Source organism: Nonomuraea corallina (assembly GCF_027620315.1).
Taxonomy (GTDB): domain Bacteria; phylum Actinomycetota; class Actinomycetes; order Streptosporangiales; family Streptosporangiaceae; genus Nonomuraea; species Nonomuraea corallina.
In genome coordinates, this window is the sequence record NZ_JAPNNL010000010.1 from 1 (window position 1) to 53504 (window position 53504).

At 70.9% G+C, this 53504-nt stretch carries 62 protein-coding genes and 2 pseudogenes (1 of these 64 running past the window's edge); 39 read left to right on the forward strand and 25 right to left on the reverse strand.

Annotated elements, in window-relative coordinates; genetic code table 11:
* From OUY22_RS04295 to OUY22_RS04310, 4 genes and pseudogenes are all read left to right on the forward strand, one after another.
* Nucleotides 1-497 (forward strand): annotated as a pseudogene (locus tag OUY22_RS04295) (acetyl-CoA C-acyltransferase); the annotation flags it as partial.
* Nucleotides 498-1172 (forward strand): energy-coupling factor ABC transporter ATP-binding protein, encoded by a 675-nt coding sequence (locus OUY22_RS04300; protein WP_270153405.1) that lies wholly within the window; start codon nucleotides 498-500, stop codon nucleotides 1170-1172.
* Complete coding sequence (locus tag OUY22_RS04305; RefSeq protein WP_270153407.1) at nucleotides 1169-1774, forward strand: energy-coupling factor transporter transmembrane component T family protein; 606 nt, start codon at nucleotides 1169-1171, stop codon at nucleotides 1772-1774. Before OUY22_RS04300 ends, OUY22_RS04305 begins: the two co-directional genes overlap by 4 nt.
* Before the next feature lie 28 nt (nucleotides 1775-1802).
* Nucleotides 1803-2321: a P-loop NTPase family protein gene (locus tag OUY22_RS04310; RefSeq protein ID WP_270153408.1), complete on the forward strand. Its 519-nt coding sequence runs from the start codon at nucleotides 1803-1805 to the stop codon at nucleotides 2319-2321.
* Here OUY22_RS04310 and OUY22_RS04315 read toward each other — a convergent pair whose 3' ends face one another.
* Together OUY22_RS04315 and rplK are read right to left on the reverse strand one after the other, a co-directional pair.
* Nucleotides 2322-3266 (reverse strand): DNA polymerase domain-containing protein, encoded by a 945-nt coding sequence (locus OUY22_RS04315; protein ID WP_270153409.1) that lies wholly within the window; start codon nucleotides 3264-3266, stop codon nucleotides 2322-2324.
* Between the two features lie 57 nt (nucleotides 3267-3323).
* A complete protein-coding gene (gene rplK, locus OUY22_RS04320) occupies nucleotides 3324-3749 on the reverse strand; it encodes a 50S ribosomal protein L11 (RefSeq protein WP_270153410.1) in 426 nt (141 codons plus the stop codon).
* Between the two features lie 38 nt (nucleotides 3750-3787).
* Between rplK and OUY22_RS04325 the strand changes: the two genes are divergently transcribed.
* Nucleotides 3788-4702 carry a MerR family transcriptional regulator gene (locus tag OUY22_RS04325; RefSeq protein ID WP_270153411.1) on the forward strand — a complete coding sequence of 305 codons (915 nt, stop codon included), beginning with the start codon at nucleotides 3788-3790 and terminating at the stop codon, nucleotides 4700-4702.
* Nucleotides 4699-5292, forward strand: a complete 594-nt coding sequence (locus tag OUY22_RS04330; RefSeq protein ID WP_270153412.1) for a DUF305 domain-containing protein — start codon at nucleotides 4699-4701, stop codon at nucleotides 5290-5292. The genes OUY22_RS04325 and OUY22_RS04330 overlap by 4 nt, the downstream gene beginning before the upstream one ends.
* A 55-nt stretch (nucleotides 5293-5347) precedes the next feature.
* Here OUY22_RS04330 and OUY22_RS04335 read toward each other — a convergent pair whose 3' ends face one another.
* Both OUY22_RS04335 and OUY22_RS04340 read right to left on the reverse strand, forming a co-directional pair.
* Nucleotides 5348-7474, reverse strand: a complete 2127-nt coding sequence (locus OUY22_RS04335; RefSeq protein ID WP_270153413.1) for a carbon starvation CstA family protein — start codon at nucleotides 7472-7474, stop codon at nucleotides 5348-5350.
* Between the two features lie 9 nt (nucleotides 7475-7483).
* Nucleotides 7484-7810, reverse strand: coding sequence for a hypothetical protein (locus OUY22_RS04340; RefSeq protein WP_270153414.1), 327 nt, complete (start codon nucleotides 7808-7810; stop codon nucleotides 7484-7486).
* Nucleotides 7811-7961: 151 nt separating this feature from the next.
* Between OUY22_RS04340 and OUY22_RS04345 the strand changes: the two genes are divergently transcribed.
* The 3 genes from OUY22_RS04345 (at nucleotide 7962) to OUY22_RS04355 (ending at nucleotide 9272) form a co-directional block, all read left to right on the forward strand.
* Nucleotides 7962-8243: a mycothiol transferase gene (locus OUY22_RS04345; protein WP_270153415.1), complete on the forward strand. Its 282-nt coding sequence runs from the start codon at nucleotides 7962-7964 to the stop codon at nucleotides 8241-8243.
* Between the two features lie 105 nt (nucleotides 8244-8348).
* Nucleotides 8349-9086, forward strand: coding sequence for an RpnC/YadD family protein (locus OUY22_RS04350; RefSeq protein ID WP_270153417.1), 738 nt, complete (start codon nucleotides 8349-8351; stop codon nucleotides 9084-9086).
* A 33-nt stretch (nucleotides 9087-9119) separates the two neighbouring features.
* Nucleotides 9120-9272: a hypothetical protein gene (locus OUY22_RS04355; RefSeq protein WP_270153418.1), complete on the forward strand. Its 153-nt coding sequence runs from the start codon at nucleotides 9120-9122 to the stop codon at nucleotides 9270-9272.
* 185 nt (nucleotides 9273-9457) lie between these two features.
* Here OUY22_RS04355 and OUY22_RS04360 read toward each other — a convergent pair whose 3' ends face one another.
* The 5 genes from OUY22_RS04360 to OUY22_RS04380 form a co-directional block, all read right to left on the reverse strand.
* Entirely contained in the window at nucleotides 9458-10222 is a 765-nt protein-coding gene (locus OUY22_RS04360) for an alpha/beta fold hydrolase (protein WP_270153419.1), read from the reverse strand.
* 75 nt (nucleotides 10223-10297) lie between these two features.
* Nucleotides 10298-11305 (reverse strand): sigma-70 family RNA polymerase sigma factor, encoded by a 1008-nt coding sequence (locus OUY22_RS04365; protein WP_270153496.1) that lies wholly within the window; start codon nucleotides 11303-11305, stop codon nucleotides 10298-10300.
* Nucleotides 11306-11378: 73 nt separating this feature from the next.
* Nucleotides 11379-12806, reverse strand: coding sequence for an aldehyde dehydrogenase (locus tag OUY22_RS04370; protein WP_270153420.1), 1428 nt, complete (start codon nucleotides 12804-12806; stop codon nucleotides 11379-11381).
* Entirely contained in the window at nucleotides 12803-13000 is a 198-nt protein-coding gene (locus OUY22_RS04375; protein ID WP_270153421.1) for a 2-hydroxymuconate tautomerase, read from the reverse strand. Before OUY22_RS04375 ends, OUY22_RS04370 begins: the two co-directional genes overlap by 4 nt.
* A 179-nt stretch (nucleotides 13001-13179) precedes the next feature.
* A complete protein-coding gene (locus tag OUY22_RS04380; protein WP_270153422.1) occupies nucleotides 13180-13353 on the reverse strand; it encodes a hypothetical protein in 174 nt (57 codons plus the stop codon).
* A 70-nt stretch (nucleotides 13354-13423) separates the two neighbouring features.
* On the opposite strand from OUY22_RS04380, the gene OUY22_RS04385 reads away from it, so the two are divergent.
* Complete coding sequence (locus OUY22_RS04385; RefSeq protein ID WP_270153423.1) at nucleotides 13424-14281, forward strand: amidohydrolase family protein; 858 nt, start codon at nucleotides 13424-13426, stop codon at nucleotides 14279-14281.
* Between the two features lies 1 nt (nucleotide 14282).
* Here OUY22_RS04385 and OUY22_RS04390 read toward each other — a convergent pair whose 3' ends face one another.
* Nucleotides 14283-15059 (reverse strand): CPBP family intramembrane glutamic endopeptidase, encoded by a 777-nt coding sequence (locus OUY22_RS04390; protein ID WP_270153425.1) that lies wholly within the window; start codon nucleotides 15057-15059, stop codon nucleotides 14283-14285.
* 123 nt (nucleotides 15060-15182) lie between these two features.
* Between OUY22_RS04390 and OUY22_RS04395 the strand changes: the two genes are divergently transcribed.
* The 3 genes from OUY22_RS04395 (at nucleotide 15183) to OUY22_RS04405 (ending at nucleotide 18072) form a co-directional block, all read left to right on the forward strand.
* Nucleotides 15183-16268: a sensor histidine kinase gene (locus OUY22_RS04395; protein ID WP_270153427.1), complete on the forward strand. Its 1086-nt coding sequence runs from the start codon at nucleotides 15183-15185 to the stop codon at nucleotides 16266-16268.
* Nucleotides 16265-16900 carry a response regulator gene (locus tag OUY22_RS04400; RefSeq protein ID WP_270153429.1) on the forward strand — a complete coding sequence of 212 codons (636 nt, stop codon included), beginning with the start codon at nucleotides 16265-16267 and terminating at the stop codon, nucleotides 16898-16900. The genes OUY22_RS04395 and OUY22_RS04400 overlap by 4 nt, the downstream gene beginning before the upstream one ends.
* Before the next feature lie 146 nt (nucleotides 16901-17046).
* Nucleotides 17047-18072: a 1-aminocyclopropane-1-carboxylate deaminase gene (locus OUY22_RS04405; RefSeq protein ID WP_270153430.1), complete on the forward strand. Its 1026-nt coding sequence runs from the start codon at nucleotides 17047-17049 to the stop codon at nucleotides 18070-18072.
* Here OUY22_RS04405 and OUY22_RS04410 read toward each other — a convergent pair.
* Together OUY22_RS04410 and OUY22_RS04415 are read right to left on the reverse strand one after the other, a co-directional pair.
* On the reverse strand, nucleotides 18051-18596 hold the full coding sequence (locus tag OUY22_RS04410) for a dihydrofolate reductase family protein (protein ID WP_270153431.1): 546 nt from the start codon (nucleotides 18594-18596) through the stop codon (nucleotides 18051-18053). The genes OUY22_RS04405 and OUY22_RS04410 overlap by 22 nt on opposite strands.
* Before the next feature lie 72 nt (nucleotides 18597-18668).
* Nucleotides 18669-19373, reverse strand: a complete 705-nt coding sequence (locus tag OUY22_RS04415) for a helix-turn-helix transcriptional regulator (RefSeq protein ID WP_270153432.1) — start codon at nucleotides 19371-19373, stop codon at nucleotides 18669-18671.
* Nucleotides 19374-19587: 214 nt separating this feature from the next.
* Between OUY22_RS04415 and OUY22_RS04420 the strand changes: the two genes are divergently transcribed.
* The 6 genes from OUY22_RS04420 (at nucleotide 19588) to OUY22_RS04445 (ending at nucleotide 25235) form a co-directional block, all read left to right on the forward strand.
* Nucleotides 19588-20091 (forward strand): flavin reductase family protein, encoded by a 504-nt coding sequence (locus OUY22_RS04420; RefSeq protein WP_270153433.1) that lies wholly within the window; start codon nucleotides 19588-19590, stop codon nucleotides 20089-20091.
* A gap of 197 nt (nucleotides 20092-20288) precedes the next feature.
* Nucleotides 20289-21824 carry an ABC transporter substrate-binding protein gene (locus OUY22_RS04425; protein ID WP_270153434.1) on the forward strand — a complete coding sequence of 512 codons (1536 nt, stop codon included), beginning with the start codon at nucleotides 20289-20291 and terminating at the stop codon, nucleotides 21822-21824.
* A gap of 17 nt (nucleotides 21825-21841) precedes the next feature.
* Nucleotides 21842-22774, forward strand: coding sequence for an ABC transporter permease (locus OUY22_RS04430; RefSeq protein WP_270153435.1), 933 nt, complete (start codon nucleotides 21842-21844; stop codon nucleotides 22772-22774).
* Nucleotides 22771-23598, forward strand: coding sequence for an ABC transporter permease (locus OUY22_RS04435; protein ID WP_270153436.1), 828 nt, complete (start codon nucleotides 22771-22773; stop codon nucleotides 23596-23598). Before OUY22_RS04430 ends, OUY22_RS04435 begins: the two co-directional genes overlap by 4 nt.
* Nucleotides 23591-24505 carry an ABC transporter ATP-binding protein gene (locus tag OUY22_RS04440; RefSeq protein ID WP_270153437.1) on the forward strand — a complete coding sequence of 305 codons (915 nt, stop codon included), beginning with the start codon at nucleotides 23591-23593 and terminating at the stop codon, nucleotides 24503-24505. Before OUY22_RS04435 ends, OUY22_RS04440 begins: the two co-directional genes overlap by 8 nt.
* Entirely contained in the window at nucleotides 24498-25235 is a 738-nt protein-coding gene (locus tag OUY22_RS04445) for an ATP-binding cassette domain-containing protein (RefSeq protein ID WP_270153438.1), read from the forward strand. Before OUY22_RS04440 ends, OUY22_RS04445 begins: the two co-directional genes overlap by 8 nt.
* Nucleotides 25236-25299: 64 nt before the next feature.
* Here OUY22_RS04445 and OUY22_RS04450 read toward each other — a convergent pair whose 3' ends face one another.
* On the reverse strand, nucleotides 25300-26601 hold the full coding sequence (locus tag OUY22_RS04450) for an LLM class flavin-dependent oxidoreductase (protein ID WP_270153439.1): 1302 nt from the start codon (nucleotides 26599-26601) through the stop codon (nucleotides 25300-25302).
* Nucleotides 26602-26831: 230 nt separating this feature from the next.
* Here OUY22_RS04450 and OUY22_RS04455 point away from each other — a divergent pair, with 230 nt between their 5' ends.
* Nucleotides 26832-27650 (forward strand): oxidoreductase, encoded by an 819-nt coding sequence (locus OUY22_RS04455; RefSeq protein WP_270153440.1) that lies wholly within the window; start codon nucleotides 26832-26834, stop codon nucleotides 27648-27650.
* Nucleotides 27651-27740: 90 nt separating this feature from the next.
* Here the strand turns inward: OUY22_RS04455 and OUY22_RS04460 are convergent, their stop codons facing one another.
* Together OUY22_RS04460 and OUY22_RS04465 are read right to left on the reverse strand one after the other, a co-directional pair.
* Nucleotides 27741-28583, reverse strand: a complete 843-nt coding sequence (locus tag OUY22_RS04460; RefSeq protein ID WP_270153441.1) for an alpha/beta fold hydrolase — start codon at nucleotides 28581-28583, stop codon at nucleotides 27741-27743.
* Nucleotides 28584-28655: 72 nt separating this feature from the next.
* Nucleotides 28656-29297, reverse strand: coding sequence for a TetR/AcrR family transcriptional regulator (locus OUY22_RS04465; RefSeq protein ID WP_270153442.1), 642 nt, complete (start codon nucleotides 29295-29297; stop codon nucleotides 28656-28658).
* Between the two features lie 515 nt (nucleotides 29298-29812).
* On the opposite strand from OUY22_RS04465, the gene OUY22_RS04470 reads away from it, so the two are divergent.
* Nucleotides 29813-30937, forward strand: a complete 1125-nt coding sequence (locus tag OUY22_RS04470; RefSeq protein ID WP_270153443.1) for an alpha/beta hydrolase — start codon at nucleotides 29813-29815, stop codon at nucleotides 30935-30937.
* Between the two features lie 75 nt (nucleotides 30938-31012).
* Here the strand turns inward: OUY22_RS04470 and OUY22_RS04475 are convergent, their stop codons facing one another.
* Complete coding sequence (locus OUY22_RS04475; RefSeq protein ID WP_270153444.1) at nucleotides 31013-32659, reverse strand: long-chain fatty acid--CoA ligase; 1647 nt, start codon at nucleotides 32657-32659, stop codon at nucleotides 31013-31015.
* Entirely contained in the window at nucleotides 32656-33417 is a 762-nt protein-coding gene (locus OUY22_RS04480; protein ID WP_270153445.1) for a class II aldolase/adducin family protein, read from the reverse strand. Before OUY22_RS04480 ends, OUY22_RS04475 begins: the two co-directional genes overlap by 4 nt.
* A gap of 448 nt (nucleotides 33418-33865) precedes the next feature.
* Between OUY22_RS04480 and OUY22_RS04485 the strand changes: the two genes are divergently transcribed.
* From OUY22_RS04485 to OUY22_RS04500, 4 genes are read left to right on the forward strand one after another with little or no spacing between them, the layout of a single operon-like run.
* A complete protein-coding gene (locus OUY22_RS04485) occupies nucleotides 33866-34897 on the forward strand; it encodes an ABC transporter substrate-binding protein (protein WP_270153446.1) in 1032 nt (343 codons plus the stop codon).
* On the forward strand, nucleotides 34894-35694 hold the full coding sequence (locus tag OUY22_RS04490) for an ABC transporter ATP-binding protein (protein ID WP_270153447.1): 801 nt from the start codon (nucleotides 34894-34896) through the stop codon (nucleotides 35692-35694). The genes OUY22_RS04485 and OUY22_RS04490 overlap by 4 nt, the downstream gene beginning before the upstream one ends.
* Nucleotides 35691-36485, forward strand: coding sequence for an ABC transporter permease (locus tag OUY22_RS04495; protein ID WP_270153448.1), 795 nt, complete (start codon nucleotides 35691-35693; stop codon nucleotides 36483-36485). Before OUY22_RS04490 ends, OUY22_RS04495 begins: the two co-directional genes overlap by 4 nt.
* Complete coding sequence (locus OUY22_RS04500) at nucleotides 36482-37273, forward strand: ABC transporter permease (protein WP_270153449.1); 792 nt, start codon at nucleotides 36482-36484, stop codon at nucleotides 37271-37273. The genes OUY22_RS04495 and OUY22_RS04500 overlap by 4 nt, the downstream gene beginning before the upstream one ends.
* Here the strand turns inward: OUY22_RS04500 and OUY22_RS04505 are convergent.
* The 3 genes from OUY22_RS04505 to OUY22_RS04515 form a co-directional block, all read right to left on the reverse strand.
* Nucleotides 37270-37956: a TetR/AcrR family transcriptional regulator gene (locus OUY22_RS04505; RefSeq protein ID WP_270153450.1), complete on the reverse strand. Its 687-nt coding sequence runs from the start codon at nucleotides 37954-37956 to the stop codon at nucleotides 37270-37272. The two genes, OUY22_RS04500 and OUY22_RS04505, sit on opposite strands and share 4 nt — an antisense overlap.
* Before the next feature lie 124 nt (nucleotides 37957-38080).
* A complete protein-coding gene (locus tag OUY22_RS04510) occupies nucleotides 38081-38821 on the reverse strand; it encodes an SDR family NAD(P)-dependent oxidoreductase (protein ID WP_270153451.1) in 741 nt (246 codons plus the stop codon).
* Between the two features lie 244 nt (nucleotides 38822-39065).
* Entirely contained in the window at nucleotides 39066-39851 is a 786-nt protein-coding gene (locus OUY22_RS04515; RefSeq protein WP_270153452.1) for an IclR family transcriptional regulator, read from the reverse strand.
* A 402-nt stretch (nucleotides 39852-40253) separates the two neighbouring features.
* On the opposite strand from OUY22_RS04515, the gene OUY22_RS04520 reads away from it, so the two are divergent.
* From OUY22_RS04520 to OUY22_RS04575, 12 genes are all read left to right on the forward strand, one after another.
* Nucleotides 40254-41660, forward strand: a complete 1407-nt coding sequence (locus OUY22_RS04520; protein WP_270153453.1) for a Rieske 2Fe-2S domain-containing protein — start codon at nucleotides 40254-40256, stop codon at nucleotides 41658-41660.
* Nucleotides 41657-42247: a 3-phenylpropionate/cinnamic acid dioxygenase subunit beta gene (locus tag OUY22_RS04525; RefSeq protein WP_270153454.1), complete on the forward strand. Its 591-nt coding sequence runs from the start codon at nucleotides 41657-41659 to the stop codon at nucleotides 42245-42247. The genes OUY22_RS04520 and OUY22_RS04525 overlap by 4 nt, the downstream gene beginning before the upstream one ends.
* Entirely contained in the window at nucleotides 42244-42549 is a 306-nt protein-coding gene (locus OUY22_RS04530) for a hypothetical protein (RefSeq protein ID WP_270153455.1), read from the forward strand. Before OUY22_RS04525 ends, OUY22_RS04530 begins: the two co-directional genes overlap by 4 nt.
* A gap of 88 nt (nucleotides 42550-42637) precedes the next feature.
* A complete protein-coding gene (hcaB, locus tag OUY22_RS04535) occupies nucleotides 42638-43420 on the forward strand; it encodes a 3-(cis-5,6-dihydroxycyclohexa-1,3-dien-1-yl)propanoate dehydrogenase (RefSeq protein ID WP_270153456.1) in 783 nt (260 codons plus the stop codon).
* Nucleotides 43421-43452: 32 nt separating this feature from the next.
* A complete protein-coding gene (locus tag OUY22_RS04540) occupies nucleotides 43453-43650 on the forward strand; it encodes a ferredoxin (protein WP_270153457.1) in 198 nt (65 codons plus the stop codon).
* Nucleotides 43647-44867, forward strand: coding sequence for an NAD(P)/FAD-dependent oxidoreductase (locus tag OUY22_RS04545; protein ID WP_270153458.1), 1221 nt, complete (start codon nucleotides 43647-43649; stop codon nucleotides 44865-44867). Before OUY22_RS04540 ends, OUY22_RS04545 begins: the two co-directional genes overlap by 4 nt.
* A 118-nt stretch (nucleotides 44868-44985) precedes the next feature.
* The gene (locus OUY22_RS04550; RefSeq protein ID WP_270153459.1) at nucleotides 44986-45456 is read left to right on the forward strand and encodes a hemerythrin domain-containing protein; all 471 of its coding nucleotides are present in this window, start codon (nucleotides 44986-44988) and stop codon (nucleotides 45454-45456) included.
* Nucleotides 45457-45618: 162 nt separating this feature from the next.
* Nucleotides 45619-45792, forward strand: a complete 174-nt coding sequence (locus tag OUY22_RS04555) for a hypothetical protein (RefSeq protein WP_270153460.1) — start codon at nucleotides 45619-45621, stop codon at nucleotides 45790-45792.
* 299 nt (nucleotides 45793-46091) lie between these two features.
* Nucleotides 46092-46439 carry a GRAM domain-containing protein gene (locus OUY22_RS04560; RefSeq protein ID WP_270153461.1) on the forward strand — a complete coding sequence of 116 codons (348 nt, stop codon included), beginning with the start codon at nucleotides 46092-46094 and terminating at the stop codon, nucleotides 46437-46439.
* A 216-nt stretch (nucleotides 46440-46655) separates the two neighbouring features.
* On the forward strand, nucleotides 46656-47168 hold the full coding sequence (locus OUY22_RS04565) for a DUF6461 domain-containing protein (protein WP_270153462.1): 513 nt from the start codon (nucleotides 46656-46658) through the stop codon (nucleotides 47166-47168).
* Between the two features lie 350 nt (nucleotides 47169-47518).
* Nucleotides 47519-48133 (forward strand): TIGR03086 family metal-binding protein, encoded by a 615-nt coding sequence (locus tag OUY22_RS04570; protein WP_270153463.1) that lies wholly within the window; start codon nucleotides 47519-47521, stop codon nucleotides 48131-48133.
* A 191-nt stretch (nucleotides 48134-48324) separates the two neighbouring features.
* A complete protein-coding gene (locus OUY22_RS04575; protein ID WP_270153464.1) occupies nucleotides 48325-48477 on the forward strand; it encodes a hypothetical protein in 153 nt (50 codons plus the stop codon).
* A gap of 137 nt (nucleotides 48478-48614) precedes the next feature.
* Here OUY22_RS04575 and OUY22_RS04580 read toward each other — a convergent pair whose 3' ends face one another.
* The 5 genes and pseudogenes from OUY22_RS04580 to OUY22_RS04600 form a co-directional block, all read right to left on the reverse strand.
* Complete coding sequence (locus tag OUY22_RS04580) at nucleotides 48615-48944, reverse strand: helix-turn-helix domain-containing protein (RefSeq protein WP_270153465.1); 330 nt, start codon at nucleotides 48942-48944, stop codon at nucleotides 48615-48617.
* A pseudogene (locus OUY22_RS04585) lies at nucleotides 48941-49185 on the reverse strand (type II toxin-antitoxin system RelE/ParE family toxin); the annotation flags it as partial. The pseudogene OUY22_RS04585 and the gene OUY22_RS04580, both read right to left, overlap by 4 nt.
* 92 nt (nucleotides 49186-49277) lie before the next feature.
* Nucleotides 49278-50069, reverse strand: coding sequence for an SDR family NAD(P)-dependent oxidoreductase (locus tag OUY22_RS04590; RefSeq protein ID WP_270153466.1), 792 nt, complete (start codon nucleotides 50067-50069; stop codon nucleotides 49278-49280).
* Nucleotides 50070-50137: 68 nt separating this feature from the next.
* On the reverse strand, nucleotides 50138-50890 hold the full coding sequence (locus tag OUY22_RS04595) for an SDR family oxidoreductase (protein WP_270153467.1): 753 nt from the start codon (nucleotides 50888-50890) through the stop codon (nucleotides 50138-50140).
* A 126-nt stretch (nucleotides 50891-51016) separates the two neighbouring features.
* Nucleotides 51017-52051: a sigma-70 family RNA polymerase sigma factor gene (locus tag OUY22_RS04600; protein ID WP_270153468.1), complete on the reverse strand. Its 1035-nt coding sequence runs from the start codon at nucleotides 52049-52051 to the stop codon at nucleotides 51017-51019.
* Between the two features lie 195 nt (nucleotides 52052-52246).
* On the opposite strand from OUY22_RS04600, the gene OUY22_RS04605 reads away from it, so the two are divergent.
* Nucleotides 52247-52621 (forward strand): STAS domain-containing protein, encoded by a 375-nt coding sequence (locus tag OUY22_RS04605; RefSeq protein ID WP_270153469.1) that lies wholly within the window; start codon nucleotides 52247-52249, stop codon nucleotides 52619-52621.
* 806 nt (nucleotides 52622-53427) lie between these two features.
* Nucleotides 53428-53504 carry the 5' portion of an HIT family protein gene (locus OUY22_RS36855; RefSeq protein ID WP_408638110.1) on the forward strand. 364 nt of this gene lie beyond the right edge of the window, so the window shows 77 of its 441 coding nt (coding positions 1-77); the start codon lies at nucleotides 53428-53430; its stop codon lies off the right edge, out of view.

The window sequence follows — 53504 nt, forward strand, 5'->3', positions numbered from 1 at the left end:
CCGCGTTCGTGCCCGGCGGCGCGGTGACCGCCGGCAACTGCTCGCCCAACAGCGACGGCGCCGCCGCGGTCGCCGTGGTGCCGGAGCGGCTGCGGGACGGCAGACCGGGGCTGCGGCTGGTGACCGGGGCGGTGGTGGGGTGCGACCCGGCGCTGCCCGGGTGGGGTCCGGTGCCCGCGGTGCGCCGGCTGCTCGCCCGTACCGGCGTGGAGCTGGAGCGGGTGGCGGCGGTGGAGATCGTGGAGGCGTTCGCCGCGCAGACGCTGGCCGTCACCGACGCGCTGGGGCTCGACCCGCTGGGCGCGGACGCCGCGCGGGTGTGCGCGGACGGCGGGGCGATCGCGCTCGGGCACCCGTGGGGGGCGAGCGGCGCCGTCGTGGTGACGCGGCTGTTCACCCGGCTGGTGCGGGGCGGGGCGCCGGCGGGGACGCTCGGGCTGGCGACGGCGGCGGTCGGCGGCGGGCTCGGCGTCGCCGCCCTGTTCGAGGTGGTGTGAGTGATCGAGCTCGCTGACGTGCACGTCAGGCTCGGGGAACGCGAGGTGCTGCGGGGCGTGACCGCCACGCTGACCGAGCGGCGGATCGGCGTCATCGGGGCCAACGGGTCCGGCAAGAGCACGCTCGCCCGGCTGTTCAACGGGCTGGCGCTGCCCACGTCGGGGGCCGTGACCGTGCTCGGCCACGACACCCGGCGGCACGCGGCCAGGATCCGGCGGCGGGTGGGGTTCCTGTTCACCGACCCCGACGCGCAGATCGTGATGCCGACCGTGGCCGAGGACGTGGCGTTCTCCCTGCGCCGCCACAAGCTCCCGGCCGAGGAGGTGCGGGCCAGGGTCGCGGCCGTGCTGGAACGGCACGGGCTGGCCGGGCACGCCGACCATCCGGCGCACCAGCTGTCGGGCGGCCAGAAGCAGCTCCTGGCGCTCTGCTCGGTGCTGGTGCTGGAGCCCGAGATCCTGATCATGGACGAGCCGACGACGCTGCTCGACCTGCGCCACTCCCGGCTGGTGGCCGAGCACCTGCGCGCGCTGCCCCAGCAGGTGGTGGTCGTCACCCACGACCTGCCGCTGCTCGCGGACTTCGACCGGGTGCTGGTGCTGGACGAGGGCCGGGTCGTGGCGGACGCGCCGCCGGACGAGGCGATCGGCCACTACCGCGGGCTGATGGCGTGAACGGTCTCACCGGCGCGTACGTGCCGGGCGACTCGGTCCTGCACCGGCTGCCTGCCGGGGCCAAGCTGGTGGCCCTGGCCGTGTCGTGCTCCGCGCTGCTCCTGCTGCCGTGGCTGTGGGCGATGGCGGTCGCGGCCGCCGTGGTCGCGTCGCTGTACGCGGTCGCGCGGGTGGGCGCGGCGGCGGCGTGGGCGCAGGTCAGGCCGGTCCGTTGGTTCGCGGCGGCGCTGTTCGTCATCCAGTTCGTCATCGCCGGTCCGCAGGCCGCGGTCCTCGTCTCGTCCAGGATCGTGCTGGCGGTCGCGCTGGCCGGGCTGGTCACGCTGACGACCAGGACCTCGGCCATGATGGCCGTGCTGGAGCGGGCCATGGCTCCCGGCCGCCGGGTGGGACTGGACCCGTTCCGGATGTCGCTGCTGCTCTCGCTCACCATCCGCAGCGTCCCGGTCATCACCCTGCTGGCCACCCGCGTGCGGGAGGCACAGCGGGCCAGGGGCGTCGAGTGGAGCGTGCGCGCGTTCGCGGTGCCGCTGGTGGTGGGGGCGCTCCGGCACGCCGACGCCCTGGGCGAGGCGCTCAGCGCCCGGGGTCTGGACGACTGACGCCCCTCCCGCCGTGTACCTTCGTCCGGTGCGCCGTATCTCTGTCGTGGGCAACTCCGGGTCGGGCAAGTCCACGATCGCCGCGGAACTGGCCCGGCGGCTGGGGGTGCCGTGGCTGGAGCTCGACTCGATCTACCACATGCCGGGCTGGACCCCGCGTCCGGTGGAGGAGTTCCGGGCCGAGGTCGACGCGTTCACCTCCGGGGACGGCTGGGTGGTCGACGGCAACTACTCGGCGGTGCGCGACCTCGTCTGGGCCAGGAGCGACACCGTGGTCTGGGTCGACCCGCCCAAGGCCACGGTGATGCGCCGGCTCTCCCTCCGGACGCTGTGCCGCATGGCGACCGGGGCCGAGCTGTGGAACGGCAACCGGGAGCGGTTCGGGTCCCTGTTCACGAAGGACGAGTCGATCCTGCGGTGGGCCTGGGACAATCACCGCAAGTATCGCGACCGCTACGCGAAGGCCGCCGTCGATCCGGCCTACGCGCACCTGCGGTTCGTCCGGGTGACGTCGCGCGACGACCTGGCCCGGGTCCTGGACGGCTGATCAGTCGCCGCGCCGGGCGCGGGCCCGGCGCTTGCCTTCGTGCATGGCCTGGACGCGGGCGACCGGGATGGTGTGGCCCTCCTCGACCAGGTCGGCGGGCAGCGACCGCGGCGGAGGCAGGCAGGCGGCCCACGGGTCGCCGTCGCCCAGCAGCCCCGGGGCGGTCCTGATGGTGAAGTCGCGCGGCGTCACCCGATCCAGCTCGTCCCAGGAGACCGGGAACGAGACCGGCGCGCCCGGCCGGATCCGCGGGCTGTAGGCGGACACCACGGTCGCCCCGCCGGCCCTGGTCGAGTCCAGGAACACCTTGCCCTGGCGGTCCTCCTTGATGAACGCGGTGGTGGCCAGGGCGGGGTCGAGCCGCTCGGCCCGCGCCGCGATGGCGCGGGTGGCCGCGGCCAGGTCGTCCAGGCCCGGCCCGGCCGCCACCGGCACGAACACGTGGACGCCCTTGGCCCCGGAGGTCTTGACCGCCCCGGCCAGCCCGGCCTGGCCGAGCGCCTCCCTGATCAGCCCGGCGGCCCGGACCACCAGGGAGAAGTCACCGCCCTCCGGCGGGTCGAGGTCGAGCACCAGGTGCGTGAAGTGGTCGCCGACGAGCAGGGCCGGATGGTATTCGACCGCCCGCTGGTTGGCGAACCACAGGAGCGTGCGCCGGTCGTCGCAGAGCGCGTAGGTCACCTGGCGGTGCGACGCCTCCGCCCAGATGGTCACCGTGCGGATCCACGAGGGGGCGTACTTCGGGAGGTTCTTCTGCATGAACGGAGGCTGGCCCGGCCGCACCCGCATGACCGACAGCGCCCGCCCGCGCAGCGCCGGGAGGATGCGCTCGCGCACCGCGTCGAGGTAGTCGACCAGGTCGCGCTTGGTGGCGTCGGCCCCGTCGAACAGCGGCTGATCGAGGTTGGTCAGCGCCACCCCGTCGCGCGTCTCATCGCTGGTCACCTCGCCCACGATAACCGGCGGCACGGACAGAATCGGGCCGCCGGCCGACCGCCCTGATCAGTCCTTGATCCGCAGTCCCATGGACCTGGCCGTACCTGCCACGATCTTGACCGCCTGGTCCAGGTCGTCGGTGTTGAGGTCGGGCAGCTTGGCCTCGGCCACCTGCGGGAGCTGGGCCGTGGTGACGACGCCGCCGCTGTGGTGGCCGGGCCGGGGGCTGCCGCCGCTCAGCCCGGTCACCTGACGGATGAGCGAGGCCGTGGTGGGCTGCTTGACCGTGATGTCGAAGGCCCGGTCCTCGTAGACCGTGACCACGGCGGGCACCACGTGGCCGCGCCTGCCGGAGGTCAGCTCGTTGTACTGCTTGCAGAACTGCATGAGGTTGATGCCGAGCGGCCCGAGGTCCTTGCCGACGGTCGCCGGGCCGGCCTCGCCCGCGTTGAGGTGCATGGTGACGACCCTGGTCACCTTCTTCTTCGCCATGCGGGCTAAGCTAAAGTCTCCTGTAACTGGAGACTCAAATGAATTATTCGATCGGCAAGCTGGCCGAGCTGACCGGCCTGACCGTCAAGACGATCCGGTTCTACTCCGACGAGGGCGTGCTGCCCGCCCCCGACCGCACCCCGGCGGGCTACCGCCGCTACACCGACGAGCACCGCGTCCACCTGGAGCTGATCCGCACCCTGCGGGAGATGGGCGTCGACCTGGCCACGATCCGCTCGCTGGACAGGCGCGGGCTCAAGGACGTGCTCGCCCTCCATCTGCGGGCGGTGGAGACCCAGCTCACCGCGCTGCAGCGGACCCGCGCCGTGCTGCGCGCCACGCTCGCCAAGGACGACCCGGGCGACGACGACCTGCGCCGGCTGCACACGCTGGGCCGGCTGGGCGCGAGCGAGATGGGCATGCTGCTGGACACGTTCATCGACGACGTGAGCGGCGCCCCGGCCCAGCGCGAGTGGCTGCTCGGCATGCGCGCGTGCATGGCCCCCGAGCTGCCCGAGGACCCCACGGCCGCCCAGCTCGACGCGTGGCTGGAGCTGCTGGACCTGCTGTCCGACGACGGCTTCCGGCGCAACCTGCGGGAGGCATCGGCGGACTTCTGGGCCCGACCGTACGCCCAGGAGACCTGGGAGCGGCAGAACGCCGCCCTGGCGCAGGAGGCGCTGCGCGCGGTGGAGGCGGGGACGCCGCCCGGCGCGCCCGAGGCGGTCCCGCCGCTCGAACGCGTCCTCGTCCTCATGGGCGGCGACCGCGACGCGATCCTGCGCGCCTTCGACGAGCACGATCCGCGCGGCGCCCGCTACTGGGAGCTGGTGGCGATCGTCCGAGGGCTGGAGCCGGGGCCGTCGCCGATGGCCGTCGCGTACGACTGGATCCACCGCGCGCTGCGCGCGCACCCTGAACTTTCCCCAAAGGCGGCGCGTACCTCTGGATGATCGAGCTTCACCGAGGGGAGATGGTGCGGGTGCGGACCCGCCTGCTGATCGCCGCCCTGGCTCTGTGCGTGCCCGCGTCGGCCGCGTGCGCGCCCGCCACCGGGGAGCCCGTGCCCGCCGCCGCGGCGCGGGACGCCGCGTACGGGGAGGCCGACATCCGGTTCGCCCAGGAGATGATCCCGCACCACCGGCAGACCATCCGGCTCGCCGAGCTGGCCGAGGGCAGGGCGCACAACCTGTACGTGCAGGAGCTCGGCAGGAAGCTGATCCCCGTCGAACAGGCCGACATCGACACGCTGGCGACCTGGCTGCGCGGATGGAGGCGGCAGGTGCCGCCCGACGACGCGAAGGCGGCCCATGCCATGCCCGGCATGGTGTCCGCCGAGCAGCTCGGCGTGCTGGAAGGGCTGTCGGGCGCGGCGTTCGACGAGTCGTGGCTGCCGGTGCTGTCCAGGCACCTGGCCTCCGGCGTCGAGATGGCCGAGACGGTGCTCGCGCGGGGCAGCCACCGGCCGACCCTGCGGCTGGCCAAGGAGATGATCGTCAACCAGCGGGCCACCATCGCGGAGATAGCCGAGCTGCTTGCCTGACCGGACCGGCAGGGCGGGCGGTCACCGGGTAGGACGCCCGCCCTGCCCGACCCGATCAGTCCGCCTTCGCCGGGCCGCCCGCCCCCGCCATCAGCTCGCGCTCCTCGCGCGTCGCGATGAGCCCGGACGGCGCCACGATCTTCGACTCCTCGTACGGGGCCTCCGTGTCGGGCAGCGGTTCGGTGGACCGGACGGCCCTGATCCAGACCCGGATCGCGTCCACGAGAATGACGATGACGAGGATCGCGAAGAACGCGGCCAGGACGCCGTTGACGGTCGAGTTGAAGGCGATCCGCTCCATGTCGCCGATCGACTTGGCCGGGGCCAGCACCTGCCCCTGGTCCAGAGCGGCCTGGTAGCGGTCACGCTGGGCGAAGAACCCGAGGCCCGGGTCGGGCGAGAACACCTTCTGGTAGCTCGCCGTCAGCGTGACCGCGACGTCCCACGCCAGCGGGACGCCGGTCACCCAGGCCCATTTCAGCCGCCCGCTCTTGATCAGCAACGTGGTGGCGACGGTGAGCGCCACCGCCGCGAGCAACTGGTTGGCGATGCCGAACAGCGGGAAGAGCTGGTTGATCCCGCCCAGCGGGTCGTTGACGCCCTGGTAGAGGAAGTAGCCCCAGGCCGCCACCACGATGGCGCTGGTCGCCACCAGCCCCGGCCACCAACTGACCCTGCTGACCGGCTTCCACAGGTTGCCCAGCGTGTCCTGCAGCATGAACCGGCCCACGCGGGTGCCGGCGTCGACCGTGGTGAGGATGAACAGCGCCTCGAACATGATCGCGAAGTGGTACCAGAAGGCCCTGAGCGCGTCCCCGCCGAGGAACCCGGAGAAGATCTCCGAGATGCCCACGGCCAGCGTGGGCGCCCCGCCGGTACGGGCGACCAGGGTCGACTCCTGCACCGCCGCCGCCGCGGCCTGCAACTCCTGGGGCGTGATGACGAAGCCCAGGTTGGTGACCGCCTCGGACGCCGTTTGGAGCGTGGGGCCGAGCAACCCCGCGGGCGAGTTCATGGCGAAGTAGAGTCCGGGGCTCAGGATGGACGCCGCGGTGATGGCCATGACCGCCACGAACGACTCCATCAGCATGGAGCCGTAACCGATCATCCGTACCTGCGACTCCTTCTGGATCAGCTTCGGGGTCGTGCCGGAGGAGATCAGCGCGTGGAACCCGGACAGCGCGCCGCAGGCGATGATGATGAACACGAACGGGAACAGCGACCCGGCGAAGACCGGCCCCTTGCCGTTGAACGCGAACTCGGTGAACGCGGTGTTCTGCATCGCCGGCATGGTGACGAGGATGCCGATGGCCATCAGCACGATCGTGCCGATCTTCATGAAGGTCGACAAATAGTCGCGCGGCGCGAGCAGCATCCACACCGGCAGCACCGCCGCGACGAACCCGTACGCGATCAGCCACAGCGACAGCGCCGACGGGCTCAGCGTGAAGAACCCGGCCCAGCTCGAGTCCTGCACCCAGCCGCCGGCCACGATGGCCAGCAGCAGCAGCGCGACGCCGACGACCGTGACCTCCACGACCTTCCCCGGCCGCAGCACCCGCAGGTAGAAGCCCATGAACAGGGCGATCGGGATCGTCATCGCGATCGAGAACACACCCCAAGGCGACTGCGCCAGGGCGTTCACCACGACCAGGGCCAGCACCGCCAACAGAATGATCATGATGGCGAAGACCGCGACCAGCGCCGCCGCCCCGCCCACCGGGCCGATCTCGTCACGCGCCATCTGGCCGAGGCTGCGCCCGTTGCGCCGCATGGAGAAGAACAGGATCACCATGTCCTGCACCGCGCCCGCGAAGATCACACCGGCGACGATCCAGATCGTGCCCGGCAGGTAGCCCATCTGAGCCGCCAGCACCGGCCCGACCAGCGGCCCGGCGCCGGCGATGGCGGCGAAATGGTGACCGAACAGGATCCGCCGGTCCGTGGGCTGGAAGTCGATGCCGTTGTCGAGCCGCTCGGCGGGCGTCGCCCGCCGGTCGTCGGCACGCAGCACCTTGCGCTGGATGAACCGGGCGTAGAAGCGGTACGCGATGGCGTACGAGCCGAGGGCCGCGGCCAGCAGCCAGACCGCGTTGACGTTCTCACCTCTGGACAGGGCGAGCACCGCCCACCCGGCGGCGCCCACGAGGGCCACCGCCGTCCAGATAATGATGGAGCGCACCTTCACCAATTACCTCCCATATATGGGACGGCCCAGGCAGCAGCGGAGTCCGGCGTCCGGTGGCAGATCGGAGGTGAAGCGCCGCCAGCGCCAGAGCGGGCGGCAGTCGATCGTCACGGGCAGCTCGACCAGATGCACCCAGGCGGAGGGGTGGGCGTACACCAGATCGGTCCCGAGCCTGCGCGCCCTGCGAGGCAACCGGGACCGCCGCAGCGGCCTGACCGAGAACTCCCCCGCGTCCGCACAGCAGAGGCCCGTGACGTGCCAGTCGAAGAAGATCACTTCGTCGTCGCGGAGGAACGCCTGTGCGGCGGTCGTGAGCGTGATGCGAGACATCTGGGGCTCCTGAAATGATTGGTGCTCAGGAAGCTAACGACGGCTTTACCCGGGTTGTCGATAACCGAAACACCCACCTGACCGGGGTAATCGCACCGAAACCGAGCCGTTAGAAACCCCGGCTGTCGGCGCCGTCTCGTACGGTGAGCCGGTGACCGAGAAGGAGATCCTGCGCGGGTGCCTCCAAGAGGTGCGCGACGCGATGCTGTTCAAGCTCAACGGGCTGAGCGACGCCGACGTGCGGATGCCCATGGTGCCGTCGGGGACCAACCTGCTCGGCCTGGTCAAACACCTGGCCGGGCTGGAGTACGGCTATCTGGGCGACACCTTCGGCCGGCCCGCGCCGGAGCGGATGTCCTGGATCCCCTCACCGGACGACCCCTACTGGCGCGACTACGCCGCCCGCATCCGCCGGGCCGCCACCGCGACCTGACCCGAGGACCGCTTCGCCGGCGCCCGCCACTCCGCTCATCCGCGTGGAGGACAGCACGTTAACACCCGGCCCTCCAGCGACTTCGAAGCCGACCTGGTCCTGGTCATGGGGCCGCCGCAGGAGCCGGCGCACGGGATCATCGTGGAGATCCAGCGCGACCGGTCCAAGAAGCCCCGCCAGCTCACCCGCTACGCCGCCGCGCTGTGGCTGTTGCTCAGATGCGACGTCACCGTCCTGGTGATCTGCCCTGAACGCAAGGACGTCGACCACTACGCCCGGCCGATCGACTCCGGCCTGACCGGCTATCGCCTGCAGGCGCGAGTAGTGGGCCCGGACGAGATCCCGGCCATCACCGATCCCCACCAAGCCGCGGCCCAGCCCGGGTTGTCGGCCATGGCCGTCATGGTCCACGGCCGTGATCGCAAGGTCGTCGAAGCCTTCGCCATGGCGATGGTCGAACTGCGCGACGAACACGCTCCGAAGTACTATGAATACGCTTACAGCATGGCCGCGCCCGAAATCCGGCGTCTCATGGAGGAAATCATGACGTCCACCGCCTGGCCCGTCTACAGCCCCTTCGCACGCGAGCACTACGGCCGAGGCCTCGAAGAGGGCCAGACTCTGGGAAAGGCAGAGGGCAAGGCGGAAGGCAAAGCAGAAGGCAGGGCGGAAGGCAAGGCGGAAGAGGCTGCCCGGCTGGTGCTGCTCGTGCTGGAGACTCGGGGGATGGAGATTCCCGACGAGGCCCGGGCCCGCGTCGCCGCCTGCACCGACCTGCGGCAGTTGGAAACATGGGCCACCCGCGCGGTCACCGCCGGGACCCTCGACGACCTGTTCGCCTGACCGCAGGCCTGCCTGCCGTCGGGGCTCTCCACGGTGGCGGCCCGCCGGCCGGAGTCGTACCGCCACCGCCACCCGCGGGTGCGCACCAGCAGCTCGCCGAGGTACGCGCCCGCGCCCGTGATCACGCTGTGGGTGACGTCGGCGGGCGACCGGTCGGCGGCGAAGGCGGCGATGGCGGCGCAGTAGTGGTCGAGCGCGTGGACGCACGCCGGATCCCAGTCGAAGGCGTACCCGTCCTCGCGGGTGTGGGCGACGAAGATCTCCGCGAGCTCGCGCATCGTCCGTGCCGTCTCCGCGTCGTCCGGCGGCGGTTCTTGATCATTCCTCTTGATCACGCCCGAAGGCTGTCACACCCGTACGACATTTCACCGTCATCCACCGGCAGCCCGGCGCACAGGCATCCAGGTGGGCTGGGGACCGGTGGTCAGGAAGTCCTCCACCAGCCTCGCGCAGTGCGCCGGCTGCTCGTGCAGCAGGACGTGGGAGGCGCCGGGGACGACGGCGAGATAGCCGTCGGGCAGGCTCCGGTACAGCTCCAGGGTGTGCTCCAGCGTGATGATGTCGTCGTCGGCGGCCATGACCAGCGCCGGGCAGGTCACAGCGCGGAGTTCGTCCGGCTTCAGCCCGCGTTCCTCCTCCACCGCCCGCGCGATCTTGGCCACCACGACCGGGAGGTGGTCGGCGCCGTCGGGCGACACCTCGGCGTACCTCTCCACCAGGGGCGGCGGCAGCGGCCCTTCGGCGGAGGGCCGCACGATCATGCCGGCCATGTCGAAGGCCCCGCTGATCAGGACCAGCCGTTCGACCAGGTCGGGGCGGTGCACGGCGACCCACAGCGCCACCGTCGCCCCGGCGCTGTAGCCGACCAGCCGCACCGGCCCCCCGACGACCTGGTCCAGGAACGCGATCGTGTCCCGCGCCATCACCTCGGCCGTGATCGGCCCCGGCACGTCGGCCGTGTGACCGTGACCGCGCCGTTCGGGCAGCAGCACCCGGAACCGGCCGGCCAGGCCGCCGAGGTTCCCGTCGAAGTCCCTGCTGTCGGAGAAGCCGCCGTGCAGCAGCACCACCGGCTCCCCTTCGCCGCGCTCGTCGTACCACATGCGCACGCCGTTGACCTCCGCGTAGTCGGCCATGATGCCGTCCCTTCGTCTTCTGTCCCGGTGACCGTCACCGGGGTACACAGGTCATACGAAGCGGCGGCCCGGAACTCATCGCACCCGGGCCGGGGACTCCAGCACGCCGGGCAGGCCGAACAGCGGGAACAGCCGGTCGGCGTCGAGGTGGTTCGTCACCTCCGCGATCAGCCCGCCCGACAGGGTGAGCACCACGAGCGCGAACGGCGCCTGCCTGCCGTCCGGTCCCGGTCGGTACTGGGCGAACGCGGGCGAGCCGTTGGCCGCGCACGGCACCAGGCGCGCGCCCGCGCAGGGGCGCCCGGCGGAGAGCAGCGCCCGGCGGATCTCCGCCCGCCCGCGCAGCCACCACGGGAACGGCGGCATCGACATGACGGCGTCCTCGTGCAGCAGGGCCATCATGGCCTCGACGTCGTACCGCTCGAAGGCGTCGCAGTAGCGGGCGAGGAGGAGCCGCTGCGCCTCGTCCATCGGCTGGTAGGGGTCCTCCGCGCTCAAGGAGGCGGCCTTCAGCTTCGTCCGGGCTCGTTGCAGCGCGCTGGTGACGGACGCGACGGAGACGTCGAGCAGCCGGGCGACCTCGTCCGCCGGGCAGCACAGCACGTCGCGCAGGATCAGCACCGCCCGCTGGCGGGGCGGCAGATGCTGCAGCGCGGCGATGAACGCCAGCCGGATCGTGTCGCGCTGCGCGGCCAGGTCCGCCGGATCGCCGCCGGCGGGCAGCACGCGGCCGTCGGGGACGGGGCGGACGAAGGCGTCGGGCGGGAGCGGCGGGCCCAGGTCGGGACCGGCCTGGGCGGACGGCCCGAGGTCGATCGCGCGGGCCCGGCGCCGCGCGCCCCGCAGCAGGTCGAGGCAGACGTTGGTGGCGATGGCGTAGAGCCACGACCGCATCGGCGCCCGGTCCTCGTCGAACCGGTCGAGACTCCGCCAGGCGCGCACCAGGGTCTCCTGCACAGCGTCCTCCGCCTCGAAGGGCGAGCCGAGCATCCGGTAGCAGTAGCCGGTCAGGGCGACCCGATGCCGCTCCAGCGGGTCCGATCCGTCCGTCTCAGGCATGCCCGCCCTTTCCTCGCGTGGCAGGGAAGCCCGCGCCGAGCGGGCACGCAGGCGAGGCTAGCGCCGCCCTCCGACAGCTTCCGCGGTGCGCCGAGGGTCAGGTCCCGGAGATCTGCATGACCACCGCCTTCGGCTCGGTGAAGAACTCGCGGCTGAAGTCGCCTCCTTCGCGGCCGATGCCCGAGTCGCCGACGCCGCCGAACGGGGCGCGCAGGTCCCTGACGAAGAAGCAGTTGAGCCAGACCGTGCCCGCGCGCAGCGCCGCGGCGACGCGGTGGGCGCGGTTGACGTTCTCGGTGAACAGCATGGCGTTGAGCCCGTACCGGGTCGCGTTGGCCGCGGCGACGGCCTCGGCCTCGGTGTCGAAGGGCTGGACCACGACGACCGGGCCGAAGATCTCCTCGCGCCAGTGGCGGGCGGACGGGTCCACGTCCGCGAGCACGGTCGGCCGGATCGACCAGCCGTCGCCGAGCCCGCCGGTCAGCATGGTGCCGGGCGCGTCCTCGACGTAGGAGCGGACCTTGGCGTAGTGGGTCTCGCTGGCCAGCGGGCCCAGCTCGGTGGCCGAGTCCTTGGGGTCGCCGGTGCGCAGCGACTCGGCCTTCTTGACGAACCGGTCCAGGAACTCGCCGTAGACGGCCCGCTCGACGTAGAGCCTGCTGCCGGCCAGGCAGACCTGCCCGGCGTTGCGGAAGATGGCCTCGGCGGACCAGTGGACGGCGTTGTCCAGGTCGGCGTCGGCGAACACCAGGTTGGCGCCCTTGCCGCCGAGCTCCAGGCTGACGGGCGTGAGGTTGGCGGCGGCGGCGCGGGTGATGGCGCGGCCGGTCGCCGACTCTCCGGTGAACGTGACGCGGTCCACCCGCGGGTCCTCGGTGAGCGCCTGGCCCGCGGAGTCGGGGCCGTAGCCGTGTACGACGTTGAGCACGCCCGGCGGCAGCCCGGCTTCGAGTGCGAGCCTGGCCAGGAGGGTGGCGGAGACGGGGGTGTCCTCGGCGGGCTTGAGCACCACCGTGTTGCCCCAGGCCAGCGCGGGGGCGATCTTCCAGGACTCCAGCATGAGCGGGAAGTTCCACGGCGCGATGGCGGCGGCGACGCCTGCGGGCTCGTAGCGGGTGTAGGCGTGGTGGCCGGAGTCCATCGGCAGCGCCTGTCCGGTCGACAGGCGGGCGTGGTCGGCGAAGAAGCGCAGGTTGGCGGCGGCGCGCAGCACGTCGTTGCCGCTCTGGGTGACGGGTTTGCCCATGTCGCGGGTGTCGGCCAGGCCCAGCTCGGCGCGGTGCTCCTCGACCAGGTCGGCGAGCCGGTGCAGGATCCGGCCGCGCTCGGCGAAGCCCATGCGCGGCCACGGGCCCTCGTCGAACGCCCGCCGCGCCGCCGTCACCGCCCGCGCGGCGTCCTCGGCCCCGCCGAGCGCGACCTCGGCCCACGGCTCCCGCGTCCACGGGTCCACGCTGGGCATGCGCCGCCCGTCGAGCGACCCGGTCTCCTCGCCGTCGATGACGTGCCCGTAGAAGTCGCTCATGAGCGCGGTCCCCTCTCCTCGATGGTGACGTCCCCGGCGGCCCAGTGGGTCGGCGGGATCTCCCGTACGATCACACGGACGCTCTCCTTGGGCGAGCCGACGGAGGCGACGACGGCCTCGGTGACGTTGGAGATGAGCGCGCGGATGGTCTCGGCCGGGCGGCCCTGGACGAGGGTGACTTCGACGAGAGGCATGGACACCACCTGGTGAGGATGCGGCGAGTGGCCGGGCCGGCTCGCCCACGTTGAGCGGCCGATCGGCCCGGTGGAGGACGGTGAGGAGGTCGAGCCGGCCGACCGTCAGCCCGCGGGGTCCTGAAACCGGCTGCTCGGCCCTCTGGTCATGCGAGAACGTCGGTATTCGTGGGGATTGATTATAGATCACCCCTCGGTCCCGCCGCCGTCAGCGGAAGGGGCAGGACGTGCAGCACCGGGGCCAGGTGGAGCAGGGTGCCCAGCGTGCCGGCGACCACGAGGAGCCGCCCGCCGTCGCGCACCGACGCCCTGCGCACGGCCGCCTCACGCCGTGACGGTCCGGTCGCGATCACGCCGCCCGTGATCGGGTACGCAGTAAGGTGAACAGCCCGCGCGACCGTCACCCCCCGCCCCGGAGCCGTCATGAACGTCGCCGATCTCGTCGCGATCGACGTCCACACCCACGCCGAGGTCTCAAAAGACGGGCACGAGTCACTCAGCCCCGAGCTGCTGCGTGCCTCCGCCGCGTACTTCAAGGACCACCCCCGGCCCACCATCCCCGAGATGGCCGCCTACTACCGCGAACGCCGGATGGCCGCGGTCGTGTTCACCGTCGACGCCGAACACGCCACCGGACACCCGCCCATCCCGAACGAGGAGGTCGCCGAGAGCTGCGCCGAGCACCCCGACGTGCTCATCCCGTTCGCCGGCGTCGACCCGTGGCGGGGGCGCGCCGGCGCCCGGCAGGCCCGCCGGCTCGTCGAGGAGTACGGGGTGCGCGGCTTCAAGTTCCACCCGAGCATCCAGGGCATCGCGCCCAACGACCCGATCGCCTATCCCCTGTACGAGGTCATCGAGGAGCTGGGCGTCCCGGCGCTGTTCCACACCGGCCAGACCGGCATCGGCGCCGGCCTTCCCGGAGGCGGCGGCATCCGCCTGAAGTACTCCGACCCGATGCTGGTCGACGACGTGGCCGTGGACTTCCCCGAACTGCGGATCATCCTGGCGCACCCGTCGTTCCCCTGGCAGGACGAGGCGCTCGCGGTCGCCACCCACAAGCCGTACGTCCACATCGACCTGTCGGGGTGGTCGCCGAAGTACTTCCCTCCCCAGTTGGTCCGGTACGCCAACACGCTGCTGAAGGACAAGGTGCTCTTCGGCTCCGACTACCCGGTCATCACCCCGGACCGCTGGCTGGCCGACTTCGACAAGCTCGACATCAAGCCGGAGGTCCGTCCCCGCATCCTCAAGGAGAACGCCGCCCGCCTCCTCGGCCTCTGATTCAGGCGGTCACCCGGTCACCCGTCCGGGCCCTTGAGGACAGCAGCCCCCGGCCCCTGAGCAGCACGAGTCCCGCCAGCGTGAGCATGACCGTCTGCAGCACCAGCATCACCCCGAACTCCTCAGGCCGCAGGGGCAGCGCCCGCATGCCCAGGTGGACGCCGAGGTGCGCGCCGACCGCCATCCACAGCCCGCCGCTCCACACCCGCGCCGCCGTGCACGCGAAGCCCAGCGACACCGCCATGACCACGTAGAGCAGCCGTTCGGCGAGGCTGTCGGCGGCGCTCTGGGAGACGATGTGCAGGACGCCGAACCCGGCCGACAGGACGATCAGCAGCGCCCGGGGCGACAGCCGGTCCGACAGCGTGTCGTAGAGGTGGCCGCGCCAGAGCAGCTCCTCAGGGAAGGCCTGGCCGAGCAGGACCACGAGGGCGGCCAACGGCAGCTGGGCGTAGATCGCGGGGTCGACCGGGATCAACGCGGACGCGCCCAGCGCGAGGGAGAGCCCGTTGGCGGCCAGCACGGGCACCGCGCCCGCGAGCACGCCGAGCAGGAGGTGCGAGGGGTTGCGCCAGCCCAGCGCCCGCCACGGCCGCCGGTCGAGGAAGCGGCGGACGAGGTAGACCAGCAGCAGTCCGACGAGCGTGACGCCGAGCGCGCCGAACAACGGTCGCAGCGGGTTCGCGCGGTCCAGGAGCAGCAGCGCGGGTATGGCTCCGACGAACGCCTGAACGAGCATGACGACCATGGCGAGCAGCACGGACCAATGAGTCTTCATCCGGTGAGGCTACGAACGCGCGGGCGGGCGCCGCATCGAGCCGGAGATAGAGATCGCCATGACGAAAGTCATGGTGACTCCCGTGGGATCACAAGCGCCCCCGCAGGATCGTACATTCGATCCATGGCGTGGTTGCGCGACCCCGATCGCCCGGTTCTCCTCAGCGTGGTGTTCTGGGTGGTGCTCGCCTTCACCGTCGCGATCAACCTGGCGATGGTCAGCAGCGTGCTCGACCGGGTCCTGTTCTTCGCCACCGTGGCGCTGCTCGGCGGGCTGTGGCTGGTAATGCCGTGGCGGCCGGGCCGGGGCCGGCGGCTGGTGGCCCCCGCCTTCCTGCTGGGGACGCTCACGCTCGGGCTCACGGGAGCGGTCGGCACGCACGCGCCCCTGCTGCTCATCGGCGTGGCCAACCTCGCCTTCGTGTACGGGATGCGGGTCGCCACCGCCATCCTCGTCTCGTTCGGTCTGATCATGTTCGCCGTGGGGCCGATCTTCTACGGCGCCACGCTCGTCCGGGCGCTCACCGAGCTGGCGCTGATCGCCGTGCTGGCCACCTTCTCGATGGGCATGGCGTCGGCCGTGGTGCGGGCCCGGCAGCTCGCCGACCGGGTGCGCGAGCTGACCGTCGCCGAGGAGCGGGCCAGGATGGCGGCGGAGATGCACGACTCGGTCGGCCATCACCTGACCGTGATCAAGGTGGGGCTGGAGAACGCCGAGCGCTTCCGCCACCGCCGTCCCGAAGCCGCCTGGGAAGAGGTGCGCCAGGCCAAGGAGCTCACGGTCGCGGCGCTGGCCGACGCCAGGCGGTGGGTGCGGGCGCTGCGCCCGCTCCCGCTCAACGGCCATCTGGGCAGCGACGCGCTGCGCCTGCTGGCCGCCTCCTTCGCCGGCACCGGCGTCTCGGTCTCGTTCGAGGTGGCGGGCGCCGAACGGGCGCTGGAGCCCGACGCCGAGCTGGTGCTCTACCGGGTGCTGCAGGAAGGGCTCACCAACGCCCTCCGGCACGCCGAGGCCGAATCCGTACAGGGCACACTCTCGTTCGAGAAGGGGAAGGTCGTGCTCGTGGTCGCCGACGACGGCAAGGGTCATGAAGAGGGTCACGGTTTCGGGCTGAGCTCGCTGACCGAGCGGGTCAGGGCGCTCGGCGGCACGCTCACCTGCGGCAGCGCGTCCAAGGGCTTCGAGCTGCGGGCGGAGCTGCCGTCGTGAGCCCGGTGCGGGTGCTGCTGGTCGACGACCAGGAGCTGATGCGGCAGGGTCTGCGCAAGCTGCTGGCGATCGAGGAGGACATCGAGGTCGTGGGCGAGGCCGCCGACGGGGAGGCCGCGCTGGAGGTGATCGGCCGGATCCGCCCCGACGTGGCCCTCGTGGACGCCAGGATGCCGCGGATGGACGGCGTGGAGCTGATCAACCGGCTGACGGTCGAGCATCCCTCGGTGGCGGCGATCGTGCTCAGCACCTTCGACGAGGACGAGTACGTCTTCGGGGCGCTGCGCGGCGGCGCGGCCGGCTACCTGCTCAAGGACTGTACGCCCGACGAGCTGGTGTCGGCCGTGGTGCGGGCGAGCCGCGGCGAGACCGTGCTGAGCAGCGTGGTGGCCGCCCGCCTGGTCGCCAACCTGCGCCGCGCCCCCGCTCGCGGCACGTTCCCCGGCCAGGACCTGCTGTCGGCCAGGGAGCTGGAGGTGGCGCGGATGGTGGCGGCCGGCGCCGCCAACCGGGAGATCGCCGCCCGGCTGTTCATCACCGAGGGCACGGTGAAGAACCACGTCTCCAGCGTCCTGCGCAAACTGGGCCTGCGTGACCGCACCCAGCTGGCCCTTCACCTCACGGACCGCTGAGGCGGGTCCTCCTCCGGCTCGGGCTCCTCGAGCTGGCGTGTGTCGTCTACCTGCTCCGGGCATCCTGCGGGAGTGAGACGGCTCTTGACAGTCGGCGGCGTGGCGCATGCAATATATTGCACATCGCCTATTCGAGGAGCCACGGCGTGTCCATCGACGACTTCGAGCGCTACCCCCTGACCTTCGGCCCGAGCCCCGTCCACCCGCTGGAGCGCCTCAGCGACCACCTCGGCGGGGCCCGGATCTGGGCCAAGCGGGAAGACTGCAACAGCGGCCTGGCCTTCGGCGGCAACAAGACCCGCAAGCTGGAGTACCTGGTCCCCGACGCCCTCCGTCAGGGTGCCGACACGCTCGTGACCATCGGCGGCGTCCAGTCCAACCACACCCGCCAGGTCGCGGCGGTCGCGGCCCGGCTCGGGCTCAAGGCCGTTCTGGTCCAGGAGAGCTGGGTCGACTGGCCCGACGCGGTCAACGACAAGGTGGGCAACATCCTGCTGTCGCGGATCATGGGCGCGCAGGTCCGGCTCGTCGAGGCGGAGTTCGGCATCGGCTACAAGGACAGCTGGACCGAGGCGATCGAAGGCGTCCGGGCCGCCGGCGGCACCCCGTACGCCATCCCGGCCGGCGCCTCCGACCACCCGCTCGGCGGGCTGGGCTTCGCCCACTGGGCCGACGAGGTGCTGCGGCAGGAGCGCGAGCTGGGCGTCTTCTTCGACACCGTCGTGGTGTGCAGCGTCACCGGCAGCACCCAGGCCGGCATGATCGCCGGGTTCGCCGCCCAGGACCGTCCCCGCCGCGTCCTGGGCATCGACGCCTCCGCCAGACCCGCCGAGACGCGGGCCCAGGTGGAGAAGATCGCCCGCGCCACCGCCGAGCTCATCGGCCTGGGCCGGGACCTGCGCGACGACGAGATCACCCTGCTCCAGGGCTGGGCGGGCGACCTCTACGGGGTCCCGGTCCAGTCCACCGTCGACGCCATCCGCCTCACCGGCGCCCTCGAAGGGGTCGTCCTGGACCCGGTCTACGAGGGCAAGTCCATGGCCGGCCTCATCGACCTCGTACGCGACGGCGACATCCCCCGCGACGCCAACGTCCTGTACGCCCACCTCGGCGGCCAGCCCGCGCTCAACGCCTACAGCGGCGTGTTCCGTCAGTCGGTGTCCGGGGTGTAGGTCAGGTGGAGCACGCCGGTCTGGAAGGTCTCGGACCTGACCAGCTTCAGCGGGTGGGTCGGCGTGTCCTCGAACAGCCGCTGACCGCGGCCGACGGCGATCGGGTGGACGAGCAGGCGCAGCTCGTCGAGCAGCCCGTTCGCCAGCAGCCAGCGCACGGTCGTGGCCGAGCCCGACATCTGGATGTTCCCGTCGAGCCGCTCCTTCAGCTCGCGCAGCGTGGCCGCGACGTCGCCGGTGACGAGGGTGGTGTTGGTCCAGTCGGCCTTCTCCAGGGTGGTGGAGAGGACGTACTTCGGCGTGCCGTTGATGATCGCGGCGACGTCCTGGTCCTCGCCGGTCGTCGTCCAGTACGCGGACCACTCCTCGTACAGCCTGCGGCCCATCAGCATCGCCGCCTGGTCACGCATCCCCGCCTCGACCACGGCGCCCATCTCATCGTTCCAGTACGCGAAATGCCACTGGTCCGGCGCCTCCACCACGCCGTCCAATGAGATGAAAAAGTTGGAAATGATTCTCGCCATCGCTCCGGCTCCTCCGTCAGGTCCGCACGGCCTGCGCCGTACGGACTGCCGACCCTAGGCAGGAGGGGGCGCTCAGGTCTTGTACAGAAGCGACAGCGGCTCCACCGGGTCGCCGTCGCCGAGCCGCGTGGCGGTGCGGCCGATGTAGCGCGTCAGCGACCGGGCGAGATGCGGCTGGTCGAAGTATCCGAGCCGGTCGATCACGTCGGGGATCGGCGTCCCCTCCTGGATCAGGACCGCCGCCCGCCGGGCGCGTTCGATCTGCCGGATGGCGACCCGGGTGAGACCGGTGGCGGCCACGAAACGCCGCTGGACGGTCCGCTCCGACAGGCCGGGCGACTCGCCGCGCAGCACCGCGGCGACGACCGGGTCGCGGTCGAGCACGTCCTCGCGGGCCAGCCGCCGGACGAACGCCTCGGCGTTGTCGTAGTCGGGCAGCCGCCACGTGGAGCCCTTGAGGCTGAAGGACCTGCGTGTCGCGTCGGGAAGGTCCGCGTACCGGTCGACGAGCCGGTGGAAGGGGAGGTGCGGCATCCAGCTTCCGGGAGAGAAGGTGATCCCGAAGAACGTCGCGTCCTCCGGCACCGGAGCCGCGCTCGCCTTCGTCTCCGGCCCGCGCACCGCGACGCTGACCTGGCCGCGGTGTTCCCAGACGACCAGCTCTCCGCAGGTGATGGCGACCGACGTCATCCGGTCCAGGCCGCCGCTGCTGGTGCTGCGCCACACCCGCTCGATGTACGGGGAATCGGACGATCGGCTCTCGACCTCCAGACCCATCCGACCATCCCCTTCCACCGGGTGGAACGCCGCAGCGGCCAGGCCCTTCCCACCTTACGGCGCGGCCCGCGAAGGCGCCCGGCCCGGAGGGCTCCCGGCGGGCTCCCGGAGGGCGGGAAACAGCCCTCCGGGACGGCGACGCATTGACACCTAGAATGCCGCTCGTTACCGTCAGCGGTACAACGTTTCCTATAGCGGAACGGCGGTAGCCTCGGTGGACCCCATCCTCCTGCGCGAGGTACTGGCCCAGTGGGCGAGCGGCGTGGTGGTGGTCGCCACCGTGACCGATGCGGGCAGACGGCACGGCATGACGGCCAGTTCGTTCAGCGCCGTCGCGCTCGACCCGCCCCTGATCTCCGTCTGCCTCACCACGACCAGCACCACGCACCGGCTGATCGAGCGGAGCGAGATCTTCACCGTCAGCATCCTGAGCCACGAGCACGAGCCCATCGGACGGCGGTTCGCGGGCGGCAAGCCGGCAGCCGTGGACCACTTCGGCCCGGAGCGGTGGGACGCCGCCAAGACCGGCGCCCCCGTCCTCGCGGACGCGGCCGGCTGGCTGGACTGCCGCGTGGCGGCCAGGCACGAGGCGGGCGACCACACGATCGTCCTGGGCGAGGTGCTGGCCGCGGGCGTGCCGCGCCGGACCGCGCCGCTCATCTACCACGCCCGCGCGTTCCGGGAGCTGCGCGACGCGGCCCGGGGGACCGTCCCCTGACCGGCGCGCGACGGCCTCCGGTGCGCGCCCGGCGGGGCGAGCGCGGCCGGTTTCCTCACCGTGCCCGGCCGCCGGACGTGATCCCTCCTCACGCGCCTTTCCGAGTGGCCCATGCCTCTTGACGCTCCCGACCCTCCCACCTAAGTTTCCTTCAACGGAACAGCGTATCTCTAAGAGATACAGGAAAGGGTGGCGTCGTGGAACTCACTCGCCGAAAGGTCCTACGCATTGGCGGGCTGGCTCTCGCCGCGGCCGCAACCGGGTGCGCGACCTCACCGAAGCAGACCTCCACCGGGACAACCGGCACCGGAGCGACCGGCGCGGCCGACGCCCCGCTCGTCGTCGCCTCCTCCGCGATCACCAACTCCCTCGACCCGGCCGCCGCGCTCTCCAACGTGGGCGCCACCTTCACCGCGCAGGTCTACGACCCCCTGGTCACCTTCGGCGACGATGGGAAACTCGCACCCGCCCTGGCCACCGCCTGGCGCTCGATCGACGACCGCACGATCGAGTTCACGCTCCGCGAGGGGGTGACGTTCCACCGGGGCGGCGCCTTCGACGCCGCCGCGGTCAAGGCCAACATCGACCGGCTGCTCTCCGGCGACCCGGCCTTCGCGTTCCGCGCCGGGCAGATGGGCACGCTGTCCGGCGCCGAGGTCGTCGACGCGGGCACCGTACGGATCACCACGAAGGAGCCGGACCCCGTCCTGCTGAACCGCCTGGTCCGGCTGAGCATCACCGACCCGGCGATCTTCAAGGAGAAGCCGGGCTCCGTCGCCTCCGGCACCGGCCCCTTCCGGGTGACCGCGTACAGCCCGGCCAAGAGCATCGACCTGGAGGCGTTCCCGGAATCCTGGCGCAAGTCCGAGACCGTCAAGAAGGCCCGTGTCGTCGCCATCCCCGACCCCGGCACGCTGACCACCGCCCTGCGCACCGGCGAGGTGGACGGCGCCTACGGCCTGCCGCCCTCCGTGGCGGCCCAGCTCGCCTCGTCGTTCACGGTGAAGCCCGTCACCGCCGGGTCCTGCGCGGTGCTGAGCATGATCGGCGACGTGGAGCCCAAGCTGCGCGACAAGCGGGTACGGCTCGCGCTCAACCTGGCCGTGGACAAGGAGGAGTTCGTCAAGTCCGGGCTGTCGGGCTACGGCAAGGTGCCCAACGGGCAGCTGCTCCAGCCGGGCTTCGCCGGCTACGACCCCTCGCTCGAAGCCTTCCCCTACGACCCCGACCGGGCCAAGGCCCTGCTCAAGGAGGCCGGCGCCGAGGGCCTGACCCTGAACATCGCCACCACCGCCCTGTTCAAGCAGCAGGCCGAGATCACCGCCGGCTACCTCGCCAAGGTCGGCATCACCTCGGAGGTGGTCCTCCAGGACCTCTCGGCCTTCATCTCCACGCTGCTGAAGAAGAGCGAGACCCCCCTGATCTACTGGCAGACCGACTACTTCGACCTGCGCGACATCGCCGGGGTCAGCCGCTTCGGGCCGCAGCCCGAGGGCGTGCAGAAGCACGTGGACGACGAGGAGTACGTCAAGCTCTTCGCGCAGGCCGCGGCCGAGCTGGACCCGGCCAAGCGCGAGGAGACCATCAAGGCGATGGCCGGGCGGCTCCACGACGAGGCCGGGGTCGTCTTCCTGGCCTGGCCCGAGACGGTCTACGTGCACTCCGCCAAGTCGGATCTCAAGCTCAACGTCGACGGCAACGTGCTGTTGTCCGAGTCCAGGAAGGCGATATGAGGTCAGACCGTACAGCCTTGCGCGTTCTGCGCGTGGGCGCGGTCTGGTTGGTACGGCTGTTCGTGACCGTCATGGGCGTGCTGACCCTGCTCTTCTTCCTTCTGCGGTTGTCCGGTGATCCCGCCGCGGTCCTCGTGGGACCGGGCGGGTCCCCCGAGGACCTGGACCGGGTCCGCCACGAGCTGGGCCTGGACCTCCCGCTGTGGACGCAGTACGGCGCCTTCCTCGGTGATGTCGCCCGGCTCGACTTCGGCGTCTCCCCGCACACCGGGGAGCCCGCCATCTCGGCGGTGCTGGCCAGGCTGCCGCTCACGCTGCAGATCGTCGGCGCCACGCTCGGCCTCGCGATCCTGGTCGGCGTGCCGCTCGGCATGCTCGCCGCGGCCCGGCACCGCCGCCCCTCGGGGCGGGTGGTCAACGCCGCCGCGGCGATCGCCCAGGCGATGCCGAACTTCGTGCTCGGCCTGCTGCTCCTGCTGGTCTTCGCGCTGTGGCTCGGCTGGCTGCCCAGCTACGGCGCGGAGAGCCCCTGGCACGCGGTGCTCCCGACGCTGACCCTGGCCGCCTTCACCGTCGCCCGCGTGGTGCGGCTGGTCCGGGCCGGCCTGCTGGAGGCGGTCGAGCAGGACTTCATCCGCACGGTGCGGGCCAAGGGAGGTGGCCGACTGCGCGCGCTGGCGCGGCACGCGCTGCCCAACGCGTTCCCGCCCGTGCTGGCCTTCCTGGTGGTCGACAGCGCGTACCTGCTGTCCAGCACGGTGATCGTCGAACAGCTCTACGCCTACGACGGCATCGGCAAGCAACTCGTCGACGCGATCTTCCAGCGGGACTATCCGATCGTGCAGGCGACGGTGTTCGTGGTGGCGGTGCTGGTCGTCACGGTCAGCGCGATCGGCGACGTGCTCGGCGCGGTCGCCGATCCGCGGGTCAGAAGGGAGGCGGCCGGATGAGGACGTCGGTCCGGGTCTCGCTGGCCGGGCTGGGGCTGATCGCGCTCGCGGTGACGGCCGGCCCGCTGGTGCTCGGCGTCGACCCGCTGGATCAGGATCTGCCGGCCAGGCTGGCGCCGCCGTTCTGGATGGAGGGCGCGGTGGCCGGCCATCCCCTGGGCACCGATCAGCTGGGCCGCGACCTGCTGGCGCGGGTCCTGGCGGGCGGGCGCACCTCGCTGCTGGTCGGCTTCGTGGCCAGCACGCTGACGTGCGCGATCGGCATCCTGGTGGGGCTGCTCGCGGGCTACCTCGGCAGCTGGGTCGACCGGCTCATCATGGGGCTGGGCGATCTCTGGATCGCCTTCCCGTTCCTGGTGCTGGCCATCGCGACGATCGGCGTCGTGGGCTCCTCGACCCCGGTGCTGATCACGCTGCTGGTCCTCGCCGGCTGGGTCACCTCGGCCCGGGTCACCCGCACGATCGTCAAACAGGTCAGGGGCGAGGACTACGTGATGGCCGCCGTCGGCGCCGGCGCCGGTCACAGGAACGTGCTGACCCGGCACCTGCTGCCCGCCGTCGCGAGCGCCAACCTGGTGATCTGGACCTTCAGCGTCGGCACGATGGTGCTCGTCGAGGGCGGCCTGTCGTTCCTCGGCCTGGGCGTGCGCCCGCCCGCCCCCTCCTGGGGGACGATCCTCAGCGACGGCCGCGAGCTGCTGGAGACGGCCTGGTGGATCCCGCTGTGGCCGGGGCTGATGCTCACGCTGACCGTGCTGCTCGTCAACCTGCTCGGCGACGGCCTGCGCGACACCTTCGACGTTCGGACGGACAACCATGCTTGAGGTGAAGGATCTGGCGGTGACCGCCGGAGGCGTGCGGATCGTCGACGGCGTCTCCTTCGAGGTACGGCCGGGCGAGGTGCTCGGCATGGTCGGCGAGTCCGGGTCGGGCAAGACGATGACCATGCTCGCCGTGGCCGGACTGCTGCCGGCCACCGCCAGGATCACCGCGGGCACGGCCACCCTGTCCGGCGCCGAGCTCACCGCCTCCCGGCTCGAACGGATCAGGGGGCGCCAGATCGGCTTCGTCTTCCAGGACCCGGCGACGTCGCTCAACCCGCTCATGCGGGTCGGCACGCAGATCGCGGAGGTCCTGCGGATCCACGGCGTGGGCCGTGCCGCGGCGATGCAGCGGGCCGTGGAGCTGCTGGAGCAGGTCGGCATCGGCCCGGAGCGGGCCAAGGTGTACCCGCACGAGCTGTCGGGCGGGATGCGGCAGCGCATCGTGATCGCGATGGCCATCGCGCTGCGGCCCGCCCTGCTGATCGCGGACGAGCCGACCACGGCGCTGGACGTCACGGTCCAGGAACAGGTCATGCGGGTGCTGCGCGCCGCGCAGCGGGAGACAGGAGCGGCGACCGTGCTCGTCAGCCACGACCTCGGCCTCGTCTCCGAGGCCGCGCACCGGATCGCGGTGATGTACTCCGGCCGCCTGGTCGAGACGGGGACCGCGGACCAGGTCCTCGGCTCGCCCCGGCACCCCTACTCCGCCGCCCTCATGCGGTCCCGGCCGCGGATCGGCGCCGGGCGGGGGCCGCTGCCGGTGATCCCCGGGCATCCGCCCGCGCCGAAGTCGCGCCCGCCCGGCTGCGCCTTCCATCCCCGCTGTCCTGTCGCGCTCGCCCGGTGCGCGCAGGAGGTCCCCCCGCTCGCCGGGGGCGTGGCCTGCTGGGCGGTGCAGGATGGCTGAGCCGCTGCTCCGGGTCACCGACCTGCGCAAGATCTACGGCCGGACGTGGGCGGTCGACGGGGTGACGCTGACGGTCGACCGGGGCGAGACGCTGGCCATCGTGGGCGAGTCCGGCTCCGGGAAGTCGACGCTGGCCCGGTGTGTGGCGCGGCTGGCGCAGCCCACCAGCGGCAGCGTGCGCCTGGACGGCGTGGAACTGGCGACCCTGTCACGCCGGCGGCTGCGCCCGCTGCGGCCCCGTTTCCAGCTCGTCTTCCAGGACCCGTCCACCTCGCTGAACCCGCGCTGGACGATCGAGCAGATCGTGCGCGAGCCGCTGCGCCTTCAAGGGGTGCCGGGGGACGTGCCGAGGCTGCTCGCGGAGGTCGGCCTGGACCCCGGGCTCGCGGGCCGGCGTCCGCACCAGCTCTCCGGCGGTCAGCGGCAGCGCGTGGGCATCGCCAGGGCGCTGGCGCTCTCGCCCGACCTGCTGATCCTCGACGAGCCGGTCACCGCGCTGGACGTCTCCGTACAGGCCCAGATCATCAACCTGCTGCTCCGGCTGCAGGAGGAACGGGGGCTGGGCTACCTGTTCATCTCGCACGACCTCGCCGTGGTGAGCGCCGTCGCCCACCGGATCGCGGTGATGCACTCCGGGCGGCTGGTGGAGACCGGGCCGGCCGAGCGGATACTCGGCCGGCCGGAGCACGACTACACCAGGGCCCTGGTCGCGGCGGTCCCCGGCGGTTGACCGCCGCCGCGCCGTGTCTGACAGACGACAGGGGATCTGTCAGACACCGCCGGACGCCGCGGGGTCAGGCGTGCGCCACGGCGGGGCGCTTGAACCCGAAGTGCTCGCGGAGCGTGCTGCCCTCGTACTCGGTGCGGAACAGGCCGCGGCGCCGCAGCTCCGGCACGACGTGATCGACGAAATCCGTCAGGCCGCCGGGCAGGGTCGGGGGCATGACGTTGAAGCCGTCGGCGGCGCCCTTGGTGAACCACTCCTCGATCTCGTCGGCGATCTGCTCCGGGGTGCCCGCCACCACGCGGTGTCCCCGGTTGCCGGCCAGGCGGCCGATCAGCTGCCGCATGGTCAGGTTCTCCCGCCTGGCCATGGCCATGACGACGCCGGCCCGGCTGCGCTGGCCCTCGTTCACTCCCGGGATCTCGGGCAGCTGCTCGTCGAGGGGGTGGTCCGTGAGGTCGACGCCGAGGACCTCGGACAGCGCGCCGACAGCCGACTCGGGGACGACGAGCGCGCCGAGCTCCTCCCGCAGCCGCGTCGCCTCGGCCTCGGTGGAGCCGATGATGGGCGACAGGCCCGGCAGGATGACCACGTCGTCGTGGTCCCGGCCGTACTTCGCCAGCCGGCCCTTGAAGTCGGCGTAGAACGCGAGGGCCGAGTAGATGACCGGCTGGGCGGTGAAGACCGCTTCGGCGTAGCGGGCGGCGAACTCCTTGCCGTCCTCGGAGGAGCCCGCCTGGACCAGCACCGGCCGGCCCTGCGGGGGGCGGGGGATGTTCAGCGGGCCGTGGACCCTGAACAGGTCGCCCTCGTGGTCGACCGCGTGGACCTTGTCCTTGTCGACGTAGACGCCCTGGTCCTGGTCGGCGACGATGGCGTCGTCCGCCCAGCTGTCCCAGAGCTTGGTCACCACGTCGACGAACTCGTTCGCCCGGACATACCGGTCGGCGTGGGCGGGCAGGCCCCCGCCGAAGTTGCGCGCCTCCGACTCGAAGGCCGAGGTGACCATGTTCCAACCGGCGCGGCCACGGCTGATGTGGTCCAGCGACGCGAACTTGCGCGCCACGTTGAACGGTTCGTTGTAGGTGGTGGACACGGTCCCGATCAGGCCCACGTGCTCGGTCACCGCCGCCATCGCCGACAGCATCGTCACCGGCTCCAGCCCGCCCAGGGTGTGGTACTTGATGTCCCCCCAGAAGGACAGGGAGTCGGCCAGGAACACCGAGTCGAGCTTGCCCCGCTCGGCGATCTGGGCCAGCTCCTGGTAGTGCCGGATGTCGGTGACCCGGGAGGGGTCCGTGCCCGAGGTGCGCCAGGCGGCCTCGTGGTGGCCGACGCCCATGAGGAAGGCGTTCAGATGGAGCTTTCTCATCTCATCCTCCAACCACAGAGTGTTTCCTATGAGGAAACACGGTTTTGCCTATGGAGACTAGCAGCTAGAGGATCATGAGGTCGATGACGGAACGCGGCCCGATCCGCTGGACATTTGGCATGCTCCCGCGAGATCCTAAAGTGGAAACGTTGTTTCTCTAGGCGTAACGCCCAGTCGGTGCCGAGTCGGAGTTCCACGCCTGGGAACCGCTGTCGAACAGGAGTCACGTCGTGAACGAAACGCTCCAGAACGTGGAAGAGATGGTCGGCCAGTCGCCGGTCGTCGACGTCACCGAGGGCTTCGAGCAGTGGCAGGATCTGCTCGGTGAGCTGACAGCCAAGATCGAGGCCCGGTTCGAGCTGACCCGCGACCCGTCCACCGAATCCCTCGAGTCGTACGGCACCTATCCCGAGGGCGCGGGCGGCAGGCTCGCCGGCTTCAGCGGCCCGGAGATCGACTGGATGGTCCACTCCTGGATCGGCAACCCGAAGGCGAGCTTCGTCAACCTGCACCTGACGGTCTGGCTCGGCCCGCACGTCCGGGTCCCGCACCTCGGCATCGCGCTGCTGCTCTGGCCCGAAGGCTGGTTCTACGTCGACGCCATCCCGCGCGGCGACCTCGTCGGCGACACGGACTACTACGACCGCTACTACACCCCCAACGAGGCGGACTGGCTGGAGCACCGGCGCGAGCACGAGGACTTCGTCTGGTTCACCAGCCCCACCGCGTTCATCCGGGCCAGCCTCTCCCCGACGGCGTACTGCTACTCCTTCCCCGCCACCCAGGCCAACATCGAGGTCGTGCGCGACGTGCTGCACCGGCGGGTCGACCAGTGGCTGCGGTGGGTGGACGAGGCCGAGCCCGTACCGGTCGAGGAGCGGGCCGCGCTGGCCGAGCGCGACCTGGCCATCCGCAGGAACATCGCCGAACGCGACCCGGCGAACGTCATGGGCGTCAAGCTGTTCGGCCAGGAGACCACCGACCTGCTGGTGCGCTCCCTATGGGGCGGCGACCGCGAGCTGCCCAGGCCCATGGGACCGGGCGCGTGACCAGCCGCGGCTCCTGACCGGGCGGACCGCGTGGGCGGCCGACCACCGCACGCTCGGGTTCGGGGTCGAACAGGAGGCCGCGCCTGGCCCTCAGTCTCGGAGGTGGATCGGCGACTCGGCCGCGAAGAACTCGGCGATCGTCCTGGCGAGCGCCTCGGGATGGGTGAGCGGGGATGCGTGCCCGGCGCCGGGCAGCTCGCGTACCCGCGCGCGGGGGACGTGGCCGGCCACGTGCCGCGCGCCGGCGCGGTAGAAGGGCATGGTCGCGGATCCGTGCACCACCAGCACGGGTGCGGAGATCGCGCCGAGCACGGCCGGGCCCTCCGCGGTGGGGCCTCGGTACGCCCCCACCTGCCGGAGCATGGTGAGCAGGTGGGGGACATAGCGGCTCGCCGCCTCGAAGTAGCCGGCGTCCTCGGCCACGGCCATCTCCCCGGCGGTGAAGGGCCCACCGGCGAACGCGCGGACCGCCGCCCCCAGGTCGCCCGCGGCGGCCAGCTCTCCCATCCTGGCGACGGCCTCGCCGATGACCGCCTGCTCCCTCTCGTCCATCAGGCCCCGCATCGGCGGCTCCACGGCGACCACCGCGTCCACCGCGCCGGATCGCGCCGCCGCGACGAGCGCCAGGTTGGCGCCGGCGGACCAGCCCACCAGTCCGGCCGGCCCTTCGATGCCGCCGAGGTAGGCGAGGACGTCGTCGACCTGCCGGCCCGGGCCGAGGTCGGGGTGGTCTCCGCTGAGGCCGCGGCCGCGCATGCTCGGCAGATGGCAGGTGAACCGGCCCGTGAGGTGCTCCAGCAGCCGGTTCCAGTCGAGGTCGCCGTCACCGATGCCGCCGTGCAGGAACACCAGGGGCCGCCCCCGGCCGTGCACGGTGGCGCCGATGGTGACGCCGTCGGGGCTGGTGACGTAGTGCGTGCCCGGTTTCTTCATGGCAGACCCCAGAGGGGGTAAACAGGTTTACATCGGCACGGTAGCGTCTCACCGGCGAGTAAGTAAATACGTTTACTTGGCGTCTTCCCCGGCGCTGCCGTACAGCAGGGCCCGCACACCCTGACGGACGTACTCGATCACCTGCTCGGGCGGCGCGGTGGCCAGCCGTCCCTGCGGTGATGCCCACCGCAACACCCTGATCCCGGCGAGAAACGCGGCGGCCAGCTCCGCGCGCAGCCGCGGGTCGTCACCGGCCGCGACCGTGGCGAACGGCCCGACGACGGTGTTCTCTGCGTAGTCCCGCACCTTCTGAGGCAGCCCCTCCTCCTCGGAGTCCTTCCCGATGAGCCGCCAGACCGTGAGCAGGTCGTCCAGGCCGGGCGAGTCCCGCGCGCCGGACACCAGCAGCTCGGCCATCCGGGCGGGCAGCTCCTCGGCCGGCACGTCCAGCCGCCCGAACATCCCCGAGTCCGCGGCCGCCGCCGCGTACAGCCCCGCCTTCGACCCGAAGTACCGGTACACCAGGGCGACGTTGACACCGGCCTCCCCGGCGAGGTCCCGGACGCTGACATCCTCGAACCGCTCACGGGCGAACCGCCGGCGGGCCACCTCCAGCAGCGCCTGCCGCGTCGCCTCGGCGTCCCGGCGCCGCCGCGGCGACGCCGCCGTGCCCCTGGAGCTCGATTCCTCCGCCGCCATCACCGTCACCACCATGACTCGACGTCAACGGGGGCAACGCTAGCCGACGTCCACCTTTCTCTCCGGCCAGGGCTTGCGCTTACCTTACGAAAAGGCTCCATCGCCGATTTACCCCGAGAAAAAGGAACCGCGCCCACGGCGTCATCGTTGATCGGTTGAGCGGCACTCATCCGGGATCGATGACCGACCATGGATGGCACAGGCCGTCTGGCAGCGACTTCGGACGAAGGGCGACGCCCCTCCGGTGGAGCCGGGCGAAGACGCCTGATCGTGCGTACTTACCGCTCGCCAAGTCGAGCGTAGAGAGACGCCGTAGCACCCGTCAAGGCGTTGGACATTCCACTTAGCGAGCGCTCACTCTTGACGGGCGGACCGGTCCAGATTAGCGTCTCAGCACCTCATCGCCGCGGAAGGCCGGCCGCTCATGACCGGCCGAACGCGGCCGCATCCGGACGCCATCGCCGGGCCGGGCTGCTGCCCCGCAACCCCACCAGACCTGTACGACAGAACCACAAGGCGGTCTCTCCCCGATGATCAGCAAGACCTTCGTCAGCAGTGAATCCCCCGGCGCGCGACGGGCCGGGGCGGGCGGCATGCCGTGCCAGGGCGTCTACTACGCGCCCGAAGCCGTACGACCGCGCATCGCGATGATCGCCACGCACTTCCAGATCGACTTCTCCGAGCACTACCTGGCCGAGCACATGGCCGAGCGGGGCATCGGATTCCTGGGCTGGAACACGCGCTACCGCGGCTACGAGTCGGAGTTCGTCCTCGACCGGGCCCTGGTGGACCTGGGCGTCGGCGTGCGCTGGCTCAAGGAGGAGGCCGGGGTCGAGCACGTGGTCCTGCTCGGCAACTCCGGGGGCGGGTCGCTCATGGCGGCCTACCACGCGCAGGCGGTCGAGCCGTCCGTGCGCCCGGGGATCGGCCTGCCGCCGGCGCCCGGCGTGGACGAGCTGATCCCCGGCGACGCGTACGTGTCCCTCGCCGCGCACCTCGGCCGGCCGGAGGTGATCACCGCGTGGATGGACCCGGCCGTCGTCGACGAGCACGACCCGACGCTGACCGACCCGGAGCTCGACCTGTTCAACCCGGACAACGGCCCCCCGTTCTCGCCGGAGTTCCTGGCCCGCTACCGCGCCGCGCAGGTCGCGCGCAACCACCGGATCACCGCCTGGGCCAAGGCCGAACTGGCCAGGATCCAGGCGCTGGGCTTCCAGGACCGGCCGTTCAGCGTGCAGCGGGTGTGGGCCGACCCGCGCATGGTCGACTCGTCCCTGGACCCGTCCAACCGCCCGGACAACGCCTGCTACCGGGGCGATCCGGCCGTCGCGAACCGCTCGGGCCGGGGCCTGGGCCACGAGACGTCGCTGCGCAACTGGCTGGGCATGTGGAGCCTGAGCGAGTCGCAGTGCCGGGCCGAGGAGCATCTGGCCAAGGTGAAGGTGCCCGCGATCGTCATCAACCCGGACGCGGACGCGGGGGTGTACCCGAGCGACGCCGACGGGCTGTACGCCGCCATCGCGAGCGACGACAAGCAGCGGCTCGACCTGCCCGGCGACCACTACTTCGAGAACCCGCCGGGAGCCCGCGCACGGGTCGCCGACGTCATCACCCGGTGGATCGCCGAACGGTTCCCCGTCTCCTGGCCGTGACCGGTCGGGCCGCCTTCCCGTGACGGCGGCCGGGGAGCCCGTCCAGGATCGGAGGGGCTCCCCGGCGCGGCCCGGTCACGGCCGCCGGACGTCCAGCTTCCCCTCCGCGTAGATCGCCCGCATGCGCTTCTTGTCGTACTTGCCGACGCTGGTCAGCGGCAGCTCGTCGAGCAGCACCCAGCGCTCGGGGACCCACCACTTGGGCACCGTGCCGATCAGCGCCTCGCGCAGGTCCGCGAGGGTCGTCCGGGCGCCGTCCCGCATCACGACCAGGACGCAGGGGCGTTCGTCCCAGCGGTCGTCGGGCACGCCGATCACCGCCGCCTGGAGGACGTCGGGATGCCGGGCGACCGCGAGCTCCAGCTCGTTGGAGGAGATCCATTCGCCGCCGGACTTGATGACGTCCTTGGCCCGGTCGGTGAGGGTCACGTACCCGAGCGGGTCGAGCGTGCCGACGTCCCCGGTGCGCAGCCAGCCGTCGCGGAACTTGTCGCCGGCGTCGGCGCGGTGGTAGGAGTCGGCGATCCAGGGGCCGCGCAGCTCGAACTCGCCGACGGCGCGGCCGTCGGCGGGCAGCGGTTCGCCGGTGTCGGGCTGGACGAGGCGGATCTCGACGCCGGCCAGGACCCGGCCCTGGTTGTCGGCGCGGCGATCGGGGTCGGCGTCCTCCTCGGCCCGCGGCGGGCGGTTGAGCGTGACCAGCGGCGAGGTCTCGGTCATGCCCCAGCCCTGCAGCGCCTCCACGCCGTAACGCTCTTTGAGCCCGGTGCGCAGCGTCCTCGGGATGGGCGCGCCGCCGAGGACGACGCGGTCGAGCGTCCCCAGGTCACGCGAGGGGTCGGCGTCGAGGTGGTTGAGGATCTCGTTCCACACGGTGGGCACGCCGTTGGAGAACGTCGGCCGGTGCCGCCCGATCGCCTCGACCACCGTCGCGGGGTCCACCCAGCGGTTGCACAGGAGCAGGTCGCCTCCGGCCCAGAAGGTCGCGTACGGGTAGCCCCACGCGTTGGCGTGGAACATCGGCGTGATGATGTAGCCGTGGTCCCGGGAGCTCAGCGCGACGGCGTTGGCCGTGCACAGCGACATCGCGTGGATCCAGATCGACCGGTGGCTGTAGGCGACGCCCTTGGGATCGCCGGTGGTCCCGGTCGTGAAGCACAGAGTCGCGGGCGCCTTCTCGTGGACCTCCGGCCAGGCGTAGGCGGTGGGCTGCCCGGCGACGACCTCGTCGTAGCGCAGTGCCTCTCCCGGCCAGGCGTCCGGCTCGCCCTGCGCGTCCGCGCCGACCACGATGACCGTGCGCACCGTCGGGAGGCGGTCGGCGATCCCGGCCAGCAGGCCCAGGAACGAGGCGTCGGCGACGATCACCTCGTCGGCGGCGTGGTTGATGGTGAACACCAGCTGTTCCGCCGACAGCCGCGGATTGATGGTGTGCAGCAGCGCGCCCATGGCCGGGACCGCGAAGTACGCCTCCAGGTGCTCGCGGGTGTTCCACATCAGCGAGCCGACGACGGAACCGGCCCGGACGCCCAGCGCGTGCAGGCCGTGCGCGAGAGCCGCGACCCGCCCGTCGAGATCGCCGTAGCGCAGTTCGGACGCGTCGTCGCCGACCGTCCGGACCGAACGCCCGGAATGCCACGTCGAGCCGTGGCGCAGGATGTGGGTGACGGTCAGGTCGCCGTCGCCGATGTTGCTCAGCGGGCTGATCTGTGGGCGGTTCACGGCAGTTCTCCCTCGTGGAGTCGGGCGAGTTCGTGGCGCCAGGCCGCCCCCAGGTTGAGGCCGGAGCCGAGGTTCGGCAGCTCGGCCCGGTCCTCCTCGGGGATGGGCCGCGGGGTGCCGCCCGCGGCGGCGACGGAGAGCGAGATCGACGCGATGGCCTGGACCGACGCGGCGCGCAGCACGGCCTCGGCCACGGAGGCGCCGACGGTGGTCAGGCCGTGGCCGCGCATGACCACCGCGTGGCGCGGGCCGAGCGCGTCGGCGACCTCGTCGCCGAGGCCGGGCGTGTGGACCAGTACGGCCCGTGGATACACCGGGACGCCGTCGGCCGCCAGGGCGGCGCCGGGGATGTCGTAGGCGCCGACGACGGGAAGGATCGGCAGTCCCGCGAGGTCGGCGACGACGACGTCACGCGGGTGCGCGTGCACGACGCACGCGACGTCCGGCCGGCGTTCCAGGACCCGGGCGTGCAGAGGCAGCTCGAACGGCGGGGTGTAGCCGCCGTCGAGCTCGCCGTCGGCGCCGGGCCGGCCGGCCAGGTCGACGAGCCTGACGTCTTCGGCGGTCGTGTACGCCAGCCCGCGCTCGTGCGGGCCGCGGCACCGGATCAGCAGGCGTGAGGCGCCGACGCGCACGCTGATGTGGCCGAGTATGCCGGGAGCCAACCGCCGGGCGGCGAGGACCCGGCAGCCTTCGGCGATCTCCCGGCGCAGCGGGCCGAGTCCGGCCGGGTCCGGTTCGGGGGCCGGTTCGAACACCTCGTGTTCTCCTTGGGATCGCGGGTGCCCCGCGGCCGGACCTTCCCGTCGCGACGGTTGACGAGGAGGGGCCCGCCGCCGGACAATACTTCTGTTCAGCAGAAAATGATTCTGCCGTGCTGAGGTCGCCCGGTCAATGCGGGGATTGACCCGCCGATCGACTCGCCCTACCTTCTGAGCGAGCGATAAGTAAGTCCCGCTCCACCCGGCGGTCTCCACGTCACCGAGCCGCCCGGACACCCCGGCGAGTCCCGGTCGGCGCCCATGCGATGCACTGGACGGTGACCCCGGACCCTCACCCCTGCACGACCACGACGACGCCCCGCCCCAGCCCTCGACGCAAGAAAACTACTCTGGACAGCAGAATTGTATTCTGCTAGCCTCCCGCAACCGAAACAATCAGGCATCCGAGCACCTTCGGCTTTCCTGAGACAGGAGAAGGACTCACATGGCGAATCCTCGAGGCGACGCTCTGCGCATTTCCCGCCTGAGCAGGCGCGAAGTCCTCCGCGTCGGAGCAGCGATCGGCGGTGTCGCCCTGCTGTCCGCATGCGGCTCATCCAACGAGACGTCGACCACGAGCGCCGGGAGCGGGAACTTCGGCGGCCAGGCCGCGATCTCCGGACTGGACACGATCGTCTCCGCGGCGCCTTACGTGATCGCCGCCCAGGAGTTCTACACCCAGCACCAGTTGTCCATCTCCAACGTCCACCTCTCCGGCGGCACGGAGACGATCCGGGCCATCCGCGGAGGGTCGGGTTTCGGGTCGGCCGCGACGATCTCCACCGTTCTCGCCTACCAGGGCGGCGCCAAGGACCTGCGCATCGTCGGCGGCGGGTTCAACGCCGCCTCCGTCGTCTTCGTCGGACTCCCCGACACCACGATCACCTCGCCGGAGGACCTCAAGGGCAAGAAGATCGGGATCGCCGGGACCGGCAGCCCGGTGGAGTTCTTCGCCAACCTCGCCATCACGAAGGGCGGGCTCAAGCCCGGCGCCGACGCCGAGGTCGTGAGCGTGGGCGACTACGCCTCGGTCTGGCCGTCCGTCGAAAAGGGCATCGTCGACCTCGGCGCGCTCGTCCCCCCGACGTCCAGCAAGCTCATCACGACCGGCGCCGGCAAGGTCGCGATCACCGCGGCCGAGCTCCACCCGGGGTGGGCCGACGTCTGCGTCTGCGTGACCGAGAAGACGCTCAACGCCGACCGCGACGGCCTGCGCCGCTGGATGGAGTCCGTACGCGCGGCCCTCACGCTGATCATCGACGACGTCGAGCGCGCCGCGTCGATCTGGGGACCCGCGCTGAAACTCGACGCGGCCGTCGCACAGGAGGCCCTCGGCTCCGTCCCCAAGGAGGCATGGAAGGTCGACATCGACGAGGCGGGCGTCCGTTCGGCGGCCGAGGCGGCGGTGAGCCTCGGCCTGACGAAGCAGTCGGACGTGTCCGGGCTGCTCGACACGAGCCTGCTGGAGAGCCTGTGACCACCTCCACCGAGGCGGTGCTCGAGTTCGAGGACACGGCTCTCACGTACCGGACCGCCAGCGGGACCATCGAGGCGCTCGTCGGCGTCACCGCCGCCGTGCCGAAAGGCCGCTTCGTCTCGGTGATCGGGCCGAGCGGGTGCGGGAAGAGCACGCTGCTCGACATCGCCGGCGGGTTGCTGGCCCCCACGTCGGGCTCGGCCCGGCTGAACGGGGAGGAGATCCGCGGGCCGCGCCGGACGACGGCGATGGTCTTCCAGGAAGCCGCCCTCCTGCCCTGGCGTACGGTACGGGACAACATCGCCTTCGGGCTGGAGGCCGCGGGCGTCCCGAAGAAGCGGCGACGCGACCGCGCGGACTCGCTGATCAACCTGGTCGGGCTCGACGGGTTCGGGGACAAGCACCCGGGAGATCTGTCCGGCGGGATGCGGCAACGGGTCGCGATCGCCCGCGCCCTGGCGGTGGACCCGGAGATCCTGCTCATGGACGAACCGTTCGGCGCCCTCGACCAGCAGACGCGCATGATGATGGGCACCGAGCTCACCAAGATCTGGGAACGGATCCGCTGCAGCGTCCTGTTCGTGACGCACGACATCCCCGAGGCGATCGCGCTGTCCGACGAGGTCTGGGTGATGTCGCAGCGCCCGGCGCGCATCAAGGAGCGCGTGGTGATCGACATCCCGCGCCCGCGAGGGGCCGACCTTCCGCTCGATCCGCGGTTCCAGGAGCTCAACGGCGTGATCTGGAAACTGCTGCGCGACGAGGCCAACCGGCAACTCGTGGGGAGCGCGGATTGAGCGCCACGCTCAGGGCGCGGCGAAGCCGGCCTCCCCGCGCCGGCTGGCAGGTGCCGGCCACGCAGGCCGCGCTCGTCGTCGGGTTCTTCGCGCTCTGGGAGGCCGGGGCCGCGTCGGGCCTGCTCGACCCGCTGACCTGGTCGCGCCCTTCGGTCATCGTGACGGAGCTCGCCGACCTCATCGGCACTCCTGAGACGGTCAACGACCTCGCGGCCACGCTGACGACGCTCGCCGCGGGCTTCCTGATCGGGGCGAGCGTCGGCGTCGGCATCGGCATCGCGGTCGCCCGGCTCCGGCGCGTCCAGGCGGTCGTCAGCACCTATCTCGTCGCGCTCCAGTCCGTCCCGCTGCTCGTCTTCTATCCCGTACTGCTGACGATCTTCGGGCTCAACCGAGGTCCGACAGTCATCGTCGTGGCGGCCGTGACCATGGTTCCCGTCGCGCTCAACACCACGGCCGGGCTCGGCGCGATCCCGCGCGGGCTGCAGCGCCTGGCCACGTCCCTGATGCTCAGCCGGAGCGCCGCGTACCGGAAGGTGTTCCTGCCCGCGGCGATCCCCCTGATCTTCCCCGGGCTGCGGGTCGGGTTCCTCGCGGCGCTGGTGACCACGATCGGCATGGAGTTCATCGTGGCGAGCGCCGGGCTCGGGTACCGGGTGGGGCAGAGTTACCACACCTTCGCGGTGGACCGCATGTACGCCAACATCGTCGTGGTGTGCGTCCTGGCGATCCTGGTCAACCTGGTTCTCACGCGCATCGAACGATCTCTCCGCCGGGACGTGACGACATGACCGTGGCATCGAAGCAGGAAACGCGAGTCCGCGGCGGGCAGGCGGACGCTCCCGGCCGGGGCCGGCCTCCGGCCGCCCTCCTCCACCTCGCCGGGCTGGCACTGATCATCCTGGCCTGGCAGCTCCTGTCGCTCCTGTCGAGCCATCTCGGCGCGCCTCTGGCCACGATCGAGGCGCTGGGGCGGGGGTTCGCGGACGGCTGGCTCGCCGAGGCCACCGCCGACACCCTGCTGCACGTCGCCGGCGGGTTCGGACTCGCCCTCGCGGTGGGGGTGCCGGTCGGCTACGCCATCGCGGTCAACGACTTCGCCTACCGCGTGTTCGACCCGCTCGTGCAGGCGTACGGGAGCATCCCGCGGATCGTCTTCCTGCCGATCCTGCTGACCCTGTTCGGCGCGGGCGGAGCGGCCAAGATGTCGATGGGCTTCCTGGCCGCGGTCTTCCCGATCCTCGTCAACGTGATCGCGGGCGTGCGGACGACGCCGCAGGCACTCGTCCGGCTCGGGCGCAGCGTGGAGCTGAGGCCCTGGGCGATGGCCGTGAAGATCAGGATGCGCTGGGCGTTGCCGCTCCTCCTCGTCGGCATGCGCCTGGGCTTCGGCATCGCGTTCGTCTCGGTCGTCATCTCCGAGTACTTCGGTTCGACCGGCGGCCTCGGCGTGGAGCTCAGCGCGGCGTACGCGGCGCTGGAACCGGCGCGGCTCTTCGCGATCGTCCTGGTGACGGTCATCGTGGCGGCCGTGGTGAACACGGTGCTGCTGCGGGTCGACCGGCGCCTGAGCGGCTAGCCGACCGGAGAGGCTCCGCCAGGGTGTCCGAGGCCGGTACGCGACGCCGGGCCCCGGACACCCACGGTCGTCAGCGCGATGTCCACGTAGCGCCCGGCGATCTCCTCCGGTCGCAGCGGGCCGCCGTCGTGGTACCACTTGGCGATCGCCTGGCACATGCCCAGCAGCGCCCTGGCCGTCTCGGCGGGCAGGGTCACGGCGAACACCCCGCGATCCACCCCGTCCTCGATGATCTCGGTGAGCAGCGTCTCCAGCTTCTTGCGCGTCGCCGCGTAGTGCCTGCGGTTGTCCGGCTGGAGATAGCGCAGCTCGGAGTCCAGCGCGGCCAGCCGGACGCGATGGGTCATGTGCAGCACGACCGCCTCGACGACGTTGGCCAGCCGCGCCTCGGGGTCGTCGCCGCCCTCCCCGGCCGCCGCGTCGGCCCGCCAGATCACGTCGTTGGTCGCGGTCTCCAGCAGCGCCACGAGCACGGCTTCCTTGTTCTCATGGTGGTAGTAGAGCGCCGGCACGGTCACCCCGACCCGTCGCGCGATGTCGCGGACGGTGGTGCCGTGGAAGCCGTGCTCGTAGAACGCCTCCAGCGCGTGCGTCAGGATGGGCGACAGCTTGACCGGCTCGTAGTGCCGCCAGTCGCCGCGCGACGGCACGTCCGGCGGCGCCTCGTTGCTCTTCTTCACCATCACAGCCTGCCGAGGGAACTGTCGCCCTTCGGACGAAGGGAGTATCGGGAGCGGTAGGCCGTCAAGGCCGGGAGACAGACTTTCTCATCGACCGTCACGGCTGGCAAACCGCGGCTCACCGCCGTCACGCCCGATGCAGTTGCCCGCCCGGCCTGGTGACGACCAGCTCGGGGACGACCGCGTTGACCGACAGCCGGGTGACGCTCATCGCGAGCTCGGCGATGTCGGACGTGCTGATCATCGTGGCCGGGTCGACCTCGTCGCGGACCCCCTCGGTCATGTCGGTGTCGACGTAGCCGGGGCTGATGACCGTGGCGGACACTCCCGACGCCGAGGCCTCCGCGTTGACCGACCGGCACAGCGCTCCCAGCGCGGCCTTGCTGGCCCCGTACGCGGCCAGGCCGGGGCTGGGGTAGATCCCGGTGATCGAGGCCAGCGCGACGATCTTCGCGCCGCGCCCCGGATTCGCCGCCGCGCCCTTGCGCAGCAGGGGCAACAGAGCCTGTACGAGCGCGTACGGGGCGCGGACGTTGACCGCGAACACCTTGTCGAAGCGTCGCAGCGGCACCTCCTCGATCGGCCCGGCCGTCCCGATCCCGGCTCCGAGCACGAGCACGTCGAGCCGGTCGCACCTCTCCTGGCACACCTCGATCAGCCGCCGCACGTCCTCCTCCGCGGCCAGATCGACCTGCTCGGCGTGCACCCGCGCCCCGGTCGAGGCCAGTCTCCGCCCGGCGTCGGCGACCGTCCCGGCCCGGCGGGCGCACACGATCAGGTCGTAGCCCGCTTCCGCGAGCCGGTGGGCGATGGCGAAGCCGATGCCCCGTGAGGCGCCGGTCACCAGGGCGGTCGGGCGACCGGTCACGGGACGTTCCTTCCTGGAAGGCGCGCAGTCCGGCGCCCGTCCCCTCCGGGACCGCGGACCCACGGACGAACTCGGCCGGTCCGGCGACGTGCGGTTCCGTGGCAGGGTCAGCGGGCAATCGGCACCTCCGGCCGGGCGGGGGCCGCGACGGCCCTCCAGCACTTAGCGATCGCTAGCTTATGCCCTCAGGGAACACCCGTTCAAGGAGTCGCAAAGCACGGACGGGCCCGATCTCCCGGCGCGGTCAGACGAGCTCGGCGCTCAGCTCCTCGGCGGCGTTCTTCAGCGACTGCGCGATCTCCTTCTTCAGCGGCGCGGTCATCCGGTAGGTCGGCACCGAGACGTTGAGACAGAAAAGGGTGCCGCTCGGGCTCTCGATCGCGACCGCGACCGAGGCGACGCCCTCCTCGCTCTCCTCCTGGCTCGTCGCGTAGCCCCGCCGCCTGGCCTGCTCGACCGCGGTCTCCAGCTCGTCCCTCGTCACGATGGTGTTCCTGGTGACCGGCTCCAGGGCCTCGTCCGGGTAGAGCTCGCGCAGATCCTCGACCGGCAGGCGGCTCAGCATGGCCTTTCCGCTGGAGGTGGCGTGGGCGGGGACCACCATGCCCGCCCGCGAGCTGACCCGTACCGCGCGCGTGCTCTCCACGGCGTCGAGGAAGTTGACGCTGTGCCCTTCGAGCCGGGCCAGGTGCACCGTCTCACCGAACTCCTTGTTGAGCCGTTCCAGCACCGGGCGCACGCGCGTACGGACGTCGACGTGGCGCACGATCGCCGAGGCCACCGAGCTCAGCGCGGGCCCGGGCTCGTAGGCGCGGGTCGCGGGGTTCTGCCGCACGAACCCGCGGTACTGCAGCATCGCGAGCAGCCGGTGCGCGGTCGACGACGCCACCCCGAGATGCGTGCTCGCGTCGGTCAGCCGGATCTGACGGTGGTCGCGGAACCACAGGAGGAGCCGCAGCGCGTTGTCCACGGACTCGATGGGATATTGCGGGGTTCCCTTGGGCCGCCCCGGCTGCTGCTTGTCCGCCATTCGTCGTCCGGGGGCGCGGTGCTCTGACGAGCCGTTTCCCCCGCCCTCCTCTCACGTGTGTGCGGTCCTCCCACACACGGCTTGTCCATGAACGTGTCGTGCAGCATCCCGATGCGAAAAGCCGCCGCTCCCCGCCACGGCGTCAGGCCGAGAACCTCGTCGCCTCACGGCCGCGGGGGTCCGCCCGGAGCCCGACGGCCCGCCCGATTCTCATGTGCAGAGGATATCTCTGAAGCCGGAACCGGCGCGGCGCTTCCCGGCGATCACACCTGATCGCGATCCGCCCGCACAGGGGTCGCGCGGCCGGCCCGCCCCGAAGTTCGCGGCATCGCTTGCCGATCTGCTCTTACCTGTAGAGAATGCCTCTGATAGACAGAACTAGGAAGCTGAGGCTCATGCGGCATGCTTGATCATGGAACCGTCCTCGACGACGTCAGACGCGGGATGACCCCCGCCCACATCTACAACGACCGCGAGATCTTCGACCTGGAGAGGGAGCGGCTGTTCAGCAGGGCGTGGATGTTCGTGGGACACGAGTCGGAGGTGCCCGAGCCCGGCGACTACGTGGTGCGCCGCGTGCTGGAGGACTCCTTCATCGTCGCCCGGGGGAACGACGGCGAAGTCAGGGTCATGTTCAACATGTGCCTGCACCGGGGCATGCAGGTGTGCCGCGCGGAGATGGGCAACGCCACCCACTTCCGATGCCCGTACCACGGCTGGTCCTACCGCAACGACGGGCGGATCGTCGGCCTGCCCTTCCACCAGGAGGCGTACGGCGGGGAGGCGGGCTTCCGCCGCAAGGGCCAGACTCTGCTGCCCGCGCCCGCGCTCGACACCTACAACGGCCTGATCTTCATCAGCCTGGACCCCGACGCGCCGCCCCTCAGGGACTACCTCGGGGAATTCACGTTCTACCTGGACTACTACACCAAGCAGTCGGCGAGCGGCATCGAGCTCAGAGGCCCGCAGCGCTGGCGCGTCAAGGCCAACTGGAAGATCGGCGCCGAGAACTTCGCCGGGGACATGTACCACACGCCGCAGACCCATGCCAGCGTGGTGGAGATCGGCCTCTTCCGCGAGCCCAAGGCGGAGAAGCGCAAGGACGGCTGCACCTACTGGGCCGGACGCGGCGGCGGCACCACCTACAAGCTGCCCCCGGGAACCCTCGACGAGCGGCTCCGGTACGTCGGCTACCCGGACGCCATGATCGAGCGGATGAAGGCGAACTGGTCGGCCGAGCAGCTGGCCGTGATCGGCGACAACGGCTTCATGGTCTCCGCGGCGTCGGTGTTCCCCAACCTCAGCTTCGTGCACAACTGGCCGAAGATCGAGGACTCCGACGACGTGCTCCCGTTCATCTCGATCCGCCAGTGGCAGCCGATCAGTGAGGACGAGACCGAGGTGCTGTCGTGGTTCGCCGTCGACAAGGAGGCGCCGGAGGAGTTCAAGGCCCTGTCCTACAAGGCCTACCTCATGTGCTTCGGCAGCACGGGGATGTTCGAGCAGGACGACGTGGAGAACTGGGTGTCGCTCACCACCACGGCCGCCGGCTCGATGGCGCGCCGCCTGCTGCTCAACAACCGGATGGGCCTGCGATCCGACGACAGCCCCGTGGTCCCCGCCCTGACGCCCGACGAGTTCGCAGGCCCCGGGGTGGCCAGGGTCGGCTACGGCGAGTACAACCAGCGGTTCCTGCTCAGGGACTGGGCCGACCACCTGGAACGGCCCGCCGTCCGCCACGCCCCCGTCGAGGTCGGCACGCCCGCCGCACCACGCCTCGGCGACGACCTCGCGGAGGCCGGCCGATGAACCCCCATCACGTCCGGGTCGACTCCCGCCGGTCGCCCCTCGGCGGGCACGCCTCGACCACGAGCCGCGTGGGCCCCACGCTCGCCTTCGACGACACCCGGCACCTCACCGCCCACCGATGGCTGGTCGACGAGGCCTACCTCCTCGACGAGCAGGACTACCCGGCCTGGCTGGACCTGCTGACCGAGGACATCCACTACTACATGCCGGTGAAGGTGACCACGGCTCTGGGCGCCGGGTACGACACCGCCCCCGGCATGGCGCACTTCGACGAGAACAGATACTCCCTGCGCCAGCGCGTGGCCCGGTTCGCGACCGAGCACGCGTGGACCGAGGACCCGCCGTCCCGGGTCCGTCACTTCGTCACCAACGTACGGACCTTCGCCACCGACCGGGACGACGAACTCGTCGTCGAGTCCGCCGTGCTCCTGTTCCGCAGCCGCGGCGACGTCGGCGAGCCCGCGCTCGTCTCGGCGGGCCGCGAAGACCTCCTGCGACGGTGCGACGGCGAGTGGAAGCTGGCCCGCAGGCTGATCTCCGCCGACGAGTCGGTGATCCGCATGCAGAACCTGGCGATCTTCCTATGAGCCTGACCTGGGAAGGAGAGGAAGACGACCGCCGCGCCGCCGAGCAGGCCGCCGAGCGCCGCCGGCGCCTCCTCGACCACGCGGTCGGCGACCCCATCGTGATCGCCAACGAGTTCGCCGAGATCCGCGTCGTGTGCGTACAGACCAGGAACGGGAACCGGCTGCTGATCGACTCCCCGAAGACCGGTCAGTGGATCACCCTCGACCCGCTCGAACTCGAAGCCCTGACCTGGCAGAACACGGCGACCTTGTCCGCCATGGTCGGGCATCCGTTCAGGCCGTTGCTGGCGGACACCCCGTGAGCCCGCGTGCCCGGCGCGACCCGTTCAGGTGTCCGCGCGGACGGCTCAGTGCCGCCGCAGCCCCCGACCCGGCTAGGAGTGTCCCCCGATGACCGGTTGGCTGGACGGCCAGCGCGCGCTCGTCGTCGGCGGAGGGTCCGGGATCGGACGCGCCGTCGTCGACGCCTTCCTGTCGGAAGGCGCCCGGGTCGCCGTTCTCGAACGCGACCCGGCCAAAGCAGGCCTTCTCACCGCAGAACTGCCCGGCGTGCCCGTGGTCGTCGGGGACGCGACCCTCCCCGCCGACAACCGCGCCGCGGTCCGCCGGACCGTGGACGAGTTCGGCGGCCTCGACGTCCTGGTCCACTGCGTCGGCATCTTCGACTTCTACCGAGGGCTGGCCGACCTCGACGAGGACGAGATCGACGACGCCTTCGACGAGATCTTCGCGGTCAACGTCAAGAGCAACCTGCACGCGGTGAAGGCCGCGCTGCCGGAACTCCGCAGGACGCGCGGCTCGGTGATCCTGACCGAGTCGACCTCCGCCTACTACCCGGGACGCGGCGGCGTGCTCTACGTCAGCTCGAAACACGCGGTGCGCGGCCTCGTCACCGCGCTGGCCCACGAGCTCGCCCCCGACATCCGGGTCAACGCGGTGGCGCCCGGCGGAACCATGAACACCGACCTGCGCGGCCCCACCACGCTCGGCCTGCGTGACAAGCGGCTGAACGACACCCCGGGACGAGCGGCCGAACTCGCCGGCAGAGTCCCCCTGGGGATCGCCATGTCGGGAACGGACCACGCGTGGAGCTACGTCTACCTGGCCTCCCGGCGCGCCCGGGGCGTCACCGGGGACGTCGCCCACTCCGACGGCGGCATCCGCGTCAGGTGAACCCTCGACCCTTTCTCACAGGAGTGATACACGTGGCAGCCGTAGAAGCCGATCTGGAAGCGTGCCAGGGCTACGCCAACTGCGTCGTCGGCGCCGACCGCTACTTCGACATCGACGACGACGGGGTCGTGGTGCTCCTCAGGATCGAGGTGGCCGACGAGGACCGCCGGCGCGTCGAGGAGGCGGTGCGCAGCTGCCCCGTCTCCGCGCTCAAGGTGACCGACGCATGACGCGCACCCTGATCGTCGGAGCCTCCGTCGGCGGCGTCCGCACCGCGCAGGCCCTCCGCGGCGGCGGGTACGACGGCGAGATCGTCCTGATCGACCTGGAGACGGAGGCACCGTACGACAAGCCACCGCTCAGCAAGGCACTGCTGACCGGGTCGGCCGTCCCGGACGGCATCCGCCTGCTGACGCCGGAACAGGCCGGCGCGGCCCGGATCGACCTGCTTCTCGGCCTGCGCGCCGTCGGCCTCGACCCGCGGGCCCGCGTGGTCGCGTTCGACGACGGGAGCTCCCTCGGCTACGACCGGCTCGTGGTCGCCACCGGCGGTTCGGCCCGCCGTCCGCCCTGGGCGACGACGGACGGGGTACACCTCGTACGCACGCTCGCCGACGCGGCCGGGCTCCGCCGCGACCTCGCCGCCGGGGGCCCTCTCGTGGTGATCGGCGCCGGGTTCGTCGGGGCCGAGGTCGCCTCCACGGGACGCCGGCTCGGCCTGGACGTGACGATGATCGACGCCCAGCCGTACCCGCTGAGCAGGTCCTTGAGCCCGGACCTCGCGAGAGCGGTCCTGGCCCTGCACGAGAACGCGGGCGTCCGGTGCCTGATGGGCGCGGGCGTGTCCGGCGTCGCCGGAAGCCGGGGGCGGCTGACGGTGACCCTGGACGACGGCACCGAACTGAAGGCCGCCACCCTGGTCGCCGGGATCGGCGCCGCCCCCAGCGACGGCTGGCTCGCCACGTCCGGCCTCACGCTGGACGACGGCCTCGTCTGCGACGAGCACTGCCGAGCCGTGGGGACGACCGACGTCTACGCGGTCGGCGACGTCGCGCGCTGGTTCGACCTCGCGCGGGGACGTCACGTACGCGTCGAACACTGGACCAACGCGGTCGAGCAGGCCGCCTACGTGGCCCACGCCATCATCGACCCGCGCTCCCCTCGCCCGTACCGGCCCGTCGACTTCGTCTGGAGCGACCAGCACCACTGGAAGATCCAGGTGATAGGCGACGCGACCGGACCTGCGGCCACGGCCATCCTGGGCGATCCGATGGCCGACCAGCGGTTCGCGGCGCTGTACGCGGACGAGCACGGCCGGCTGCGCGGCGCCGTGGTCGTCAACTGGCCCCGAGCCCTGGTGCGGTGCCGCAAGGCGATGCGCGAGACCGCCGCCTGGCGCGACCTCACGGCCGACCTGCACACCGCCGTCGGACGGGCCGGGGCATAGCGGTGCGGTTTCCGATAGGCTGGCGCCAGCGTCGCGTGCCGGTGACAGGCCGTGTCAGGCATGGAGGCGCCGGATCGAAGGAGTTTGACGATGTTCTCGTCGCATCCTTCAGTCTTCCGTGACTGACCGCGAGACCACCAGGCTCATCGCCTGGAGCCACGAACTGCGCCGCGTCCACACCCGCCTGCGCGAGGCCCTGCTCGTCACCCGCACCGCGCTCGACGACGGGGTGGCGGGCGAAAACGCCACCCGTGACCTGCTGCTCTACTGCCACGGGTTCTGCACCGCGCTCGACGGGCACCACCAGGGCGAGGACCGGAAGCTGTTCCCCGCCATCGAGGCCGCGCACCCGCACCTCGCCCCCGTGCTGCGCTCCCTCCGACAGGACCACTCGATGATCGCCCACCTGGTCACCGGCCTCCGTGCCGCGGTCGAACGGTCCGCCACCCGCGCCGAACTCGACCGCCACCTGGAAGGGATCGAGGCGATCATGGAAAGCCACTTCCGCTACGAGGAACGACAACTCCTCGCGGTCCTGGAAACCCTGGACCTGAACACCACCCCGGAGGAGACACTGGGCCCGCTATGACCGGTTGCTCCCAGAGAAGTCGCGAAATCCGCATCCCGGGAGCCAGAACCCCCGTTCCATTTGGTCCGGTCGACGGTTACCGCCTGTGAGGCCGTAGGTGGACCTGGAAAAGCGGATCAGGCATCCTTGTCTTCCTTCTGTCGATGATCGGTGGTGATGGGGATGCTTGAAGGCCTGTTTCTCTTGGTGCTGTGGATTGTTCCCGTGGTGCTGTCGTTCTTCCTCATCTACTGGGCGGTTCGACTGGCGATCAGACATGAGAAGCAATGGGTGCCGACCACGCGCGAGGCCGGCACGCCGCGTCGTCGGCCGCGACCACGCCGTGAGCCCGAATGAGCAGAGCCCGCTGACCGAGCCTGTGTCAGCGGGCTTGTGGTGCGGCGGCCGCCACGATCGCCTCCTCAGATTTGATCGTCATCAGGGACGCCGGGTTCGAGACTATGGCGGCTGCTACGCGACTGCGGGAACTTGATTCGCAGACCCTTCGTTCTCACGACACGTAACGCTAGAAATAGGAGCAGTCAGCTTGAGGTTGGGACAAGACATTGACCGTTCCTATTTTCAGGTATATGAGTCGTGGAGCCGAACGGCTTTCGGGGACGATCCATCAGGCGAACCAAGAGAAGAGGTCGGTCATGGACGAACAAGAATTAGCCGAGTTGTTCCAGGGCACGAATATCGCAGTCACACCTGGCGAGGAATTACTTCGGAAAGGCAACGCAAATCTCTGGCGTGACCGAGAAGCTGTGGGCGGCCGACTCTGGCTGACCAGCAAGTGGCTGATCTTCCGCTCGCACTCCATGAACATTCAAGTCGGCGTCTGGGCATGGCCGCTCGAGGAGGTCATCTCGGCGACACCGGTCAACACGCTCGCTATCGTGCCAAATGGCATGGAAATCGTGCTGCGGAGTGATGAGCGAATCAAATTTGTCGTGCACCGTCGCCGGGAATGGATAGACGCCATCATGAAGGCGAAAGGATGACGCCTTTCCCAAGTCGAACGTTGCAAGAGCAGGCTGGCGCTGAGGCCGCCCCGGTCAAGGCGGGCCGGCGAAGGGTCGGCGTTCCGCGTGTGCGGCACGGCAAGAGATCTGAGTAACGCCGGCCAGTCCACCGGGGGCCTCTCGGGGTCGTACCGACTTTTCGTCGGACTCGCGTGCCATCATCTCCGTGATCTGCTCCAGGAGAACAGGACCCCTATGAGCGACTATGACTGGCTCGATGACGAGGCGTTCTGCGCGACCTTCGTCCGCGGCCTGACCCCGCACGAGGCGCTGGCCCGCCTCGGCATTGACGTGTTCGACGGGGAGGACGAGGAAGGCGAGTTCGAGGAGGGCCTCATCTCTGCCCGACCGGCCGAGGGCGGGACCATTCTGAGCGAGGACAATGGCTTCGTCGGCACGCTGCCCGAGGTCCTGCGGTCCCTGTCCGCGGGAACGGTCACGGCGAGCGTCTTCGTCAACGTGAACAGGGTCGCCTCCTTCGACCATTACGCCGACGGTCGCAACGTCCTGTCCTTCGACCCGCTGTTCGGCGGCGACGAGGACGGCATCCCTGACGACTACCTGGCCGACCGGATCGAGCTCGGGCTGGCCGGCGACAAGTCGGAGGGTGGACTCGCGGCTGCGCTGCTGCTGGCCGAGCGCATCACCGAGGTGCGGCCGAACGCGTCAAGTGACGTCGTGGCCGCCCACGGCGTTGTCGAGTACTGAGGACCTCCGCCGGCTTCGACAGCGCGACCTTGACGGCAACTTGATCGTGAGCGTTGTGAGCAGCGGCGCGCCGTGAGGTCGCGGGTTCATCGCCGCCGACGGCACTCCCTGCGGCGGGAGAGCATGACCCAGGCAAGCCAGATGACTGTGGGCAGGAGGAGCAGCAGGACCACCAAGCCGCCCCCGACGACAAGCGCGGCGTCACTCCACAACTCGATCACAGGCTCATCTTGGTCCACGCTGAAAGGTCAGCCGTGAAAGAGCACGCTGCGGCGGCAGCCGCTGACCGCAGGAATTCTGTCGCCCGTCTCGTATACCGTCCCTGGCCAGGCTGAGGAAAGGGAGCGTCCATGAACGAGATCGCCGCCCGCTACCGGGTTCGGGCCGACGACTTCGCGGCCAAGGTCGCCGCCGTGAGGCCCTATCAGTGGTCCAATCCGTCACCTTGCGATGAGTGGAGCGCCAGAGACGTCGTACGCCACATCGTCGACATGCACGGCGCGATGCTCAGCCCACTCGGCAGGTCGCTCAGCGCCGCGCCCACCGTCGAGGAAGACCCGCTTGCCGCCTTCGTCTCGGCACGTGCCGACGTGGAAGCCTTGCTCGCCGACCCGGCCATCGCCGCGAGCGAGGTGAACACTCCGGCAGGGCGGCTCACCGTCGAGCAGCATGTCGACCAGGTGGTCAGTGCCGACCTGGTCCCGCACGGCTGGGATCTCGCCCGCGCCACCGGGCAGGACGACACGATCGACCCGACCGAGATCGAGGCGATGTGGCCCGCTCTCCAGCAGATCCCAGAGAAAATGCGCATCCCTGGCGCCTTCGGCCCCGGCATCGTCGTCTTCAGCCCGGAGGTCGAAGTTCCCGACGACGCCCCACTCCAGCACCGCGTCCTCGGTCTCCTCGGCCGCGACCCTCACTGGCGTCCGAGTGATGTGGAGGTATCGAGAAGGCACGAGGAATGATCAAGGCCCGACGATCAACCCGCCGACGATGATCTTCCCGAAGCCATGGAGGGTCAGAGGTAGGACAGAGGGCATGAGTGAGCCTAGCGGCAAGTATTCGATCACCATGCCGCGCGACATCGCCGAGGCGGCCCGGTCCCGGAGCGGCCCTTCCGGGTTGTCCGCCTACGTCGCCGTCGCCCGCCACGCTCTTGTCCGACGCCGGCCTGCACGGGCGCAAGTACGCCATCGACGCCATGCTCCGCGCCACCGCCCTCGCCCCGGGTCCCGTCACGGTCCTCACCTCCGCCCCCGAGGACCTCGCCGCTCTGGGCGCCGGACGCGTCACCGTAATCAAGGTCTGAGTCAGGCTTCCACCCTGCTTCGCGCAGACCACGTAGCCGCCGGCTTTGAGGTCCCCGTCGTACGCGGCGCGAAGGAAGCGGTTCACGAGACCTACCCATGGTCATCCGCGAAGCCGGGCGGTGATCGCCGAGTGCGGCTAGGCCACCTTGACCGAGTGAGGTCCGACGCTGATGGTGATGTCGAGATGCCCGCCCAACGCGGCGGCGTAGGCGCGGAGCGTCTCCAGTTCCATGGCCTCGATGTTGCCGTTCTCGATCTGGGAGATCCGGGATTGGGATACACCGAGGATCCGGGCGACCTCAGCTTGTGTCTTTCCGATGGCCTTGCGGAGCTCTCTGAGGTGGTGGCCGGCGATGTAGGCGTCGAGTTCAGCCCGGGCCTTGGCCTGACGTTCCGGATCTGCCAACTCCGGATGGCGGCGGTGCGCCTCGGCTTTGACGTCCTGCCACCGGCGAGCGGTACTCATCGATTGGTCTCCTTGTCCTGCTCCGCTCGGTAATCGGAGTAGCGGGCTTCGGCTAGCGGTATGGCTTCGTCATACCACCGGGACCATTGTCCCGCTTTATCACCTGCGACCAAGAAATCGCTGCCCTGCCTGGGTCGAAGACGAAGAGCATCCGGATCTCCGATCGCTTCCTCGAGCCCGGCCGGAGCTCCTTCAAGTTCTTGAGGTTGCTGTGCTCAAGAGTGTCAACGAGCGGGCGCCCGAACGTGAGCCTCCTGCTCAGGTATGAGCCGGGAGATCTCCCCCCGCGGAGGTGTCAGGGTGCCGCACAGCCGGCATGGCCTTTCCGGGGAGTCAATCGACGATCTGTCCGCCGGTCAGGTTGGCCACGGTTCCGGTCATCGCCGCCGCCTGGTCGGAGGCCACGAAGGCGGCCACGTTCGCAAGCTCCCGCAGCGTGGTCGCCTGCCTGCGGTGGGACAGACCGGCCGCGAAGGCCGCGAACTGCTCCGGCGTGATGCCCTGAGCCTCGGCGTGCAGACCGAAGACGACGTCGATGGTCGGCGTTTCCGGTAGTCCCGACGTGCGCAGGCAGACGGCCCTGACGCCGTACCGCGCGTACTCGGCCGAGAGCGCGCGGTTGAGCCCTTCGAGCGCCGCCCAGGCCGGCCCCATGCCGCCGACCAGCGGGAAGCCGAGACGGGCCGGCTCCGGCGTGTGCATCAGGATCACCCCCGACCGCTGCCGGACCATGCGGCGGGCGGCGGCCCTGGCAGTCAGGAAATGAGCCTGCGTGTAGGTGGCGATCGGCAGCGCGAAGCTCTCCACCGGCAGTTCGGTGAGCGGGATCCCCTGGATGCCCTGCTGCGGGATCCCGATGGCGTTGAACGAGACGTCGACCGTCCCGCCCTGACGCACCACGGCATCGAGGTGGCTCTCCACTGCCTCCTCGTCGAGCGCGTCGACCCGGGCGGTCTCGGCCGCCCCGCCGGCGGCCGAGATCTCCTTCGCCAGCGCGTCGACGGCGCAGAGGTCCCGTCCGGTCAGGAAGACGCGTGCGCCTTCCCGCGCGAACGCACGGGCGACCGCGCCACCGACCGATCCGGTTGCGCCGTAGACGACCGCGTTCTTGTTCTTGAGCGACACTGTGGTCCTCCTTCGTCGGTTCTCCGTTGGCCGCCGTGGCGGCATGTGCCATTCCGTATCGGGTCGTCTCAGTCGGCCGGGCTCAGTCCGGCCTGGGTGAGCAGATAGGCGGGACGGTCGTGGCCCGGGTCGGTGGCCAGGTCCACGATCGTCTTGCCGACCTGCTCGGGGGTGAGCGCCGGTCCTCGGCCGGCGAGGAAAGTGGCGGCGCCCACGCCGTGCCGGGCGGCGTAGGCGGCCACGGCGCGCGCGCCCAGGTAGGTGGCCGGGGTCAGGCTCGGCAGCACCGAGACGAACCTGATGCCGAGTGCGGCCCGTTCGGACTCGGCGGCGGCATAGGAGGAGATGAACCTGATCGTGGCCTTGGCTCCGGCGTAGCCGCCGCTGAGGGGTGAACCGCCCTGGGCGGCCCCGCTGGAGAACGCGATCACCACGCTGCCGGGATCCAGCGGACGCAGCAGGGACTCACGGGTCCAGTTGAACACCTGCCGGACGTCCACCTCCCAGTTGCGGCTGAAGGTCTCCCAGGTGTGCTGCTGGAGCGGCCGGGCGAGCGGTTCGGCTCCGGCGTTGAGCACCAGCGTGCGCGGCCGGTACTCGTCGATCAGCCGACCGGCCACGACCGGATCGGCCGCGTCGGCGGCGACCGGGATGAGCGTGTCGCCGAGCTGCACCCGCAGCTCCTCCAACAGCCCGCGGTCCCGGGCGACCACGACGACGGAGCAGCCCGCCGCCGTGAGGGCGGCGGCGACGCCGCGGCCGAAGCCGCGGTTCGCGCCGGTGACCAGCGCCGTGGTCCCGGCTGTTTCCTGGATTGGCATCAAGATCCCTCCGGAGCTCTGGCGAGTCGGCCACGCCCGCGCCCAGGCGGGCGACGGCCTTGCTCGCGGTTCCACCAATAGAGACCTGGTTCGCGGCCGGAACTCAGCACTCGCCCGCCGGGTCGGTCAGCTCCGCGACGGGCCGGTCTGCGGGGTGGCGGTGCCGAGGGTGGTGGTGCCGAGGGTGGTGGTGCCGAGGGTGGCGGCCAGGCCGAAGGCGGCGAAGAGGCCCGGATCGTTGAACGAGACGATCCGGGAGATCCCGGTGCCGGTGACCGTGAGTACCTGGACCGCGTGCGCGCGGTGGACGCCGTCGTGCCCGCGCCGGTACGCCGCGACGGCGGGCTGCCGGTTGGCCGTGACGCGGACCATCCGGGTCACGCCGGGCCCCGCGAGGACCCTGGTCGCGAGGAACCGGCCGACTTCCGCACGGCCGTGGAACCAGGTCAGGTTCGGAGGCATCTCCAGCGCGACGTCATCGCGCAATGTCCGCAGCAGGGCGGTCATGTCCGCGTTCTCGAACGCCGACACGTACTGGTCGAGCAGGGCCCGGTGCGCCGGGTCGGCGGGTTCGGCGAGATCGTCCTCAGCGGGCGCCACCTGCCTGATGTGGGCCCGCGCGCGTTGCAGCGCGCTGTTGACCGCCGCGGTCGTCGTGCCGAGCAGGTCCGCCACCTCGGCGGCGCGCCAGGCGAGCACGTCACGCAGGATCAGCACGGCACGCTGCCTCGCGGGCAGATGCTGCAGCGCGGCGATGAAGGCGAGCCGGACGTCGCCCCGCGACACGACCAGCGCAGCCGGGTCGGTCGTCAGCGGACCGGGCAGGGGGTGCACCCACTCGGTCCCCTCCGGCGCGAGGGACAGCGGTCCGTCCGGATCGTCGGCCGGTGCGCCGAGGCCGGACGGCAGCAGTCGGCGGCTGCGATGCTCCAGGGCGGTCAGGCAGGCGCTGGTGGCGATCCGGTACAGCCAGTAGCGCAGCGAGGAACGTCCCTCGAAACCGTCGTACGACCGCCAGGCTCGTAGGAAGGTCTCCTGCACCAGGTCCTCGGCGTCGTGGATCGAGCCGAGCATGCGATAGCAGTGGACCAGCAGTTCAGGCCGGAAGCGGTCGGCCATGTCGATGAACTCCCGGCGGTCCGGCACCACCGCTGCCTCCATGACGGTCACCCCCGCGCTCCGGCCGCTCGCCCGGGCGGACCCACGGCGGTCTCCTCCGCCGCGGTCGAACCACCCGCTCCGTCAAACGGCGGCCACACCCGATAGAGACCCGCCGGACGGGGAGAACTCATCGCGCGACACGCCGTCGGGGCCAGACTGGAGACTGACGGACCGGCAGAGACGGGAGATTGCGGCATGAGCGGGCAACCTGGTGCCGCATTGGAGGTCCGTGGGGACCTGCACGGCTGGTACGCGGTCGTACAGGTGAGTGGCGAGTTCCGCGGTGACTGCCGTTTGGCCGCTCGCCTTCATCAGGTGATGGTGGGGCTGCCCATGCCTGATCCGCCCTGTCTGGTCCTCGACCTGGCCGGCGTTGTCGCCTGGGATGACTGGGGGGTCGGGGCGGTCATCGCGAGCGCGAAGCGGGTCATGTCCGTTGGTGGTGCGATGGTGGTCGCGGCGGCTCCCGCTGACCTGCTGGCGCACTGTGAGCGGATGGGATTGGATCGGCCGTTCAGGTTCTCCGAGACGGTGGAAGCCGCGGTCGAGGAGTTACGCTCCGGCAGGTGAGCATCATCCTCAAAGAGCACACGCCGCCGGAGGCGAGCCGATCGGTGGTGGAACGATCGTCAGCAAGGGTTTCGGACGATGTCAGGACCCCATGTGTACTCGACGACGGGTAGCTCGAATCCTGCGGGGAAGCTACGCGTGTGGAGCTCTGCGATGTGCTCGGCGTCGTCTTTGGTACCGGATCTGATGTGCATGGCGTAGAGGTTGGCATAGCGGCTGATAGGGGCGTTGATCGCCGAGAGCGTCTTCTTGAGGCCGAGTGGTCAATCGAAGCGGAGCGGCTTGCTTCGATCCGGGTATCAGCAGGTCAGCGTAGCGGCCACTGAAGGGCGGCCTGGACGGCGGCGTGCCGCTGGAATCGATGGGCGACGCTGGATATGGCTGGACCGCGCTACGGCGATGCCCAGCGCGGCCCTCGCGCCGTGCCCGGCCCCGAGCCACAGCACGACGTGAGGACGCCGGCGCCGGGCGTACGGCGGCACGGCGCCGCTTGACAGCGAAATCAGGCCCGTACAAGATCAAAGCCCAGGTCCCGAATGCCTCGGTCGATCTGGGCTTTCACAGCGAGAGCGGGTGACGGGCTGTCAGCCTGGGTAGGCTTTCAAGATCATGCCGTTTGAGCTGGGCAAACGCCAACCTGGACCTACGCCGGGTGGAGTCACCGTGAGTCCCCCTGTCTCCCGCTGGTCGCCGACCGAACGGGCACGTCCTGACCTTCTGATCGCGGTTGGACCGTACATCCGAACCGCCGGATATTTGGGTGGACGCGTTACCTCAAGGTGGCCGACAATTCAGCAGATGAGCTCATGCCCTTTTGTCTTATCGGTGTCGATGACGTAGATGGGCAGCTCGTCGCCTATCGCACTGCCAACGTCTTCGTCCT

What these genes read in the sequence shown, in the direction of transcription:
- rplK (WP_270153410.1), bottom strand. Translation starts at nt 3,749, where the DNA reads ATGGCGAAGAAGAAGGTGACCAGGGTCGTCACCATGCACCTCAACGCG.
- OUY22_RS04325 (WP_270153411.1), top strand. Translation starts at nt 3,788, where the DNA reads ATGAATTATTCGATCGGCAAGCTGGCCGAGCTGACCGGCCTGACCGTC.
- OUY22_RS04330 (WP_270153412.1), top strand. Translation starts at nt 4,699, where the DNA reads ATGATCGAGCTTCACCGAGGGGAGATGGTGCGGGTGCGGACCCGCCTG.
- OUY22_RS04340 (WP_270153414.1), bottom strand. Translation starts at nt 7,810, where the DNA reads ATGTCTCGCATCACGCTCACGACCGCCGCACAGGCGTTCCTCCGCGAC.
- OUY22_RS04350 (WP_270153417.1), top strand. Translation starts at nt 8,349, where the DNA reads ATGGGGCCGCCGCAGGAGCCGGCGCACGGGATCATCGTGGAGATCCAG.
- OUY22_RS04360 (WP_270153419.1), bottom strand. Translation starts at nt 10,222, where the DNA reads ATGGCCGACTACGCGGAGGTCAACGGCGTGCGCATGTGGTACGACGAG.
- OUY22_RS04370 (WP_270153420.1), bottom strand. Translation starts at nt 12,806, where the DNA reads ATGAGCGACTTCTACGGGCACGTCATCGACGGCGAGGAGACCGGGTCG.
- OUY22_RS04375 (WP_270153421.1), bottom strand. Translation starts at nt 13,000, where the DNA reads ATGCCTCTCGTCGAAGTCACCCTCGTCCAGGGCCGCCCGGCCGAGACC.
- OUY22_RS04385 (WP_270153423.1), top strand. Translation starts at nt 13,424, where the DNA reads ATGAACGTCGCCGATCTCGTCGCGATCGACGTCCACACCCACGCCGAG.
- OUY22_RS04390 (WP_270153425.1), bottom strand. Translation starts at nt 15,059, where the DNA reads ATGAAGACTCATTGGTCCGTGCTGCTCGCCATGGTCGTCATGCTCGTT.
- OUY22_RS04395 (WP_270153427.1), top strand. Translation starts at nt 15,183, where the DNA reads ATGGCGTGGTTGCGCGACCCCGATCGCCCGGTTCTCCTCAGCGTGGTG.
- OUY22_RS04410 (WP_270153431.1), bottom strand. Translation starts at nt 18,596, where the DNA reads ATGGCGAGAATCATTTCCAACTTTTTCATCTCATTGGACGGCGTGGTG.
- OUY22_RS04415 (WP_270153432.1), bottom strand. Translation starts at nt 19,373, where the DNA reads ATGGGTCTGGAGGTCGAGAGCCGATCGTCCGATTCCCCGTACATCGAG.
- OUY22_RS04435 (WP_270153436.1), top strand. Translation starts at nt 22,771, where the DNA reads ATGAGGACGTCGGTCCGGGTCTCGCTGGCCGGGCTGGGGCTGATCGCG.
- OUY22_RS04440 (WP_270153437.1), top strand. Translation starts at nt 23,591, where the DNA reads ATGCTTGAGGTGAAGGATCTGGCGGTGACCGCCGGAGGCGTGCGGATC.
- OUY22_RS04445 (WP_270153438.1), top strand. Translation starts at nt 24,498, where the DNA reads ATGGCTGAGCCGCTGCTCCGGGTCACCGACCTGCGCAAGATCTACGGC.
- OUY22_RS04450 (WP_270153439.1), bottom strand. Translation starts at nt 26,601, where the DNA reads ATGAGAAAGCTCCATCTGAACGCCTTCCTCATGGGCGTCGGCCACCAC.
- OUY22_RS04460 (WP_270153441.1), bottom strand. Translation starts at nt 28,583, where the DNA reads ATGAAGAAACCGGGCACGCACTACGTCACCAGCCCCGACGGCGTCACC.
- OUY22_RS04465 (WP_270153442.1), bottom strand. Translation starts at nt 29,297, where the DNA reads ATGGTGGTGACGGTGATGGCGGCGGAGGAATCGAGCTCCAGGGGCACG.
- OUY22_RS04470 (WP_270153443.1), top strand. Translation starts at nt 29,813, where the DNA reads ATGATCAGCAAGACCTTCGTCAGCAGTGAATCCCCCGGCGCGCGACGG.
- OUY22_RS04485 (WP_270153446.1), top strand. Translation starts at nt 33,866, where the DNA reads ATGGCGAATCCTCGAGGCGACGCTCTGCGCATTTCCCGCCTGAGCAGG.
- OUY22_RS04500 (WP_270153449.1), top strand. Translation starts at nt 36,482, where the DNA reads ATGACCGTGGCATCGAAGCAGGAAACGCGAGTCCGCGGCGGGCAGGCG.
- OUY22_RS04505 (WP_270153450.1), bottom strand. Translation starts at nt 37,956, where the DNA reads ATGGTGAAGAAGAGCAACGAGGCGCCGCCGGACGTGCCGTCGCGCGGC.
- OUY22_RS04515 (WP_270153452.1), bottom strand. Translation starts at nt 39,851, where the DNA reads ATGGCGGACAAGCAGCAGCCGGGGCGGCCCAAGGGAACCCCGCAATAT.
- OUY22_RS04520 (WP_270153453.1), top strand. Translation starts at nt 40,254, where the DNA reads ATGCTTGATCATGGAACCGTCCTCGACGACGTCAGACGCGGGATGACC.
- OUY22_RS04525 (WP_270153454.1), top strand. Translation starts at nt 41,657, where the DNA reads ATGAACCCCCATCACGTCCGGGTCGACTCCCGCCGGTCGCCCCTCGGC.
- OUY22_RS04530 (WP_270153455.1), top strand. Translation starts at nt 42,244, where the DNA reads ATGAGCCTGACCTGGGAAGGAGAGGAAGACGACCGCCGCGCCGCCGAG.
- hcaB (WP_270153456.1), top strand. Translation starts at nt 42,638, where the DNA reads ATGACCGGTTGGCTGGACGGCCAGCGCGCGCTCGTCGTCGGCGGAGGG.
- OUY22_RS04545 (WP_270153458.1), top strand. Translation starts at nt 43,647, where the DNA reads ATGACGCGCACCCTGATCGTCGGAGCCTCCGTCGGCGGCGTCCGCACC.
- OUY22_RS04555 (WP_270153460.1), top strand. Translation starts at nt 45,619, where the DNA reads ATGCTTGAAGGCCTGTTTCTCTTGGTGCTGTGGATTGTTCCCGTGGTG.
- OUY22_RS04560 (WP_270153461.1), top strand. Translation starts at nt 46,092, where the DNA reads ATGGACGAACAAGAATTAGCCGAGTTGTTCCAGGGCACGAATATCGCA.
- OUY22_RS04565 (WP_270153462.1), top strand. Translation starts at nt 46,656, where the DNA reads ATGAGCGACTATGACTGGCTCGATGACGAGGCGTTCTGCGCGACCTTC.
- OUY22_RS04570 (WP_270153463.1), top strand. Translation starts at nt 47,519, where the DNA reads ATGAACGAGATCGCCGCCCGCTACCGGGTTCGGGCCGACGACTTCGCG.
- OUY22_RS04580 (WP_270153465.1), bottom strand. Translation starts at nt 48,944, where the DNA reads ATGAGTACCGCTCGCCGGTGGCAGGACGTCAAAGCCGAGGCGCACCGC.
- OUY22_RS04595 (WP_270153467.1), bottom strand. Translation starts at nt 50,890, where the DNA reads ATGCCAATCCAGGAAACAGCCGGGACCACGGCGCTGGTCACCGGCGCG.
- OUY22_RS04600 (WP_270153468.1), bottom strand. Translation starts at nt 52,051, where the DNA reads ATGGAGGCAGCGGTGGTGCCGGACCGCCGGGAGTTCATCGACATGGCC.
- OUY22_RS04605 (WP_270153469.1), top strand. Translation starts at nt 52,247, where the DNA reads ATGAGCGGGCAACCTGGTGCCGCATTGGAGGTCCGTGGGGACCTGCAC.